Origin of the sequence: Cellulophaga omnivescoria (genome assembly GCF_001999725.1) — a bacterium.
GTDB lineage: Bacteria > Bacteroidota > Bacteroidia > Flavobacteriales > Flavobacteriaceae > Cellulophaga > Cellulophaga omnivescoria.
In genome coordinates this window covers 1-57,671 of sequence record NZ_MDDP01000013.1, presented here as the reverse complement: position 1 = coordinate 57,671, position 57,671 = coordinate 1, and the positions used below count along the sequence as shown (strand labels likewise).

The following is a 57,671-nucleotide window of genomic DNA, read 5'->3' as shown; positions in this document are numbered from 1 at the left end:
GCCAAACAATTACAATTTAGATGGTGCAAAAGTATATTTTCCTGCAAATACATTTTATAACGATTTTTATATTGACTTAAAAAAAGGAACAGATACTGTAAAAATTCATAACAATGAGGTTCCTGCTCACCGTAATTTTACCATAACTTTTGATGTTAGTAAATATACTGATGCCGAAAAAAAACAACTTTTTATTGCCAGGTTAAATAGCAAAAACTTACCTATACACGCAACTACATATAAAAGAGGAAATACCTTTACTACAAGAACAAAAAATTTAGGTACTTATACTTTAGCAAAAGATACAGTTGCACCAGTTATTACTCCTAAAAACTTTAAAGCAAAACAATGGCTAAACAATTACAAATATTTAAGCCTTAAAATTGTAGATGATTTAAGTGGTATTGACACTTACAATGCTTACATTAACGGAGAATGGATATTAATGAGTTATGAGTATAAAACCAACACCATAACCTATGATTTTGATGATAAAATACTAGATAAAAAAGAATGTAATTTAAAAGTTGTTGTTACAGATAACGTAGGCAACACTACAACATATGAAACTACTTTTTATAGAAAATAACACTGCAATAGCAAAAGGGTAAATAAAAACAGTTAATTTAATAAAATACACACCTAAAATAACAATAGTTTAAAAGATTAAAAGCTTATAAGTTTAGTAATTTCATATACTTTTGCAAAAAAATAAAGTGTATTAAACTTTAACACGGCAGTGTAATTACAGAGAATACAAAAAATGAAAAAAACATTACTTTTTATAATAGTACTATCTTTTTGTGGAGTACAAGCACAAAAAAACATATACGAAAACAAACATTTTGATGCCATAAGCAAAGACCATAAAGTACTGGCAATTATTCCGTTTTTAGCTAATTTGGAGCTAAAAGATAACATTACAAAAGAAAAGCTAAAAGAGTTAGAAGAAAAAGAGGGATACGCTGTGCAAAATGCACTAGAAACTTATTTTTTAAGAGGTAAAAAAAAGAAGAAATACGCTGTAGAATTTCAGAACATAAAAAACACTAATGCTTTATTAGCTAAAAATAATATTACATTTAAAAATATAGATATACATACCACTAAAGAACTAGCCAAGCTATTAAATGTAGATGGTATTATTAGTGGTAATATAGATTTAAATGTATTGTTATCTGATGGAGTTTCTACAGACTTTAATTTCTTTGATTATTTTGATGGAAACGCTAATTATGGGCGTATTGGAATAAAGGTTAGTGATGGTGACTCTGGCAAACTATTATGGAAATACGAAAAGGAAATTAACAAGAAGACTGGCAAAAACACCATAGATCTTATAGATGGTATGATGAAAAAAGCAACTCGTAAATTTCCTTATGATAAAGAAAGAGTAAAAAAGAATAAGAAAAATTAACTCTCTACAAACTCTTTTAATACTTGTATAGTATAATCTAACTCTTGCTTGGTATTGTACTTAGAAAAAGAAAAACGCACAGACGGCTTTTGCAAATCTTCTTTAGACAATACCTCTGTTAATACATGAGACCCTAAACTGCTTCCAGATTGGCAAGCACTACCTTTAGAACACCCAATACCTTTTAAATCTAAATGAAATAAAAGCATTAATCCTTTTTTCTCGTCTACTGGTATATTTACATTAACCAATGTGTACGTACTTTTATCCATGTTACCAGACAAACCATTAAATTTAATTTCGGGAATATCCGCTTTAATTTTATCTATAAAATATTGTTTTAACTCTATAACATAGGCTTTTTCTTGCTCTAAATTCTCGTAAGATTTTACAAATGCTTCTTCTAAACCAACAATGTTATGGTATGGCTCTGTACCTGCTCTAAAACCACGTTCTTGTGAACCTCCAAATATTAAAGGCTTAATACCTTTATCTTTCTTTATGTAAGCAAAACCTATACCTTTTGGCCCGTGAAATTTATGTGCTGCAGCAGTTAAAAAATCTACAGGTGTTTGCTGTACATCCCAAGCATAATGCCCCACAGATTGCACAGTATCTGAATGAAAAAGAGCGTTGTACTCTTTACACAATGCACAAACAGCATCAATATCTAACTTGTTGCCTATTTCATTATTAATATGCATAAGACTCACTATTTTTTTAGTGTCATCTTGTGCTAACAACTCTTTTAAATGTATTAAATCTGGATTACCATTAGCATCTAAATTAACATAATGCAAAGCAATACCGTATTCTTTTTCTAATTCCTCTACTGTATGTAAAACAGCATGGTGCTCTATTTTTGATGTAATAATAGTACGCACATCTAAATCTCTTACTGCTCCACGCAAAATCATATTATCTGCCTCTGTACCTCCAGATGTAAAAATAATTTCTGCTGGATGTGCATTTAAATACTTTGCAATTGTTTTACGTGTTTTTTCTATTGCAGTTTTAGCTGTTCTACCAAAACTGTGTGTAGAAGACGGGTTTCCGTAACATTCTCCTAAAGCATCTTGCATTTTTGCAATAACCTCTTCTCTAACCTGTGTTGTAGCTGCGCTATCTAAATAAACTTTTTGCATCAGAATTTATCAAAAATTATAATCCCCCAAAAATAGGGGATTTAAAATTAAATAATTCTAAAAAACGTTAAAATCTACATGTAATCAAAAGAAAAACTTTTACATTTGATGTATGAAGAAATATTTCCTTTTTAGCGCACTTTTTACCTTATTATCTTGTAGTGATGGTGACTTACAAATTGAAACTTTAGATTTTAGTACAGTAACAGCCCAAAACTGCGGTACACTTAGTGTTGATACTGAATTATTTTTTAAAATAAATAGTAATGAAACTTTAATATTAACCTTACAAAGTGGATTGCTTAAAAATGAAGTCTCTGAAGCTGAAATAACAAGTGCAATACCAGAAGCTAGTCAACTTACATATCGTACATTTTCTGGCACAGTATCTAGTAATTATTTTTGTGATTCTCCACCACCAGCAACACCAACAGTTTTAGAAGAAATTAATGCTGAAAAAGGGACCATTACTATAAACACAGTTGCTGGCGAAACAGAAGGTACCTTTATACACACCATTAAACTTAAAGATATTACACTAAACAATAGTGATGATACACGTATAACAGATTTAAATATTGAAGATTTTGCAGTGCTAACAACAACAGTTCCTCAATAATTTTAATTCTGAAAAATATAAACTTCAGTGGCTCCTAGTCCGTATTTTTGATAATCTGCGTCATAAAATTTTAAGTTGTCATATTTATTAAAAAGGTAATGCAACTCTTCTTTTAAAACTCCCTCTCCTACTCCGTGTATAAAAACTACTTTTTGTATTCTTTTTTGAATAGCGAAGTTTAATTGACGTTTAGCTGTTTCTAACTGTAGATTGAGCATATCAAAATTACCCATACCTTTGCTAGACTTTACAAGTTGGTTTATATGTAAATCTACCTCCATCTTAGGAATATTTCGCTCTTTAGGCTTTACAGATGGCCTATTTTTACGCTTGGGCTGTTCTTTTTCTTGTTTAATTTTAGCCACTTCATAATTAGACACTCTTATTGTATCTGCGTTTGCAATTTTAATTAGCTCTTTCTTTAAATAAGAAATCTCAAAACCCATATCTGTTTCAATAGTGACATTGTAACCATTTACAGCCACAACAACACCAGAAATTGTATCGTCTAAAACCTCTACCTTATCACCAATACTAAAATTTGCCATACCTTTAATTTACGTCTTTAAAATTTTTCTTTTAAAAAATTATAAGGCGTTTATTTTCTTTCCACAAAAATAATAGTATTTTTCCGTTTCAAAAATAGATTACAATACTAAATGCCGTTACCTATATTAGAGTTTAACATTAATGACTATATGCTTCCTTGTATGAACAAGAAGTATTTTGGTGTTGAATGCCCTGGTTGCGGTATACAAAGATCATTATCATTAATTTTACAAGGAGACTTTAGTGGTGCTTTTCAAATGTACCCGGCAATTTACACACTAATTTTGCTTTTTGGTTTTATAGCTGTTAACCATTTCTATAAAATAAAACACGCCAATAAAATTATTATCACATTACTAGTCATTAATTTTGTAATAATATTTACCAACTATATTAATAAATTTCTTTAACCAATTACATTAAAATTATGGAACAACAAAAATTACCAAACGTTACTATTGCCTTAGTATTAGGAATAATTTCTTATGTAGGATGCTGCTGCACTTCTGGATTTGGAGGTATACTTTTTTCTGGTATAGCTCTATTTTTAATAAATAAAGACACTAAAACCTACCAAGAAAACCCTCAAGAATATTCAAATTTTGGACAGTTGAAAACCGCTAAAATTGTTTCCATTATTGGGTTAGTGTTAAGTGTAATAATTGTAGGACTATACATATTCTTTAAATCTACAGGTGCTTATGATGAAATGATGGAAGAGTTTATGAAGGGATACAACCAAGGACAAGGATTATAATTATTAAATAAATTATGAAAGAAGAATTACCTGGTGCTAGTAGCGCTATGACGATGGGAATAATTGGCTTAATTGCAACTGTTGCATGTTGCGGACCTCTTGGAGCTATTTTTTGTTTTATTAGTTTATCTAATGGTAAAAAAGCAAGATTGCTTTATGAGCAAAATCCAGGTCAATATACAGGAATTGAAAATGTAAAAACCGCAAAGATTTTATCTATTATAGGATTAGTTATTGCGGCCCTATATCTTGTATTTATAATACTATACTTTGGAGTTATAATAGCTGCAATTACAGCAGGAAGTATGGATAGTATGCAATATTAAACTTCAATAGATTTATATTGATAACGAAAAAATCCCAATACATATGCATATGTATTGGGATTTTTTATTTTAAGTTTATTCGTATACTAGTTTGCTACTTCACTAATAAATTTTATTCTATATAAACGTAGTTCTTCATCTTCATAGTCACCATCAAACTCTTCTACAGCAGCATCAATATTATCAGATTCTGCTTCTAAAAAGTAATCGTGTATTTCTTCTTGTTGGTCTTCATCTAAAGTTTCATCTACCCAATAAGTAATATTTAGTTTTGTACCACTATATACTATTTGTTCCATTTCTTTTATCAACTCTGCTAGCTCTAAACCTTTAGCATCTGCAATATCTGTTAATGGCAACTTACGGTCTACGTTTTGTATTATATACAGTTTTAAAGCAGAATTAGCTCCTGTACTTTTAACTACTAAATCATCTGGCCTAACAATATCATTATCCTCTACATACTTAGCTATAAGTGCTAAAAATGGTTTCCCGTATTTTTTAGCTTTACCTTCTCCTACTCCATGTATGTTAAGCATATCTTCCATACTGGTTGGGTACTTAAGCGCCATGTCATCTATAGACGGATCTTGAAAAACCACAAAAGGAGGTACACCGTGCTTTTTAGCTTCAGACTTTCTAAGTTGCCTTAACAACTGTGCAAGCTCTTTATCTGCTACACCACCAGAACTTTTTGCTGCACTCACAATAGCATCATCATTAGCCTGACTATACACATGGTCTTTTGTCATTAAAAATGATGTTGGCTCCTTAGCATAATCAACACCCATTGGTGTAACACGCAAAATTCCGTACTGCTCTATTTCTTTTCTTAAGTAACCTGCTACTAAAGTTTGGCGAATTAATGCCATCCAATAACCAGCGTCTTTATCTTTACCTATACCAAAAAATGGTTTTTCGTTAGTTTTATGAGACGCTATAAGTGCATTTTTTTTACCAATTAAGGTATTCACTATTTCTTTTGACTTAAATTTTTCTTTAGTCCCCTGTACAACACTAATAAGTTTAACTACATTTTCTTTAGCCTCTACTTTTTCTTTTGGAGTACGGGTATTATCATCCATATCTGCTCCTTCTCCATTAACCTCGTCAAATTCCTCTCCAAAATAATGAAGAATAAATTTTCTACGAGACATAGATGTTTCTGCAAAGGCAACAACTTCTTGTAACAGTGCATTTCCTATCTCTTGTTCTGCAACGGGTTTCCCTGACATAAATTTTTCTAACTTTTCTATGTCTTTATAAGAATAAAAAGCCAAACAATGGCCCTCTCCTCCATCTCTACCAGCTCTACCGGTTTCTTGATAATAACTTTCTAAACTTTTAGGTATATCATGGTGTATTACAAAACGTACATCTGGTTTATCTATACCCATACCAAAGGCAATTGTTGCAACAACAACATCTACCTCTTCCATTAAAAACATATCCTGGTAACGAGATCTTGTTTTTGCATCAAAACCAGCGTGGTAAGGCACTGCACTTATACCATTAACCTGTAACACTTGTGCTAATTCTTCAACCTTTTTACGACTTAAACAATACACAATACCAGATTTACCAACATTTTGCTTTACAAAACGTATAATGTCTGCTTCTATATTCTGAGTTTTTGGTCGTACTTCATAAAATAAATTAGGTCTATTAAAAGATGCCTTAAATAATTTAGCATCTGCAATACCTAAATTTTTTACAATATCTTCTTGTACTTTTGGCGTAGCAGTAGCAGTTAAACCTATCATAGGAATACTATCTCCTAATTTACCAACAATAGTTTTAAGGTTTCTGTACTCTGGTCTAAAATCGTGTCCCCACTCAGAAATACAGTGTGCTTCATCTACTGCAACAAAGGAGATTTTTACAGATCTTAAGAACTCTACGTACTCCTCTTTTATTAAAGATTCTGGGGCTACATAAAGTAATTTAGTTACTCCGTTTACTATATCTTCTTTCACTTCCTTTACTTGAGTTTTTGTTAAAGAAGAGTTTAAAACGTGTGCTATTCCGTGTTCAGAAGAGATACCACGTATGGCATCTACCTGGTTTTTCATCAAAGCTATTAGAGGCGAAACAACAATAGCTGTACCTTCTTGCATTAACGCAGGTAACTGATAGCAGAGTGATTTACCTCCGCCAGTTGGCATTATAACAAACGTATTATTACCCTTAAGCAAGTTATTGATGACACTTTCTTGTAATCCTTTAAATTTTGTAAATCCAAAATGCTTTTTTAAGGAAGCGTGCAAATCAATGTTAGAGTTACTCATAGTATAGTATAGTGATTGTATTTACTGTTTATTAATATAATAAAATTCAAGATACTCAAATTTTAGTAATCCATACAAAATTTAAGCTAAAATTAATTTCCATCAAATTACTGTATCACATAAAAATAAGTTTACGTAATTTTGTATTCTTAAAGATAGTACATCTTTTTTAAAAGAACACATAATTTAAGATTACATTGAGCAACTCCAAAACAATTATAGATATTGCTAAGCGAACAATTTCTAATGAAGCTGATGCTATAAAAAATTTATCTAACCTGCTAGATTCTAACTTTACAGACGCAGTAAATGCTATTTACAACTCTAAAGGAAGATTAATAATTTCTGGAATTGGAAAAAGTGCCATAATTGCACAAAAAATTGTAGCTACTTTAAATTCTACTGGCACACCATCTATATTTATGCATGCTGCAGACGCAATACATGGCGACCTTGGCACTGTTTTAAAAGATGATGTTGTTATTTGTATCTCTAAAAGTGGTAATACACCAGAAATTAAAGTTCTAGTGCCGCTTATTAAAAGAGGAGGTAATGTTTTAATTGGTATGACCGGTAATACAGAATCTTTTTTAGCACAACAATCTAACCACGTACTAAACACTTATGTAGAAAAAGAAGCTTGCCCTAATAATTTAGCTCCTACAACAAGTACAACAGCGCAATTGGTTATTGGTGATGCAATTGCCGTTTCTTTATTAGAACTAAAAAGATTTACAAGTAAAGATTTTGCAAAATATCACCCAGGTGGTGCGTTAGGTAAAAAATTGTATTTACGCGTAAATGACATTGTAAATAACAACCAAAAACCAGAGGTTACTACCAACACTCCTGTAAAACAAGTAATAGTAGAAATTTCTGAAAAAATGTTAGGAGCTACTGCCGTTTTAGAAAATAATAAAGTAGTTGGTATTATAACAGATGGCGATATTAGAAGAATGCTTAATACATATGACAATATTGGTAGCTTAACTGCTAAAGACATTATGTCTAACAATCCTAAAACTGTAAATACAGATGTTTTAGCTGTTGATGCTTTAGAACTAATGCAACAACAAGGAATATCACAATTAGTAGCTATAGAAAACTTAAAATACGTTGGCTTATTACATTTACATAACCTAGTAAACGAAGGGATTTTATAATGGCAAAGAGTAAAAAAAATCCGGACGAAATGTCCTTTTTAGACCATTTAGAAGAACTTAGATGGCACTTAATTAGATCTACGCTAGCAGTTGTAATTATTGGTATAGTTGCATTTGCAATGAAAGAGTTTATTTTTGACACGGTATTACTGGGCCCTAAAAAAATGAATTTCCCTACCTACAAATTCTTTTGCTCTGTAGCTACCTATTTTGGTATGGACTCTAGTTTTTGTGCAGAAACTTTACCCTTTACCATACAAAGTAGAACAATGGCAGGGCAGTTTTCTGCTCATATTTGGACGTCTATATGGGCTGGTTTTATAGTTGGTTTTCCTTACATTTTATATGAAATGTGGCGTTTTATAAGTCCTGGTTTATATGAAAAAGAGCGCAAAAACTCTAAAGGTTTTATTTTTGCAGCGTCGTTTTTATTTTTCTCTGGCGTACTTTTTGGTTACTACATTGTTACTCCCTTTTCTATCAACTTTTTAGGTACATATCAAGTTAGTGAAGAGGTTTTAAATGAATTTGATTTAAGCTCCTTTATCTCTACCGTAAAAGCATCAGTAATTGCCTGCGGCATAATGTTTGAGCTACCTATAATAATATACTTTTTAACAAAAGTAGGCTTAGTTACTCCAGAAGTGCTTAAAAAGCACAGAAAAATAGCATTGGTAGTAGTATTAATAGTAGCTGCTGTTATAACTCCGCCAGATGTTGCTAGTCAAATTGTAGTAACAATACCCGTTTTAATACTATACCAAATTAGTATTTATATTTCTAAAAGAGTGCTAAAAAACGAAGCTAAAAAATTAGGTAAAAATGTCACAAAATCCAGTTAAAGAATTTAATGAGTATCGTTCTAAAATGAACGAGAAAATATTAGCAGATAAAAATAAGGTTATTAACAGAATTTTTAATCTTGATACTAATGCATATAGTAAAGGCGCATTAGATGTTAAAACTAAAGAACTACTAGGCTTGGTTGCTTCTGCTGTTTTACGTTGCGATGATTGTGTTAAATATCATTTAGAGAGTTCGCACAGAGAAGGTGCAAACAAAGAAGAAATTATGGAAACCTTAAGTATAGCTACACTTGTTGGTGGTAGTATTGTTATTCCGCATTTAAGACGTGCACACGAATATTGGGAAGCTATTGAAGCTAACCACGAAGGTTAAAAAAAAGGTAAATCTTCTCTGTTTACAAAAAGAATAACTTAGATTTGGATATTCTATGGAAAAAATGAAGCTTAGAGCAGACAATATAATGAAGTCCTATAAAGGACGACAAGTGGTAAAAGGAATATCTTTGGAAGTAAACCAAGGAGAAATTGTTGGTTTGTTGGGCCCAAATGGTGCCGGTAAAACAACTTCTTTTTATATGATTGTTGGGCTAGTAAAACCTAATGGTGGTAATATTTATTTAAATGATATGAATATTACACAATTCCCTATGTACAAAAGAGCACAAAACGGAATTGGCTATTTGGCACAAGAAGCTTCAGTTTTTAGAAAGCTTAGTATTGAAAAAAATATTTTAAGTGTACTACAACTTACAAAACTTAGTAAAAAAGAGCAGCACATGAAAATGGAGTCTCTTATTGAAGAGTTTAGTTTAGGACACATACGTAAAAACAGAGGAGATTTACTATCTGGAGGAGAGCGTAGACGTACAGAAATTGCACGTGCATTAGCTACAGATCCAAAATTTATTTTGCTAGATGAGCCCTTTGCTGGTGTAGATCCTGTTGCTGTAGAAGACATACAACGTATTGTTGCTCAGTTAAAAAACAAAAATATTGGTATTTTAATTACAGACCACAACGTACAAGAAACACTTGCCATTACAGAAAGATCTTACCTTATGTTTGAAGGTGGTATTTTAAAGTCTGGAGAGCCAGAAGAACTAGCTGCCGATGAAATGGTAAGGCAAGTATACCTTGGCCAAAACTTTGAGCTACGTAAAACTAAAATAGATTTTTAAGCCCCTTATACTTTCTGCTTAAACCTTTTTACTTCCTAAATTACTAGCTATAGATAGTAGCACATAAACCAATATTATAATTGGCACTGCTAAATATTTAATGACTACTATTAAAACAATGCATAGTATTAAAAAAATGTAGCGAATAGCATTATCTTTAAAATTCCAAGTTTTAAATTTTAATGCAAACAATGGCAAATTAGCATTTAATAAATATGCGCTTAAAGCAGTAACTGCTAGTAAAAACCATTGATTTAAAATTAAATCATTTAACAGGGTGTAGTTTTGATAAACCAATATTAACGGCAATGAAATTATTAAAAGAGCATTTGCTGGTGTTGGTAATCCGATAAAAGATTCTGTTTGGTTTTCATCAATATTAAATTTAGCAAGCCTGTAACCAGATGCTAAGGTTATTACAAAACCTATAAAAGGAATTATTGAAGATATTTGAAATTCTGAACTATAAAAATTTCCTTCTAACCCTGTAAACATAGCAGAACTCCATCCGCCTGTAGTAGACATTAATAATAATTTATACATTACTATACCTGGTACAACACCACTTGTAACCATATCGGCCAAAGAGTCTAATTGCAAACCAAGCTCACTTTGTACTTTTAGCATACGAGCAGCAAAACCATCAAAAAAGTCAAAAAATATACCTAAAAACACAAAAACAGCTACCATTTCAAAAATTCCGTGTACAGCAAAAAGCACCGCTAAACAACCACAAAATAAATTTAAAAGCGTAATTAAGTTAGGTATCTGTTTTTTCATTTTTTTAGTAAGTTTAGTGTATTGCTATATTCTTCAAAAATACAGTAATATTAGTTGCTTTGGTAAAAATAGTATTTCTTTAAAAAAAACAATTTAAAAAGCTGCTTTTTTAAAAAGCATACGGCAGTTCTTCTAATTTGTTCGATATTTGTTACTCGTAAAAAATAGTAAACTTGAAAAAACACATTAAAGCAATCGTTTTTATACTGTTATTAAGCAATACAATTATTATGTATTCTCAAAACAGTGCTATATCTAACAATGCACAAATTAGTGTACTTACCTGTGGCTCTGGAGACCAATTATACTCTACCTTTGGCCATAGCGCTATAAGAGTATGGGACCCTTTAACAAGAACAGATAAGGTATATAACTATGGTATTTTTGATTTTAATGCCCCTAACTTTTATCTAAATTTTGTAAAAGGAAAATTACTTTTTAAGGTAAATAAACAAGATTTTTCAAGGTTTTTATATGAATATCAGTATGAAAAAAGATGGGTTAAGGAGCAGGTTTTAAACCTTAACACCAAACAAAAACAGCAACTTTATAATTACTTAGAGAAAAATGTAAAACCAGAAAATAGAGATTATTTGTATGATTATTTATATAACAATTGTGCAACTAAAATTATTGAGGTTTTAAACACATCTATAGGCAAAGACATTACTTTTAAAGAAAACCACATTGAAAAAAATTTTACATTTAGAGAGTTGTTAGATCAAAAATTAAGCACCAATACGTGGGCTAGTTTTGGTATAGATTTAGCCTTAGGTTCTAAAATAGATAAAAAAGCAACCGTTTTACAACACACTTTTTTACCAGACTATGTATGGTCTCAATTAAATAACAGCACTATTAAAAATGCTCCATTAGTTTTGTCAAACAGAACTATTTTAAAAGAACATAAAAAAGTAACTAGTATTAACTTTTTAGCAACTCCTATGTTCTGGTCTTATCTATTTTTAATTTTTGTTCTTTTTATAACATACACAGATTATAAAAATCAATTATGGTCTAGGTGGATAGATATTTTTTTACTGTTTACTACTGGTATAGTTGGCTTCATATTAAGTTTATTATGGTTTGCTACAGACCATACTGCTACAGCAAATAACTTTAATTTGTTATGGGCATTACCTTTTAACTTAGTTGCCTTATTTTTATTACCAAAAAAGAAAAACAACAACACTAAATTACATAAATACAGCATAATTTTACTTGTATTTTTACTGGCTGTGCCTATTGTACAAATAATAGGAATTCAAAAATTTCATCCAGTATTTATTCCTATACTACTATCACTTGCCACTAGATATGTATTTATTTGGCAAAAAACAAAATAACTAAAACTAGCAAATGAACCTACTTACGGTTGAAAACATATCAAAATCTTACGGAGAACACGCACTATTCTCAGACATTTCGTTTGGTGTAAATAAAGATCAAAAAATTGCTTTAATAGCAAAAAACGGAAGCGGCAAAACTTCTATTTTAAACATCCTATCTGGTCAAGACTCTCCAGATAGCGGACAGGTAAATTACAGAAAAGGGATTAGAGTTTCATTTTTAGAGCAAGAGCCTAATATGAACCCAGATTTAACTATTGAAGAAACCATTTTTGCATCAGACAATGAAGTTTTAAAAGTTATAGCAAATTATGAAAAAGCACTCGCAAACCCAGAAGATGCAGAAAAATATCAGCTTGCTTTTGATGCTATGGATAGGTTTGAAGCTTGGGATTTTGAAACTCAATACAAACAAATATTATCTAAACTTAAGTTAGATGATGTTTCTTTAAAAGTTGGTTTACTATCGGGCGGACAAAAAAAGCGTTTAGCTATGGCAGATGCGCTTATAAACAGGCCAGACTTATTAATTTTAGATGAGCCAACCAACCATTTAGACCTAGAAATGATTGAATGGTTAGAAGAATATTTTGCAAAAGAAAGTATTACCCTGTTTATGGTTACACATGATAGGTACTTTTTAGAGCGTGTTTGTAATGAAATTATTGAGTTAGATAATAATACACTTTACCCTTACAAAGGTAACTACTCTTACTACCTAGAAAAAAAAGAGGCGCGTTTAACACAAGAGGCTGTAGAACACCACAAATCTAAACTTTTATATAAAAAAGAACTAGGTTGGATGCGTAAACAACCCAAAGCACGTACCACCAAATCTAAATCTAGAATAGACGATTTTAATGATATTAAAGCCAAAGCTCACCAACGCAGAAAAGAGCACACTATTGAGCTAGAGATTAATATGGAGCGTATGGGGAGTAAGGTTATGGAGCTTGTAAAAATCTCTAAAGCCTACCCAAACAAACCTATTTTAGATAAGTTTGAGTATAACTTTTTAAAAGGTGAGCGTATTGGTATTATTGGCAAAAATGGTACTGGAAAATCTACTTTTTTAAATATAATTACAGGCACAGACCAACCAGATAGCGGAAAAGTAATTGTTGGTGAAACTATTAAATTTGGTTATTACACTCAAAAGGGAATAAAAATAAAAGAAGGCCAAAAAGTTATAGATGTTATAAGAGAATTTGGAGATTATATTCCGCTTAAAAAAGGGCGTCAAATATCTGCTCAGCAATTATTAGAACGCTTTTTATTTGATAGAAAAAAACAATATGACTTTGTTGAAAAACTAAGTGGTGGCGAACGCAAAAGGTTATATTTATGTACTGTATTAATACAAAATCCTAACTTTTTAATACTAGATGAACCTACAAATGACTTAGACATAGTTACATTAAATGTTTTAGAAAGTTTTTTAATGGATTTTCCTGGATGTTTATTAGTAGTATCCCATGATAGGTATTTTATGGATAAGATTGTAGATCACCTATTTGTATTTAGAGGCAATGCCGTTATAGAAGATTTCCCAGGAAACTATTCAGATTTTAGGTCTTATGAAGACAGCGCTGTATTAGAAAGTAGAGAAAATAAAGAGAAAGAAACTAAAACAGATAAAAAATCTTGGAAAACAGAAGGCAAAACAAACAAATTATCTTTTCAAGAACAAAAAGAATATAACAACATAGAAAACAAAATTAAAAAGTTAGAAGAAAAAAAGGTAGCACTACAAAACAAATTTTCTGATGCTAGCTTAAGTGGTGATGAGATAGATAAGCTATCTAAAGAACTACAACTTGTTATTGATGAAATTGATGAAAAAACAGAACGCTGGTTTGAGCTTTCTGCAATTGTTGAAGGTTAATTTTGCTTAACTATGTTTCAAACACTTGCGCATTTAGGTTTTTTATTAAAAGCAACTAACCAACACGGTGTACACTCACCTTTTATATATAATTACGTTACTAAGTGTTTGTATAAAAAAGAGAAGCTACACCGTAATAAAAGTTTTAACGTTGTACTAAAAAGTATTTCTTATTTTAATGTAAAAACTGCTTTTGTAACGAATAAAGAATTAAAAAAACATATAAAAACCAACATAAATTATACCAATACTAATGTAGACTTTGGGTATTTAAACACTCCAGATTTAACCGTTTTTAAAAGTGTTAACTACCATAATAACACAATGGTTTTTATTAATAACATTTATAAAAATAAACAAACAGAACAAATCTGGGAGCAAATTAAAATGTTAGATTTTGTCACCGTTACTGTAGATGTTTTTTATGGTGCAGCTGTATTTTTTAGAAAAGAACAAGCAAAAGAACATTTTAAAATAAGAATATAATACTGTATTTTTAAAATTATAAAAATTAACAATGGACTATACTACATTTATTGTTTGCGGAATTGTACTAGTTATTTTTCTTGTTGTAAATTTTAGAAACAAAAAGAAAAGCAAAGAAAGAAAATCTCGTAAATTTATGAGTAATTACAAACGTAAAGAGTAAGCAATTTGGATTTTAGCAACCCATTATTTCACATTCCTCTTGGCTCCGGCAGCTTATTTATAATTGTTGGACTTTTTCAGCTTAAATTTCCTCCTAAAAAAATAAATAATCTATATGGTTACAGAACTAGCAAGGCTATGTTAAACCAAAACAGGTGGAATTTTGCGCAAAAATATTCATCAATACAATTAATAAAAATTGGTTTTTTACTTGCATTATCATCTCTATTTAGTATTCTATATCAACCTAAAAAAGAAATTGCAGTTGTTATTTGTATAGCGCTATTGCTTACAAGTATTATTACTTTAGTTTTAAAAGTAGAAAAAGCTATAGACTCAAAATTCAAAGAAGAATAACATATGAAAATATATACAAAAACAGGAGATAAAGGAACTACTGCCCTATTTGGCGGCACTAGAGTTCCCAAACATCATTTACGTATAGAATCTTACGGTACTGTAGATGAACTAAACTCTTGGATGGGACTTATAAGAGACCAAAAAATTAATAACCACTACAAAGATATTATAGCTACTATACAAGATAAATTATTTACCGTTGGTGCTGTTTTGGCTACAGATCCAGAAAAAATGGTTCTTAAAAACGGAAAAGAAAGGCTAAATATAGAAAAAATTAGCAACGCAGATATTGAACTATTAGAGCAAGAAATGGATAAAATGAATGAATCTTTACCACAGATGACACATTTTATTTTACCTGGCGGACACACAACCGTGTCATACTGTCATATTGCACGTACTGTTTGCCGTAGAGCAGAACGTTTAGCATCTCATTTAAACGAGAACGAACCTTTTGAAGCAAATGTTTTGTCATTTATCAATAGATTGTCCGACTACTTATTTGTACTCTCTAGAAAACTAAGTAAAGACCTAGATGCAAACGAAATAAAGTGGATTCCTGAGAAGAAAGACTAATATTTACATTATTTTAACGTTATCAACATATTGAATATCAACAATTTTATAAAAATAAATTAAAAAACTACAAAAAAACTTGCTTTTCTTGTTTAAAAATTTATTTTTGCAAAAAATTAAAATTAACTATTACCATGTATTGGACATTAGAACTAGCATCTTATTTAAGTGATGCGCCTTGGCCAGCGACCAAAGATGAATTAATAGATTACGCCATTAGAACTGGTGCACCATTAGAAGTTGTAGAAAATTTACAATCTATGGAAGAAGAAGGTGGAGAAATCTACGAATCTATTGAGGAGATATGGCCTGACTATCCTACAGAAGAAGATTACCTCTGGAACGAGGATGAATATTAAATAAAGAAATACATAAAAAAGTCTCCTTGGAGGCTTTTTTTTTATGTAATTTTGGCAGACGCAGGTGGCTATTTTAGCCTTTTAAAAAACTGGAATACCTTTTGCGTAACAAATTACATTCCGCATTTTATACGGAACATTAATCTAAATAGTTGAATGTGTTTACTTTGTAAACCACAGACTTTATAAATTATAATACATATGAGTTTCATTAATTCCGTGCTAAAGGCCTTTGTTGGTGATAAAGCCAAAAAAGACGTTAAGCAATTACAGCCAATAGTAGATAAAATTAAAGCCTTTGAACAAAGTTTAGAAGCTATTAGTCTAGATGAGCTAAGGGCAAAAACAGTAGAGTTTAAAGAAAAATTAAAGGCAGACACTAAAGAGTTAAATGAACAAATAGAAGCTCTTAAAATTGAGGTTGAGTCTTCTACAGATATAGATAAAAACGAAGATCTTTATACAGAAATAGATCGTTTACAAGAAGAAGTATATAAAACGTTAGAAAAATCACTTTCAGATCTTTTACCAGAAGCTTTTGCTGTTGTAAAAGAAACTGCTAAACGTTTTGCAAACAACACTACACTTACAGTTACTGCTACAGAATATGACAGGCAGTTGTCTGGTATTAAAGACTATGTTAGCTTAGAAGGTGACAAAGCCGTTTGGCAAAACTCTTGGGATGCTGCAGGTAAGCAGGTAACTTGGGATATGGTACATTATGATGTACAGCTAATTGGTGGTATTGCACTACACCAAGGTAAAATTGCAGAAATGCAAACTGGTGAAGGTAAAACTCTTGTGGCTACATTGCCAGTTTACTTAAATGCTCTTACTGGTAATGGTGTACACCTAGTAACCGTTAACGATTATCTTGCAAAAAGAGATAGCGCGTGGATGGCACCAATTTTTCAGTTTCATGGATTTACAATAGATTGTATAGATTATCATCAACCTAATTCTGATGCTCGTAGAACTGCATACAATGCAGACATAACCTACGGTACAAATAATGAATTTGGTTTTGACTATTTGCGTGATAATATGGCGCACAAACCTACAGACCTAGTACAGCGCCCGCATAACTTTGCTATTGTAGATGAAGTAGATTCTGTTTTGGTTGATGATGCACGTACACCGTTAATTATTTCTGGTCCTGTACCCGAAGGAGACAGACACGAGTTTAACGAGTTAAAACCAAAAGTTGCAGACATTGTACAACTACAAAAACAATACTTAACTGGTGTTTTAGCCGAAGCTAAAAAATTAATAAAAGCAGGTGACACAAAAGAAGGCGGTTTTTTACTACTACGTGTTTACCGTGGTTTACCTAAAAACAAAGCGCTAATTAAGTTTTTAAGTGAAGAAGGTATTAAACAGTTGTTACAAAAAACTGAGAACTTTTATATGCAAGATAACAACCGTGAAATGCCAACGGTTGATGAAGAGTTGCTGTTTGTAATTGATGAAAAAAACAATCAAATAGAGTTAACAGATAAAGGTATTAAACATATTTCTGGTGATGTAGACAGTAATTTCTTTGTAATGCCAGATATTGGTTATGAAATTGCTCAAATAGAAAACCAAAACCTAAACATAGAAAAAGAAGCTGAACTAAAAGAAGAGTTATTTAAAGATTTCTCTATTAAAAGTGAGCGAATACATACTATGAACCAATTACTAAAAGCTTACACTCTTTTTGAGAAAGATGTGGAGTACGTAGTAATGGACAATAAAGTAATGATTGTAGATGAGCAAACAGGTCGTATTATGGACGGTCGTCGTTACTCAGATGGTTTACACCAATCTATAGAAGCTAAAGAGAATGTAAAAATTGAAGCAATGACACAAACCTTTGCTACAGTTACATTACAAAACTACTTTAGAATGTACAACAAGCTTGCTGGTATGACTGGTACAGCCATTACAGAAGCTGGTGAATTTTGGGAAATTTACAAGTTAGATGTTATGGAAATACCAACTAACAGACCAATTGCTCGTGATGATAGAAACGATTTAATTTACAAAACAAAAAGAGAAAAATACAATGCCATTATAGAGGAAGTTACACAACTATCTAACTCTGGCAGACCGGTACTTATTGGTACAACTTCTGTAGAAATATCAGAATTGTTATCTAGAATGTTAACCATACGTAAAGTACCGCACAATGTACTTAACGCCAAGTTACATAAGAAAGAAGCAGATGTAGTTGCACAAGCAGGTAATGCTGGTATTGTAACTATTGCTACCAATATGGCAGGTCGTGGTACCGATATTAAATTATCTACAGACGTTAAAAATGCTGGTGGTTTGGCAATTATTGGTACAGAGCGTCACGATTCTAGACGTGTAGATAGGCAGCTACGTGGTAGAGCCGGGCGTCAAGGAGATCCAGGAAGTTCTCAATTTTATGTTTCTTTAGAAGATAACCTTATGCGTTTATTTGGTTCTGATAGAGTTGCTAAAATGATGGATAAAATGGGCTTAGAAGAAGGCGAAGTTATTCAGCACTCAATGATGACAAAATCTATAGAACGTGCACAGAAAAAAGTTGAAGAAAACAACTTTGGAGTACGTAAACGTTTGTTAGAGTATGATGATGTTATGAATGCCCAAAGAGAGGTAATTTACAAAAGAAGACGTCATGCTTTACAAGGAGAGCGTTTAAAATTAGATATTGCTAATATGATTTATGATACCTGCGAGTCTATTGCAGATGGTAATAAAGCTGCTAGTGATTATAAAAACTTTGAATTTGAATTAATTAAGTATTTTTCTGTAACAGCTCCTATTAACGAAGATGAGTTTGCTAAAATGTCTGTACAAGATATTGCAAACAAAACTTATAAGGTAGTTTATGATTATTACCAAAATAAAATGGAGCGTAATGCTGCTACTGCTTTTCCGGTAATAAAAAATGTTTATGAAGATGCTGCCAATAATTTTGAACGTATAGAAGTTCCTTTTACAGACGGAATTAAAGCTCTTAAAATAGTTACCAACCTTAAAGAAGCATACGAAAGTAACGGTAAGCAATTGGTAAACGATTTTGAAAAGAATATAACACTTGCAATTTTAGATGATGCTTGGAAAACTCATTTACGTAAAATGGATGAGTTAAAACAATCTGTACAATTAGCTGTGCATGAACAAAAAGATCCGCTATTAATTTATAAGTTTGAAGCTTTTGAGCTTTTTAAAGCTATGGTAGATACTGTTAATAAAGATGTAGTATCATTCTTGTTTAAAGCAGAATTACCAACTGGTGACACATCAGACATACAGGAAGCAAGAACTGTAAGAAGGCCACAAGCAAACTTACAAACTACAAAAGAAGAAATACCTAACAGTGATGAGTTAGCTGCACAAAACAGGGCTGCTAGCCAAACACAGGGTAATAGACCACAAGTAACAGAAACAATTACTAGAGAAAGACCAAAAATTGGTAGAAATGACAGAGTTACAATTAAAAATGTAATGAATGGCGAATCTAAAGTTGTTAAATTTAAACAAGCAGAACCTTTATTAACTAGAGGTGAATGGGTACTAGTTGAAGAATAAAACTAGTACTTAATAGTCATAAAAAAAGCAGCTCTTTTAGAGCTGCTTTTTTATTTATATGCAGTGTAAAACTGCTGTCATCGTTAGTTACTTTTTAATATGTTTATTACGAACAGGAACTTTAATTGCACGCACTTTTGGTTTATTATTAAATAACAGGCCAAATGTAATAGCTGCTATTGTAATTAAAGTTAAATATATCATAATTAAACTAATTTTGCTTTATTTGCTTTTGTCTCAAAAGAAAGCGCTTTAATAATATTTGCATTTTTAATTAAATACAAACGTGCAACGCTATTCTGTTTTGTATTATTTAAAACTGTAGACCCTTTTACAATTGAAGCTATTTTTGGCACTTCAACTTTACTAACAGGTAACTTTTTAGTTTTTTGTGCTTGTACAGATACACCAACACATAAAATTAAAGATAAGGTAACTAGAGTTTTCATAAATAGGTTTTGTTTACCATAAAATTACAACCCTTATTTTCCCGAACTTTTTCTTACTCGTTTAAAAACACTTTTTTATCGTTGACTTGCAACAACTTAGATGAACTACCTATTAAAAAATAGTAGTTTTTTTGTTAACCAACACTTAATCCTAAAAAACAAACATTTTATCGGATTTAAAAAAACTAAACAACTATTTAACAATTAGTTACAAAATGTTTAAAATTAAGCTATTTTAGACTTACTACGTTTTGTAGAAAAAGATAATGCCTTTTTAATTTTAGAATTTTTAAACTTGTACAAACGTGCTACTTCAGTTTCTTTTTCCGCAGCTTCTTCAGTTACTACTGTTGCTTTTACCTCTTTAGTTTCCATTTTTAAAACAGGAGCAACTTTAGCCTCTTGTGCCTGTGCTGTAACGCCTACTGTAATAACAAATAATAAAGTGATAATTGCTTTCATAGTAACTTTGTTTGTTAATGTAAAATTACTATCAACATAATGTTATAGAAATCAAAATCGCTTAAACACCTTTATTTTTAGGTGTTTGACAAATTATATGATAAAGTGTAAAAAATCTTCGACAACTGAAATTAGGTGAAAATCAGCTAATCGAAATTAAGTGCATTACAACTGATGTTATATGACTACAAAAAATATAAACGTAGTTTTTAAGAGTAGATAAAAGTTAACAAAACAAAAATTTAAAGAAAAAACTAAGCTATTTTAGTAATTATTTTTTTTACTGTAAAAGTTAATTCTCTTTTAATTTTAGCATTTTTAAATCTGTATAAACGCGCTACCTCAGCTTTTTCTTTAACAACTTCTACTTTTTTTTCTAAAGATATTACTTGTGTTGGTTTTAAATTTAAAACTGTAACGGTTTTGTCTACTTGTGTTGGTACTTGTGCTTTTGCTGTTAATCCTAATGTAAGAATAAATAAAAAAGTGATAATAGCTTTCATAATACTTTTGTTTTGTATTACAAAGCTACTTACCCTAAACAACAAAAATTGCTAATTGTAGATAAAGAACGCTAAACTATAGATGAAAGGAAAAAGACAATTTTAAACTACGTTTATCTCAACTTTTACTAAATATAGTGTTTGCAATTTCTAAAATTAAGGTATTTGCTATAAAAAATTAGTTAATTGAATAAAATGAGAAGATTAAGCTATTTTAGACTTGCTACGTTTTGTAGAAAAAGATAATGCCTTTTTAATTTTAGAATTTTTAAACTTGTACAAACGTGCTACTTCAGTTTCTTTTTCCGCAGCTTCTTCAGTTACTACTGTTGCTTTTACCTCTTTAGTTTCCATTTTTAAAACAGGAGTAACTTTAGCTTCTTGTGCTTGTGCTGTAACGCCTACTGTAATAACGAATAATAAAGTGATAATTGCTTTCATAGTAACTTTGTTTGTTGATGTAAAATTACTACCAACATAATGTTACAGAAATCAAAATCGCTTAAACACCCTTATTTTTCGGTATTTGACAAATTATATGATAAAGTGTAAAAAATCTTCGATGACTGATAATAAGTAAAAATCCGCTAATCGAAATTAAGTGCATTTAATCTTAGTAAAAGACAGCTATATTTTTAAAAGTAAGTTTGGATTAGGGCAATTCTGCTTGTAAAACTCTACATCTTTTTTAGCACAAACTCCTGGGTAATCTCCTTTAAAATCTTTAATATCTATTATTACCTGAAAATGTAAATGTGGCGCATAACCTACATTAACTTCTGCCGTTCCTAAAGTTGCTAAAACTGATCCTTTTGCAAACTCTTTACCTACATACACATCATTTAAAGAAGAAAGAGCTAAGTGTCCGTACAAAGTATAAAATGAATGATTATTAATAGTATGCTCTAAAATTATTGTAGGCCCATAATCTCCAAACACGTTATTATTTTTAAAACTGTGCACTACTCCACTTACAGGCACTATAACTTCTGCCCCAGCATTTGCCCAAAAATCTATACCCAAATGTATATTACGTATATTATCACTTTCTTTAGAAAAATTTTTGTTATTAGCATATAAGTTTCTTATTTCTAAATAACCACCATAAGCAACAGTGGCATTATTACTTTCTAATTGTTGTGTAATGTAGGCTTCACATTCATTTGCCCTAGTAATATCTAACTTATCTAATTCTTTATTACCTGTAGATAAGTCCACAGGAATATAACTGTCTTTTAAATTGGTTGTATTAATAATAGAAGTAAAACCTGCCGTTACAGATTGCAAAAAATTTGCTGTATTTTGCATAGATAAAATGTTAATGTATTTTTAAAATAAGTGTACCCTTGTAAGTATATTTAAAAGTAGCACACTAATTTATTAAAAAGAAAATTTATGAGAATAGTTAAAGTTGCATTATTACTAAGCACAATATTAATATCTACCAGTTGTTCATCTAAAAACAATACAAAAAAAGAAACTAGTACAGAGGTAAAGGTAGAGACAAAAACAATTATCCAGGATTTAAGCTCTTATGAAACTGCCTATTTTGCAAGTGGTTGCTTTTGGTGTGTAGAAGCTGTTTTTGAGAGTGTTAAAGGTGTTAAGGAAGTAATATCTGGTTATGCAGGAGGCACAGAAAAAAATCCTACTTACGAGCAAGTAGGTAGTGGTAATAGCACACATGCAGAAGCTGTGGTTGTATATTACAATCCCAAGGAAGTTTCTTATGCTACTTTGGTTAAAGTTTTTTTTGGATCTCAAGACCCAACAACATTAAACCGCCAAGGACCAGATAAAGGCACACAATATAGATCTATTGCTTTTTATAAGAACAAGCAAGAACAAAAAATTATAACAGACTATATAGCTAAACTTACTAAAGAAAAAGTATTTAGCTCTAAAATTGTTACCGAGGTTACCCCTTTTACAACTTTTTACAAGGCAGAAGACTACCACCAAGATTACGAAAAAAAACATCCTAATAACCCGTACATTAAAAATGTATCTGTACCAAGATTAAATAGATTCAAAAATAAGTTTCCTGAGTTATTAAAGAAAAATACTCACTAAATTTAGTACTACTTTAAAACAACATCACTGTATGATGCATCTATGTTAAGAGACCTTGTTGTGTTTTTTGAGTTGTTGTAGCCTTTGTGCACTACCATATTCTGATTTAAAGATTTTTTTATTGATAAATTAGAAGGTAAAACTGTTTTTGATGATTTGCTCTTTATATATATAGTATAAGGTGTTTTTGGTAAAATGGCCTCTAATTCACCATTTGTAATAGTAATATCTAAATCTTCAAAGTCTGATGATATTGAGTTTATTTGTACATTTCCAAAATCATTTTTCATAAAAGCAGATTTTAACAACTGATCTATGGTTATGTTAGAAGATACAGAACTTAAAGTAAGCTCTTTTACCGTTTTTAATTCTACATCTTTAGTATAGCTGGTTTTTAACTGCCCAACATTCCAATTAGTAACATATATAGGAGAATAAGACGCATTTACATACGTCTTTTCTCCTTTAATTGTAGAAGCTAGCAAACTTGCATAAGACAAGTTTGCATTTATATTTGTTGTATTATCCGCAAGTTTTACTTTACCATGACGTACATCCATTTTTATGGTTGCAGATTTAGGCATTTTAATCTTGATTGTTTTTTTAACTTTTAAGCTCTTTGTACCACCATCCTTAGAAATGTAAAATGTATTGGGACTAGTGTAAAATTCATTAGAGTTCATATAAATTACATCTCCGTTGCGCTGTGCTTTTAAGACTTTAGCTTTTACTTTTTCTGAAAGCTCCTTATGTTTCTCGGCTAAAATTTTTGACTTTTTTTGAGTAATTATAGCCTTCTTTTTAACTTCTTCTACCCATTTTTTTATTTCGGCTTCGTTTTTTGCTCCCATATCTTTTTGAAACTCTTGTTGCCACTTTTTTATATACTCTTTACCACCTTTTTGGTATTCATCATAATTAAAGTCCACAAACTTTACATCTTTCAAATCATAGCCCAACATTATAGTATCCATTCTTATTGTGTCCATATCAAAAGACACTCTTGCAGGAAAATTAGAGGTATTAAAATGAATTGGCTGCGCATTAACAAAAGCATCAGTTTTACTAAAAAATTTATTTCCTCCTGTAGATACAGTTACTTTACTAGAATTTCCTAAAATATCCATTTTGTTACGAGCAAAGTATTTTTCTGCTTCATCTATAGACATACCTTCTACTTCTATGGTTGCTTCTACTTGTATTACATTTTTGTTCCAAGTATCAAACTCTATATCTGCATTATTGGTATCTAAATCTAAAACAGCATTTTTATTTACATTAAACACCTCTTTAAATACTTTTGTTTGCCTTTGGGCGTATATACTTGTACAAGCAAGTATTGTTAATACTATTATACTTTTACACACTAATTGTTTCATTTTGATTGCTTTTTAATTCGTTTAACTTTTTTCTAAGTTTTTGTAGCAACTGCAAACGCAATTGCAAATTGTTAATTAAAGCAGAAATTAATTGATCATTAGGCCCAATGGTATTTAACTCTGTATTAAGATCTTGGTACTCTTTATGCAACTCTGCTAAGCGCTCCATATAACTATCTACCAATGTTTTATTATCATTAGACACTTGCAACTGTGCTAACTCTAAATTTATATTTACTTTGTAATAATCTTCAATCTTTTTTAAATCTGGAGAAAGAGCTCCTAATGTTATACCTTCTTTTTCCTTAGATGGCTTTTCTATGTCTACTACGGTGTTGTTAACTGTTGTATTTTTAGATTGATTGTGATAAACCAAAATAGAAATAGTAAGCAATACAATCACACTTGCGGCAATTTTGTACACATACCATTTATTTTGCTTTGGGGCAGGCATAGCAGCGTTTAACTTGTCTTCAAACCTAGTAATATGCCCATCTTTTAAGTTGTGCTTTTGCTTTGCTCTTTCTTTCTTAAATATTTCCCTAAGATCCTGTCCCATATCTTTTCTCTTTTAAAAGTTCTTTTAATAAGCCTTTGCCTCTTAGTAAACGTGTTCTACAAGCAGACTCTGTAATATCTAATATTTCAGATGTTTCTTTATGGTCATATCCTTCTATTAAATATAATTGTACTACACATTGGTATTTATCTGGTAGTTGTGCAATTGCAAATTTTATTTGCTGTAGGGTTACCGTATCTTCTACCAACCAATCATCATCTTCTACAATTGTTAAACTGGTTTCCGTTAAGGCAACATATTTATCTTTTTTAACCTTTATAAAATCTAAACATTTGTGTACTACAATTTTTTTAAGCCAAGCACCAAAAGTTACTTCACCGCTATACTGCTCTATTTTTTGAAAAGCATTAATAAATGCCTCTTGTACCACATCTTCTGCATCATTCTCATTTTTTAAAAAACGCATTGCAACACAATACATACCATTGCAGTATTGTTTGTAAAGCTGCATTTGAGCTTTACGGTTGTTTGTTTTACATTTCTTAACAATATCAGCAGTAGACATTAATTGTTTTTTTTGGTTGCGTTTGTTTAAATAAAGACGACACAAAATTATTGATGTTGCAAAAACATAATTTATTTTTAGTTTTTTATGGTAATCCCTATAAATTTAAAGCAATTTTACACTTTAAATAAAATACTGCTAAAAGTGTAATTTGGGCTGTTCTTAATTAAACAAGATTTAGTAACTTAGAAAAAACCTAAAAAAACCACACAATGAAAGTTATACAATGGATGATTATTACCGTAGTTGTATTGGGGCTACTTACTGTTTTTGTTGGTATACCAATGATGAAAGACCAAACAAAAAAATTTAGTCCAGAAGAAACTGTTACCTATAACAAAAATAATTACAACCTAAGTGTAGTTTATTGTAGTCCATCTAAAAAAGATAGAGCAATTTTTGGCTCTCTTGTCCCTTACAATAAAGTTTGGAGAACAGGTGCTAATGAGCCTACTACTTTTAAAACAACTTCTAACATTAAAATAGATGGTAAAAATTTAGCCGCTGGCACTTACTCCCTATGGTCTAAACCAAACAAAAATAGTTGGGATATCATTTTTAATAAAGAAGTTCCAGATTGGGGAGTTACAATTTTAAGCGGTGGAGCAGAAACTACCAGAAATACAAAACAAGATATTGTAACAGTAACTGTACCTGTAACAAAATTAGATTCGGTTAAAGAAAGATTTACCATTAACTTTGAACATAAAGAACAACCGTACTTAACTTTAGCTTGGGACAAAACCAAAGTTAGCGTACCTATTAGTAAATAATATTGAACACAAATAAAAATATAAGCAACCAAAGTGCTTCTAGAATTAAAAAGTTTAGAAGAGATTTACCTACCACAGACAGTTTAGCTAAAGGTATTTTAAGTGGTAACAAAACAGCTTTAAGTAGAGCTATAACACTTATAGAAAGTACTAATAGTACACATACAAAACAAGCTAATGAAATTATAGAGCAATGCCTACTGCACAAAACTAAGAGTATTAGAATTGGTATAACTGGTGTTCCTGGAGTTGGTAAAAGTACCTTTATAGAGCGTTTTGGAAAAAAACTTACAGCACAAGGTAAAAAGGTGGCTGTTTTGGCTGTAGACCCAACAAGTACTATTACCAAAGGCAGTATATTGGGAGATAAAACACGTATGGAAGAGCTGGTAAAAGATGAAAATGCTTTTATTAGACCTTCGCCCTCAGGGAGCTCTTTAGGAGGCGTTGCACGTAAAACCAGAGAAACTATTGTGCTATGTGAAGCTGCTGGTTACAACGTTATTTTAATTGAAACTGTTGGTGTTGGACAAAGTGAAACTGCTGTACATAGTATGGTAGATTTTTTTCTTCTTTTAAAATTAGCAGGTGCTGGTGATGAGCTCCAAGGCATTAAACGTGGTATTATGGAAATGGCTGATGCTATTGTGATAAATAAATCTGATGGAGATAATATACAACGTGCAAAAAAGGCCAAAGTAGAATTTACGCGGGCCTTGCATTTATTAAAAACACAAGATAATGGTTGGGTACCAAAAGTACTTGCTTGTTCTGCATTAGAAGATATTGGTATTTTAGAGGTTTGGGAAACAGTAACAAACTATGTTGCTATTAACACCAAAAACAACTTTTTTATACAAAAAAGACAAGAGCAAAATAAATATTGGCTATTACAAACCATTGAAGACCAATTAAAGCAACAGTTTTACAACAATAAAAGTGTAAAGGCAGAATTACAAGTTGCTATAGATGCTGTTATAAACAATAAAACATCACCCTTTACTGCTGCAGATAAATTACTAAAGTTACACAGTAAGTAATAGTTATATATTATGATGTATGAATTTACAATAGTTGTTCCTATCTATAATGAAGAGAACAGTATAGCCAGGTTAGGAAAAGAGTTAAACAATTACCTAAAAGTTGCACTAAAAAAAACAGTTGTTTTGTTTGTAAATGATGGTTCTACAGATAATAGTCAGGCTTTACTAGAACAAATATGCTGTAATAATCCACTTTTTTCTTTTTTACAATTTGATAAAAATTACGGTTTAACAGCTGCTATTAAAGCAGGTTTTGATGCAGCAGAAACCGAGCTTATTGGTTATATTGATGCAGACTTACAAACATCTCCGTTAGATTTTAACCTCTTATTAAAATACACAACAGAATACGACTTAGTTACTGGCATTAGAATACAAAGAAGAGATACTTTTTTTAAAAAGTTATCCTCTAACCTTGCCAACAAAATTAGGCGTGCTTTTACTAAAGATGGCGTAGAAGATACTGGTTGCCCATTAAAAGTGATTAAAGCAACTTATGCAAAAAAAATACCCCTTTTTAATGGTTTACACAGATTTTTACCCGCAATGGTGTTGCTACAAAATGGAAAAATAAAACAAGTTCCTGTGCAACATTCTTCTAGAATTGAAGGAAAATCAAAATTTGGTTTTTGGAATAGGTCTATTGGACCTTTAACAGACTGCTTTGCCTATTTATGGATGAAACATAAATACTTAAATTACAAAGTAGTTAAAAAAGGAAACTAAACATAAAAGTTAAAATCTTACCAAAGTATAACATACCTTTAAATGGCAATTATTACCTTTGATAATTAGCAAAAAAAACAAAATGAAAACATTAGATAAAGTAGTTTACGCAGCCTTATTTTTAATTTGTAGTATAGGTTTATATTATGGATTAACAGATAAAGATTTTTTTGATACTTCATATGCTCAAGAAGACGGCTTAGTAGAGTACGGAACAGCACTAATGCTGTTTATTATTAGTTTAATTTGTTTATACAGGTTAGTTACAATATCTAAAGGAAAATCTATTACCTGGAAAATTGGAACATTACTTTTTGCTATTTTGTTTTTATTTGGAGCCGGAGAAGAAGTTTCATGGGGCCAACGCATTCTTGGTGTAGAATCTAGTGAGTTTTTTATAGAGAACAATGCACAGGGAGAAACCAACTTACACAATATGGTTGTAGGAGAAACTAAGGTAAATAAACTTATTTTTAGCCAATTACTTATGGTTGTAATGGTTATGTATTTAATTGTGTCCCCTATTCTTTACAGAAAAAAAGAGTGGTTTAAAAAGCTAGTTAATATGTTTGCTGTGCCAATGGTTAAGTGGCACCATACAATTGCCTTTTTAATAGCAACAGCACTAGTAGTTAGCAACCCTGCTGGTAGAACTTGGGAGGTTTATGAACTAGTTTTTGGAGCTATTTTTATACTTATATTTTTAGCGCCACTAAACAACTCTATATTTAAAAAACTACCATAATTATAGCTTTAACTTAGCTGCCATTAGTTGCATTAATTTGCAGAAAATAAAGCCTAAAAAACTACCAATTACAATACCTGTAGCAACATCTAATGTATAATGTACACCAATGTATATTCTGCTGTAGGCAACAAATGCTGCCCAAGTAAGTAGGAGTACTTTTATGTATTTAAATTTATCTTTAAGCACATTTCCAAAAAATACTGCAACAGCAAAAGAATTTGCTGCGTGTGCAGAAAAGTAGCCATATTTACCACCACAGGAACTTTTTACCAAACGTACTAAACCATCTAAATCTGTATTATGGCAAGGCCTTAAACGTGCAATACCATATTTAAAAAAATTAGCCAATTGGTCTGTTGCACCTATTAAAATACCTACAGATACTAATATTAAAATTGTTTTTTTAAATCCAACTTGCTTGTACGTAAAAAATAACAACACAGCATACAATGGTATAGAACTTTTTTTATTGGTAACAAACATCCAAAAACCATCCCAAGTACTAGTTCCTAAATTATTTAAGTATAAAAAAAAGTTGGTATCGTATTGTATTAATTCTTCAAGCATAATAGTAAATTATTCTTCGTAACGAGAAATTTCTCTGTCGTAAAAAGCTGTAGCTTCAGCAATTAATTTTTCTGCCTCTTCTGTTAGTTCTGCTTCATCCTCTTTTGTAAAATCTTCTAGCCACTCTACCTCATCATCCTCTAAATTAATTATAAACCTAGGATAATCTGTATGTATAATAAATATAGCGGTTGGGTAATCTGTGTTGTCGCCCAATAAAAATTTTGGAAAATCCATAATTATTCTTCTGTATTAAGTATTAATTTTTTTGTTAGCATATTAAATCTAATATACAATAATAAGGCAGATGCAGTTAGGCCAGCCAATAAGCCAATCCAAATTCCTGTACTTTTTAAAGGTGTGTATAACCCTAAATAAAAACAAATAGGAAAACCAATTAGCCAATAAGCAATAAAGGTAATTATTGTTGGTATGGTAACATCTTGTAAACCACGCAATGCTCCTAACACTACAACTTGCAATCCGTCTGAAATTTGAAAAAATGCTGCAACAAGTAGTAGTTGAGCTGCTATTATAATAACCTCTGTATTATCTACAATATTTGCGGCATCATTTACATCTAAATACACTGTTGGTAACCAATGTCTAAATATTAAAAATAGAGCAGCAAAAATAACTTCTAATAAAAATGTGAGTAAAAATATAGATTGTGCCATTCTGCGCAAATCTTTAAAGTTACCCAATCCTTTTTGGTTACCTACGCGTACCATTGCAGCTACACCTAGCCCCATACCCACCATAAACGTCATACTAGATAGGTTTAATGCTATTTGGTTTGCTGCCTGTGGGTTTTTACCCAGAACACCGCTTATCCATATTGCTGCCGTAAAAATTGCTACCTCAAAAAACATTTGCAATGCAGATGGAAAACCAATACTCATAATTTTTTTCATTACATTACTTTCTATTTTTTTAAAGTTGAAACCTGTAACGTACTTATGAAATTTTTTGGTTTGTTTTAGTATTACCCAAAATAAAACCACCATAGCAACCCTAGATACCAAAGTACCAATAGCGGCACCAATTATACCAAGCTTAGGAAAACCAAAAGTTCCAAAAATTAGCAAATAGTTTAAAAGTATATTTATAGCATTACCTATTAAGGTAACATACATAGGATATTTTGTTTGCGATAAACCGTCTGAAAATTGTTTAAATGCCTGAAAAATTACCAGTGGAACCAATGAAAAAGCTACCAAATCTAAATAAGGTATAGCCAATTCTACAACCTCTGGCGGTTGTTTCATTAAATACATTAAAGGCTTACCTAACAGTATAACTCCAAACAAAAATAAACCTAAAACGGTACACAATATAAGTCCGTGCTTTAATGCACTTTTAGCATTGTTAACATTATTTGCTCCGTCTGCCTCTGCCACTAATGGTGTTATTGCAGTAGAAAAACCAATACCAAAAGACATTGCTATAAACACAAAGCTATTACCTAAAGATACAGCTGCCAATTCTGCTGTTCCCAATTGGCCAACCATTATATTATCTGCAAAACCTACAAATGTGTGCCCCAACAAGCCTAATATAACTGGGAATGCTAGCTTTAAGTTGTATTTAAATTCTTTGGTATATTGTTTCAAATTTAGAATGCTTTAAAAAATGAAAGTAAAATTATTTTAGATCTAATAACAGTATTAATTTTCTTTTTTTGCCTGGTTCCAAAAAACATCCATCTCGGCGAGTGTCATATCCTGTAAAGATGTATTCATTTCAATTGCTTTATTCTCTAAATACTGAAATCTTTTTATAAACTTTTTATTGGTACGTTCTAAAGCATCTTCGGGGTTTACCTTTAAAAAACGTGCGTAATTTATCATAGAAAATAACACATCACCAAACTCTGCCTCTATTTTGTCTTGGTTAGCATCATTTACTTCTTCTTGCAACTCTGCTAGTTCTTCCTGCACTTTTTCAAATACCTGTTGTGGTTCTTCCCAATCAAATCCTACACCGGCAACTTTGTCTTGTATTCTACTTGCTTTTACTAGGGCAGGTAAACTTTTAGGAACACCTTCCAAAACACTTTTTTTTCCTTCTTTTAGTTTCAGTTTTTCCCAGTTGCGTTTTACCTCTTCTTCATCTTCTACCTTTACATCTCCGTAAATATGTGGATGACGATGAATTAATTTATCACAAATTTCATTTGCAACATCTGCTATATCAAAATCATTTGTTTCACTACCAATTTTAGCATAAAATACTATGTGCAATAATAAGTCTCCTAATTCTTTTTTAACTTCTTCTAAATTGTTGTCTAAAATAGCATCGCCTAACTCATACGTTTCTTCTATAGTTAAATGACGCAGAGATTGTAGAGTTTGCTTTTTATCCCAAGGACATTGCTCTCGCAACTCTTCCATTATGGTTAATAACCTGTCTATAGCTTGTAATTGTTTGCTTCTAGAGTTCATCCTAAAAAAAGTTTTGGTAAAAGTACAAAGACTATATTTTTTTAGGGCACAAAAATTAAGAGTAATTTATTTAAACTAACAAAAAGTAGAATAGCATTATTGCTTTTCTTTTTCTTGCAAAAATTGTAAATACATTTGCTCTACTTTAGCACGCGCCCAAGGTGTTCTGCGTAAAAAATGAAGGCTAGATTTTACTGTTGGCCTGTGGGTAAAACAGCGTATATTAACTGTATTACCCATATATTCCCAGCCATAAAAGTCTACCAGCTCATCTATAATAGTTGCTAGTTTTACACCGTGTAAAGGGTCATTAGACTTTTGCATTGTTATTAATTGTGTTTATTGTTAGACCTACGGTCATTATTACGTTTAGGTTTACGATTATTACTAGAACTAGTTTTAGATCCTGTTTTTTTAGGTCTGTTACTAGAGTTTCTAGAACCACCACGTTGCCCTTGTTTTATTGGTTTTGTAGACGCATTAGGATCTGGCTCAAAACCTTCTACAATTTCTACAGGAATTTGCATTCCAATTAATTTTTGGATGTCTTTAAGATAAGTTGTTTCATCTGCACTTACTAAAGAAACAGCCTCCCCACTAGCTCCTGCCCTTCCTGTTCTACCAATACGGTGTACATAATCTTCAGACACGTTTGGAATTTCATAATTAATAACGTGCGGTAATAAAGGTATATCTAAACCACGTGCTGCAATATCTGTAGCTACTAAAACACGTAAGGTACCTTTTTTAAATCCATCTAAAGCTTTTGTACGTGCACCCTGACTTTTATTACCGTGTATAGCTGCTGCAGAAATTCCTTTAGCACTCATTTTTTTACACAAATTATTTGCACCGTGTTTAGTTCTTGTAAAAACTAAAACTTGTTGCCAATTACCGTCGGAAATTAACTTTATAATTAACCCCGTTTTTTTACCTTTTGCAACTCTATAAACTTTTTGCTTAATTACTTCTACAGCTGTATTTTCTGGTGTAGCTTCAACCTGTATAGGGTTATTTAAAATACCGTGAGCTAGCTTTTTAATATCTTTAGAAAAAGTTGCCGAGAACATTAAGTTTTGCCTCTTTTCTGGTATTAATTTCATTACGCGCTCTATATCTCGTAAAAAACCCATATCTAACATACGGTCTGCTTCGTCTAAAACAAAAATTTCTACTTTATTTAAAGACAAAAACTTTTGGTTATGAAGATCTAGTAAGCGCCCAGGTGTAGCCACCAAAACATCCATTCCTCTTTTTAAATTTGCTATTTGCGGTTTTTGGTTTACTCCACCAAATATTACGGCAGAGCGCAAATCTAAAAACTCGCTATACTCTTTAACATTAGCATATATTTGAGCAGCTAATTCTCTTGTTGGCGTTAATATTAAACCACGTACAGGCCTGTTTCTTAATGGTTTTTCTTGAGATAACAAATGTAATAATGGTAAAGTAAAACCAGCTGTTTTACCTGTTCCTGTTTGTGCAGATGCTAAAACATCTTTACCTTCTAAAACTGGTGGTATTGCTTTTTCTTGTATTGGAGACGGAGTAGTATACCCCTTTTTATCTATTGCTTTTAATAGATTATTAGATAAACCTAAGTTTTTAAATGTCATAAATTAGTATTACTGAACTGTAACTTTATATTAGAGTCTGTTCTTAAAATTAAATGCAAAAGTAATGCTATTTTTATGGTTAACACTTTCTTTTAGAAAATGTTAAGACCCAAACTGTAATTAACTCTAATAGAATACATTAATAAAACTCTGCACACACTACAAAAAAGTTTGTTACTTTTAAAAATTACCTTTATTAAAATATTATCTTATACCTATAAAAAATACATATATAACATATAAATGCAAGCCATATTAACATTATATTTGAAAGTATGAGAGTTTTACTATCCTTTTTTTTATTTATCACCTTTTTTGGTTTTAGCCAAAACAAACATCGTTTTTATAATGAAGTACAAAAGCTTCAAGAAAAATATAGTAGTAAACGTAATAGCACACAACCAAGCATTGTTTTTACTGGTAGTTCTAGCATTAAATATTGGAAAACAATACAAAAAGATTTTCCAAACAAGAACATTATAAACACTGGTTTTGGTGGTTCTACTGCAGAAGATTTATTGTTTTTTACTGATGATTTAATATTAGCATACAACCCTAAACAAGTTTTTATTTATGAAGGTGATAATGATATAGCAGGGAACAGAAACTGCAATCTAATACTAACACAACTAAAACAAATAATTACTAAAATAAAAAGTGCTAATACTACCACACAAATTGTTTTAATATCTGTTAAGCCCAGTATTGCAAGATGGCATTTAAAAAAGGACTATAAAAAGCTAAACAGAAAATACAAAAAAATAGCAAAAAAAGACCCAAACATTAGTTATGTAGATGTATGGAAACCAATGCTAAATGGCAATAAAGTTAAGACTGATATTTTTACAAAAGATAATCTACATATGAACGCTAAAGGTTACCAAATTTGGCAAAGCGTAATTACAAACTATATTAATTAACCACTTTAAATGAAAAACTCTATCTTGTTTAGAACCTTTTTAACCCTTATTGGTCTTTTTTTAATAATTGCCTGCCAAGAAAAAAGAGTAATTATAAAATACCCCACTACAGATTTATCTGCAGAGAATATGATTCCCTTACCATTAAAAATAACACCAACTAATAGTGCTTTTGGGTTGGATAAAAATACTGCTATTTTTACATCTAGCGACTCTGGTTTTAAACAAGTAGGCTCCTTTTTATCTAACAAAATAAGTGCTAAAATTAAATTAGATGTTCCTGTAAACACTACAAATACAAATACATCTAAAATTATATACATTAACAAAACTGATAGCTTGGAGCTAAAAAGTAAAGAAGCTTACCAAATGTATATTACACAGGACTCTATTATTATAAATGCTAAAACAGCTGCTGGAGCCTTTAGAGGGATACAAACACTAAGACAAATTATACCTCTAAAAAGCAATGATACGCTTACTACCCATAAAATGTGGCTTGTACCTAGTGGAAAAATAATAGACCAACCTAATTATGAGTATAGAGGCACAATGTTAGATGTTGCGAGACATTTTTTTAGTGTAGAAGATGTTAAAAAATACCTAGATATTTTAGCTTACTATAAATTTAATGCATTGCACTTACATTTAACAGATGACCAAGGTTGGAGAATAGAAATTAAATCTTGGCCAAAATTAACAGAAATTGGCGCTAGCACAGAAGTTGGCGGTGGCCCTGGAGGGTTTTATACCCAAGAAGATTTTAAAGAAATTGTACGTTATGCAACCAAAAGGCATATTACAATTGTACCAGAAATAGATATGCCCGGACATACAAACGCAGCCGCTGTAGCTTACCCACAACTAAATGGCAACGGAAAAACACCAAAAGTTTATACTGGTATGCGCGTTGGCTTTAGTACTTTAGACACAAATAAAGATCTTGTATACGCTTTTATAGATGATGTGGTAAGAGAAATTTCTGCAATTTCTCCAGGACCATATTTTCATTTAGGCGGTGATGAAAGCCACGTTACTAAAAAGAAAGATTTTAAAAAGTTTATTTTAAAAGTATCAAAAATTGTAGAAAGTCACGGAAAAACACCAATAGGTTGGGATGAAATTGCTACAACTGATATTAAAAACAATGCCATAACACAATATTGGAGAAGTGAAAAAAACGCAAAATTGGCTTTAAATAAGGGTATGAAAATTATTTTATCACCAGCTAAAAAAACTTATTTAGATATGAAATACGATTCCCTGTCTAAACACGGTTTAACTTGGGCAGCTTATATACCTGTAGACACGGCTTATTTATGGACACCAGAAAACTTTATAAAAAATTTACCTAAAGAACAAGTATTAGGAATTGAAGCTCCTTTATGGTCTGAAACTATTAGTAATATTGAGGAATTAGAATATTTAGCCTTTCCAAGAATTATTGGTTACTCTGAGCTAAATTGGACCATAAAAGAAAATAGGAATTGGGAAAACTACAAAAATAGATTAGCTAACCAAACCCCTTATTTAAACAGTATGAGAGTGAACTATTACCCTAGTGAACTTATAGATTGGAAAAAAAATTAAAATAATTTAAAAAATAGACAAATTGTTTTAAGGTGCTAAATGTTATTAAATATTTATGTTATTATTTTAACGCAATAACACAAGCTCCAAAGAGTTATATAACCTATAAACAACTAAAACTTAGATTTATTTTATGCAAAACATTCAATTTCCTGTAAAGTTTCAATTTAAAATTTCTTCATTTTCTAACGATTTTACTGCTACAGATGCTAGTGGTAAAACAATAGCATATGTTAAACAAAAGATGTTTAAGTTTAAAGAAGAAATTAAAATTTATAGTGACGAATCTAAAGCAAAGGTTAATTATAGCATTAAGGCAGATAAATGGTTAGATTTTTCTGCTGCCTATGCCTTTAAAGATGAAAATGGTAAAGAATTTGGCAAAGTTGCTCGTAAAGGATGGAGATCTTTATGGAAAGCACATTACGATATTATAGATGAAAACCAAAAGCAACAATACAATATATCTGAAGAAAATCCTTGGGTTAAAGTTTTTGACTCTATGTTAGGAGAAATTCCCGTGTTAAGTATGTTTACTGGTTATTTATTTAATCCTTCTTATATCGTAAAAGATAACCAAGGCAAGTCTATTATTAAACTAAAAAAATCTGCTTCATTTTTTGGCAGAAATTTTGAACTAACCAAACTAGGCGAACTAGATAATGACGATGACGACCGTATTATGCTAGGCTTAATGATGATGATTTTACTAGAAAGAAGAAGAGGATAACATAAATTAAATGCCTTGTAAAAACAAGGCATTTATTATTTTAAACATTCTCTTAAAGACATTAATATTTTTTGAAGTTTATCATAATTTAATGGTTTTTCTAAATAACTAATTACATCTAAAAATGTTTTAGCTTTTTCTTTATCTGAAGGTCTGCCAGAAGAAGTTACAATTACAATAGGCACACCCATACAAATACAGTTTTGCTCTTTACTCTCCATAAACTCAAAACCATCCATAATAGGCATATTAATATCTAATACAATTAAGTCTGGCTTATTGTGTTTTAAATATTCTATAGCTTCTTTACCATTTTCTACAGCAGTTATGTTATTATATCCTAAATTGTTTAATTTACTAGTTGTTATAAAGTTAGTTACTACATCATCTTCAATTAGTAAAATTTTACATAAGTTGGTTGTATTTTTATCCATTAAAAATATATTTTAAATTGTGTTCCTTTGTTTTCTTCACTTTCTACTAATATTTGTCCACCGTTACCTACAACAATAGAATGTATAATATAAAGTCCAACGCCCAAGCCTTCTACGTGTGTGTGCATTCTTTTAAATAAACCAAATACTTTACTTTTTCCGTTACTAGTATCAAAGCCCAAACCGTTATCTTTAATTAGTAAAACTGGTTTATTGTTTTCTAAATGAGTAGATATACTTATTATTGGTTTTCTGCGAGGGTGTTTGTATTTAATAGCGTTAGATATTAAGTTATGCAAAATACTATCAAACTGTATAGGATTGTAATTTATACTTTGCACAGCAGTAAAGTCTTCTTTAATTATTGCCCTGCTGGTAATTATTTTTTCTGAGTGTATTGCTTTTATTTTCTCTACAACATCTTTAAATATTACTTTTTCTTTTTTTTCTTCTAAATTAGATTTTAAGGCAATTACATTGTTTAAAGCCTTTAACTTATCGCACATAAGTTTACCAACATATTTTAGCTTATCAAATATTGGTTTTACTTCATCTGTTATTGCATTGCTAGACTCTAACATACCAAATAGGCTTTGCATATTTGTTAAAGGAGCTCTAAGATCATGTGCTGCAACATACGAGAATTCTTCTAATTCTTTATTTTTTAATTTCAAATTTTCATTTACAATCTGCAAATTATTTTGGGTAGCTTTTAGCTTATCTATTGTAGTAATTAAATTTGTAATATCTAAAGTTGTTACACCTAAACCTTCTCCTACCTTAAAAGCCCTAACTATAAAAACAAAAGTTTTATCATCTGTATAAAAAGAAATTTCATCTAAACTGATAGGTTCTCCTGTTTTAATTACATTTTTATATGCTTCTAATCTTTCTGTACCCTCCAAATAAGGAAATGCCTCTAAAATAGACTTCCCTATAAAATCACATTTTTTAATATTTAGTGTAGATATTGCAGCTTCATTCATATCTAAAAACACCATATTTTTATCAAATATTACGCTTGGTGTATGTGCCATATCAAAAAAAGCTCCTTTTACCTCATTGTCTACATTCATAACTTTTGCACTCATACTACTTGTTTTTTATTTGGGGTTAAAACTGTAATCTGATACAAATTTGGGTCTATTTTTATACAATTTAGGATCATTTGCTGTAGAAAAGCAGTAAGTGTAGACGAACGGTAAAATACATCTGTTAAATAAAAAAAGGCAACATACTTTTACATATGTTGCCTTTTACATCGTTTAATATTCTGTTTTTATTCTGCTGCAGACTCTTCTGTTTCTTTACTTTCTTTAGGTTCAGAAAAATCTGTAATACCATGGTCATGTAATAAATTATACCATTGTATTACTTTTTTAATATCACTTGCATAAACACGGTCTTCATCATAATTAGGCAATACTTCAAAAAAATACTCCTCTAATTTTAACTTGTCATCCTTGTGTTTAACTGAAGTTTTTTCTCCATTTTCTTTAGTTTGTATTTTACTAAATACTTCTCTTAATGGAACTTCTTCTTCTAACGTATATATTGCAATTTCTGATAAAACACTAACATTTGTGCGCATGTTTACCGTACTTCTTTTTCCGTCTAATAAAGATTCTGCTACAAAACCGGTACGTGTTTGTGTTACTAACTTATGTAATCCTGGCTTACCAGAAATTGATAAAATTTTATCTAAACTCATATTTTATTTTATATATCTATTACAAATATTATATTTTTTATAGGGATAAAAAAGAAATCTATCTTCCTTTTTTCATTTCAGGAAAACGCATTCTGTATTCCACTCTAATTTTTCCTTTAGAAATATTTCCTAATTTACTCTTAAGCAATCTTTTCTTTAATGAAGATAATTTATCTGTGAACAAAATACCTTCTATATGGTCATATTCGTGCTGAATAACCCTTGCCAACAAACCACTATATTCCTCTGTATGTTCATTAAAGTTTTCATCTAAATACGTAATTTTTATATTTTCTTTTCTAGATACATCTTCTCTAATATCTGGTATACTTAAACAACCTTCATTAAAAGCCCATTCTTCACCAGATTCTTCAGTAATTTTAGCATTAATAAATACTTTTTTAAATCCATTTAAAGCTTTTTGTTCTTCTTCAGACAAATCTTCATCATCAGAAAAAGGTGTTGTGTCTACTAAAAATATACGCAATGGCAAACCAATTTGTGGTGCTGCTAAACCTACTCCACTTGCGTTATACATAGTTTCCCACATATTCTCTAAAAGCTCTTTTAGCTTAGGATGATCTTGGTTTATATCTTTCGCTTTTTTTCTTAGCACAGGATCTCCATATGCTGTAATTGGTAAAATCATATTACTACTTAATTTTTGTGAGTTGTTATTTACTTAACAACTAATATTTTAATTTCTATTTAAATAAGATTGTAAAATAATTGTAGCACTAATTTCGTCTACAAGTGCTTTATTTTTACGTTGTTTTTTATTCAATCCACTATCTATCATTGCATTAAATGCCATTTTAGATGTAAAACGTTCATCTTCTCTTTCTATAATCATATTAGGAAAAACAGCTGTAAGATTTTCTAAAAAAGGAATTATTAACACTTCTGACTCAGACGCTGTATTATTCATCTGTTTAGGTTCCCCTACTATAATTTTATCTACTTTTTCTTTAGCTATGTAATTTTTTAAAAATGTTATTAACTCTTTAGTTGCTACGGTTGTTAAACCAGATGCTATAATCTGCAACTCATCTGTTACAGCTATGCCTGTACGCACTTTTCCATAATCTATAGCTAATAATCTACCCAAACTGTTTTTTTTGGCAAAAATAATATATAAATTGTTATATGTTTACATTTGGTTAAATTATTAAGTCTCACCTATTATCTTTGCTAAAATTGATTTTACAAAAAAATGACAGAATTACAGAAAACTATAGAAGCTGCTTGGGATAACCGAGATTTATTAAAAGAAACAGCTACACAAGACGCTATTAGAGAAGTTATAGATTTAATTGATAATGGTGAATTAAGATGTGCCGAACCTGCAGGTGACGATTGGCAAATAAATGAATGGGTAAAAAAAGCTGTTGTTCTTTATTTCCCTATTCAGAAAATGGAAACATTAGAAGCAGGTATTTTTGAATACCATGACAAAATGCCTTTAAAAAGAGGTTATAAAGAAAAAGGAATACGTGTAGTACCAAATGCGGTTGCAAGACACGGTGCTTACATATCTCCTGGTACTATTTTAATGCCTAGTTATGTAAACATTGGTGCTTATGTAGATGAAGGTACAATGGTAGATACTTGGGCTACTGTTGGTAGTTGTGCTCAAATTGGTAAAAATGTACACTTAAGTGGTGGTGTTGGTATTGGTGGTGTTTTAGAACCATTACAAGCATCTCCGGTAATTATAGAAGATGGTGCTTTTATAGGTTCTAGATGTATAGTTGTAGAAGGTGTAAGAGTAGAAAAAGAAGCTGTTTTAGGTGCTAATGTTGTTTTAACAATGAGTACTAAAATTATAGATGTTACTGGTGATACTCCAGTAGAAATGAAAGGTAGAGTACCTGCACGTTCTGTAGTTATACCAGGTAGCTACACTAAAAAATTTGCTGCGGGTGAATACAACGTTCCTTGCGCATTAATAATAGGTAAACGTAAAGAAAGTACCAACAAAAAAACATCTTTAAATGATGCTTTAAGAGAGTATGATGTTGCTGTATAGTAGATGTATACTAGAGAAACAAAAAGCCCACAATTAGAATTGTGGGCTTTTTGTTTTAAGTAAATTAATCTTTATTAATTCCAAACTTAGTTGTTTTATGCTTTAAATTACGTGTATCTTTTCTAATATCATTATTTATTTTCCAGCTTTCTTTATTTGCATAACCTCTAGGATGATCCAAGTGTATAACAATAGCACTGTACCTTATTTGCTTCGTTTTTATTCCTAAATTAACTAAGCGCTCACCTAATTCTCTATCTTGACCGCCATACTGCATACGTTCATCAAAACCATTAACTGCTAAAATATCCTTTTTCCAACCAGAAGAATTGTGTCCGTTCCATGTAGCTTTGGTAGTAGTAACTGTATTTAAAAATTTAGCTCCAAAACCAGTAAACCTTAATTTATTATTTTTAAAAGACGCATTTAATCCACGTTTTTTTAACCATGAAATTGAAAAACATATATTTGTTTCAATATCTTCTTTAGAAATTAATTTTGATATATTCATAGGAAGCTTAAAATAACCCCCAGATAAAAAATATCCTTCTTCTTTATAATTATTGTGAATTTCTACAAAGTCTTTTCTTGGTATACAATCTCCATCAGACATTATAATATAAGGAGCTCTAGTTTCTACAATTGCTTTATTTAATATTTGAGATTTTTGGAAGCCATTATCTTTATGCCAAACGTGACTTATACTATAATTTACAACTTTCTTTAACTCTTCTATAGCTTTTTTAGTTTCTTCTCTAGATCCGTCATCCGCAATAACAACTTCAAAATTATTTATTGTTTGTGTGTCATAACCCCAAAGTACTTTTTTTAGCCACTCTACTGAATTGTATGTACTTATTATAATGGAAATGTCTGGTGCTTTCATATAAAATTAAAAATGATAACAAAAGTACTAAGGATTATTTTAATAATCTTTACTTTTGAAAAACAATACTAAATAGAAAAATGATATTAAGAAAATTTTGGGTAAAACTCATTAAAACATTTAAATTTTTGCCTCAAAAATTTTATGTTAAGCATTACTATGAGTATTATACGGGCAAAAAATTAGATTATAACAATCCAATAGAATTTAATCAAAAATTATCATGGTATAAAGTATTTTACAGAAATCCTCTATTACCAAAGTTAGTAGACAAATACGCTGTAAGAGAATTTGTAGAAGAAAAGATAGGCAAACAATACTTAAATGATTGTATAGGAGTTTATAATTCTCCAAAAGAAATTGACTGGCAGAAATTACCAGAAAAATTTGTTATTAAAGGTGTTCACGGATGTAATTTTAATTTGGTGGTAACAGACAAATCTAAAGTCAATAAAACCAAAGCTAACTTAAAAATGTATAAATGGTTAAACAAAAACCAATACTATAGAGGAGGATTAGAATGGGCCTATAAAAATGTAAAACCAAGGCTAATTATTGAACAGTTTATGCAAGATAAAATAACTAATGATTTAATAGATTATAAGTTTTATTGTTTTGACGGTGAACCAAAATTTTTAATTGCTCAGTCTGATACTTTAGGAAAATATTTTTATAGTTTAAATTGGGAGAAAATGCCATTTGGTTGGAAGAAAAAAGACCCAAATAAAATTAATAAGCCCACTAATTTTAATGAACTTATTGCTTTGTCAAAAAAATTATCTAAAGGATTTCCTTTTGTTAGAGTTGATTTTTACTCTGTAAATGGTTCATCTGTTTTTGGAGAAATGACCTTTTACCCTACAGATGCTCGAAAAGAATTTTATCCTGATGGATACAATAAAATTGTAGGTGATTACTTTAAACTACCATCAGTTTAATATAAATTATTCTAATAATCTTACTTAACAAAAATATAAATGAAAGTATTTAAAGAGTTACCCCATTCTATATACCATACTTGCAAGTATAGATTAAAATCACAAAAAAAATTAATACAACATAAAGATAGCATCCCTGTAATAGTCTCTTTAACTTCTATACCAACTAGGTTAAATAATTTAGATTTGGTTATAAAAAGTATTTTAAATCAGACGGTGTTACCAGAAAAAATAATTTTATGGTTAAATGATTCATTAAAAAATAATTTACCAAAAAAACTTGTTAAATTAGAGTCTAAAATATTTCAAATTAAATTCTCTAATTTAACCTGCTCTCACAGAAAACTTATACATACTTTAGAGGAAAATTTATCTTCGATAATTGTAACCTGTGATGATGATCAAATGTACCAAAAAAATTGGTTAGAATTGTTGTACCAAGAGCACTTAAAACATAAAAATTGTATTATCGCTCATAGAGCAACACAAATAAAAATGAATAAAAATGGCAGCTACTTGCCATTTATTAAATGGAGGACTCGAGAAGAAACTAATTTACATAACCCTTACTTACCTATAGGATCTTGGGGAGTATTATACCCTCCTAACTCTATGCCCAATACAATATTTAATAAAAACTTATTTTTAAAATTAACACCTAAGGCAGATGACTTATGGTTTAAAGGAATGTCTTTATTAAATAATACATTAACTAAAGAATCTAGTGTTAAGCCTAAACTACCTGTACCTATTATGGGAAGTCAAAAAGTATCTCTTAAAGAAGAAAATGTTAAAAAGAAGAAAAATGAGACGCAGTGGCAAGCACTGTCTGACCATTTTGACTTAGATTCAATTTTAAAAAAACAAAAAAGGTAAGTTATTTCTGAAAAAAAGCAAAAAAAATTTATCAATCTAAATAAAATATTTTATGTTGCTAACTTATTTAAGTTTTAAGCATCTATAACTTAAACAAATCATTGATACCCTAAATTATTAAAGAACTTAAAATGAAAATAGTAATACTTGCTGCTGGTATAGGATCTAGATTGGGAAACCCTTTTCCTAAGCCACTTACTAAACTAAAAAATGGTAAAAGCATCATGCAAATGCAGATTGAAAATCTGTCTAAAATATTCAATCCGAATGATATAAGTGTGGTTGTTGGTTTTAAAAAAGATTTAATTATGGAACGCTTCCCAGAATTAAACTACATATACAATCCTTTTTTTGACTGTACTAACACATCTAAAAGCTTATTAAGAGCATTAGTAAAAAATGTAAATCAATCTGTGCTATGGTTAAATGGTGATGTTGTTTTTGATGAAACTCTTTTAAATACTTTATTACCTATAATAAAAACCGACAATTCTTTTGTTGCTGTTAATACTAATAGCGTTGCAGACGAAGAAATAAAATATACATTAAAAGATAATTTTATCTTTAAGCTTTCTAAGTCTGTAAAAAATGGTCTTGGTGAAGCCGTAGGCATAAATTACATAGCAAAAAAAGATATCCAATCATTTATTAAGAGATTGGAAGAATGTGATGATAATGATTACTTTGAAAAAGGCCTTGAATTAGCCATAGAAAAAGACAAGGTAGCATTATCTGCTGTTGATATCTCTAAGCATAACTGTATGGAGGTAGATTTTAAAGAAGATTTAGTGAATGCCAACAATTTATTTTATAAATGAAAGTAATTTTATTTTGTCAAAATGCATATGCCTTTGGAATCCTAAATCCAATTAAAAATTTATTGATTGAAAAAGGAGATGATTTTTTATGGTACATTGACTCTAAACTTACCCAAAAATTCCCTTACAAAACAGATAATTACACTACCAGAATAGTAGACCTACAACTTTACCAAAGCGATATTATATTTTCTCCAGGAAATGAAGTCCCTTATTACATACAAGGAGTTAAAGTGCAAATATTTCATGGCTTAGCAGGAGAAAAAAAAGGTCATTTCAAAATAAGACATTATTTTGATTTGTACTTAACTCAAGGACCCTATTTCACAAAAAAATTTCTAGAATTTCAGCGTAAATATAAAAATTTTGACGTTGTAGAAACTGGGTGGCCTAAATTAGATATCTACTATTCTGAAAAAAATAAATATGATACGGAAAAAAGCAAATTACTAAAAAGCTACAATGCTAAAAAAATAATTCTTTATGCACCTACTTTTTCACCTAGTCTTACTTCTGCCCCATTTTTGGTAAATGAAATTAAATCGATAGCTAAAAATACTAATTATTTAATACTTATTAAATTTCATGATTTAATGAGTAAAGACTTAATAAACATATACAAGATTATTTCAAAAGAAAATACAAACGTTATTTTTATAGAAGACAATAATATTATAAAATATTTACTGTTATCTGACTTAATGGTCAGCGATACTTCTTCTGTAATTTACGAATTTTTATTACTAAATAAACCAGTTATAACCTATAAAAACATTAACAAAACAATATTTTGGGATAATTCTACAAGTTATAATAACCTAAAAGAAAAAATAATCTCTAATCTTGAAAACGACCCATTTTCTAATCAAAGAAAATATATTCAAGATGAATACCACCCATACTCAGATGGCAAATCTGCAGAGCGTATGTTAAATGCTGCTAAAAAATTTGTTCATAACAACGGTGTGCCTGCCAAGCGTAAGCTTCCTATAGATAGAGCTCTCAAAATTAATTCTATTTTTGGAAAACCACTAAAAAATACCTTTAATGATCTCAAGTCCGAAAAATTAAGTGCGTTATTAATTACATACAACGAAATTAGAAATATAGACGCTGTTATTGAGAATTTAAAATTTGCTGATGAAATTATAATTGTAGACTCGTATAGTACAGACGGAACAGTTGAAGCTATAAAAAAACATCCAAAAGTTTCTTTAATTCAAAGAGCATTCAAAAACTATTCTGACCAAAAAGCCTATGCTCTTAGTCTAGCTCAAAATAAATGGGTTTTATTTATTGATGCTGATGAAAGGATCCCTGATGATTTACAACACGAAATTTTAAAAACTATAAATAATAAAAACATAAATACTTCTGCTTTTTTTGTTTACAGAACATTTATGTTTCATAATAAAATATTACGCTTTTGTGGTTGGCAAAATGATAAAAATTACCGCCTTTTTAATAAAGAAAAAGTAAAATTTTCTACTAAAAGAATTGTGCATGAAACGTTAGAAGTTGAAGGAAAATCTTCCGTACTTAAAAATAAATTAATTCATTATGCTTATTATGATTATAACGTATACAAACAGAAAAGAATTAAGTATGAAGAGTTAAAAGCTCAAGAAGATTTTGCTAAAAACAAAAAAGCAACTGTTTTTCATCTTTACATAAAACCAATAGGTAAATTTTTAGAACATTACATAGTTAAATTTGGTATTTTAGACGGTAAAAAAGGAGTTATAATAAGTTATCTTTATGCTTATGCTACTAAAAAAAGATATATAAAACTACGAGAATTACACAATGGCACACAAGAATAAACCCGATCAAAGTTTAATTGAGGAAGTAAACAATTGCATAACTGTTTTACAAAACGGTGGCGTTATTTTATATCCTACAGACACTGTTTGGGGTATTGGCTGCGATGCCACTAATGAAGATGCAGTAAATAAAATTTACAAGCTAAAAAAAAGAGTCAATACAAAAACTATGATTTGTTTGGTAGCTAATGATTTTATGCTAGAAAAACACGTAGAGAAAGTTCCCGAAGTTGCCTTTGACATTATAGATATTGCAGACAAACCAACAACAATTGTATATGATAATCCAAAAAATATAGCTCAAAATCTTATCGCTAAAGACAATAGCTTAGCAATTAGAGTAGCAACAGACCAATTTTGTCAATATTTAATAAGTAAGTTTAAAAAACCTATTGTTTCTACTTCTGCTAACCTTTCTGGTGAACCAACAGCTAAAAGTTTTAAAGAAATAAGTTCTGATATTTTAAAAGGTGTAGACTATGCCGTAAATTTGCAGCGTAACATACAAAAAGTCACCCCTTCATCAATAATTAAATTAAGTAATGATGGTACGGTAAAGGTGATTCGGAAATAGGAATGACGCAAGAAAACTACAAAGACGCAATAAAAGACCCAATTTTTTTAGTAATAGCAGAAGCGGCTGCAGAACTTAATGTAGCATCCTACGTTATTGGTGGCTTTGTACGTGATTTTCTTTTAAAAAGAGGAACCCCTAAAGATATAGACGTTGTTGCTGTTGGTAGTGGTATAGATTTAGCCCAAAAGGTTGCATCTAAACTACCTAATAATCCAAAAGTATCTGTGTTTAAAAACTTTGGTACTGCTATGCTAAAGTATAAAGACTTAGAATTAGAATTTGTAGGTGCGCGTAAAGAAAGTTACCATGAAGATAGTAGAAAACCTATAGTTGAAAATGGCACCCTTGAGGACGACCAAAATAGAAGAGATTTTACCATTAACGCAATGGCAATTTCTTTAAATAAAGATACATATGGTAATTTGCTAGATCCTTTTAATGGAATAAACGATTTAACCAATAAAACAATTAAAACTCCCTTAGAGCCTGGTATAACCTATTCTGATGATCCATTACGTATGATGAGAGCAATACGTTTTGCAACTCAACTACAGTTTAACATTGAAGAAAAATCATTTGCATCTATAGCAGAAAATAAAGACAGAATTAAAATTATATCTAAAGAACGTATTGTTGATGAGTTAAATAAAATTATGTCTAGCCCAAAACCATCTATAGGCTTTGCGCTGCTTCATAAATCACAATTATTACCATTTATTTTACCAGAGTTGAGTGCTCTGCAAGGTATAGAGGAAATTGAAGGTCATAAACATAAAGACAATTTTTGGCACACTTTAGAGGTAGTAGATAATATCTCTAAAAATACAGATAATTTATGGTTACGTTGGGCTGCGTTACTACATGATATTGGTAAAGCACCAACAAAAAAGTTTCATAAAAAAAAGGGGTGGACATTTAGAGGTCATGAATTTGTTGGTTCTAAAATGGTTTACAAATTGTTTAAGCGATTACGTATGCCATTAAATGATAAAATGAAGTTTGTACAAAAAATGGTGTTAATGAGCTCTAGACCAATAGTGCTTTCTGAAGATTTTGTAACTGATTCCGCAGTTAGACGTTTAATTTTTGATGCTGGTGAAAATATAGAAGACCTTATGACTTTATGTGAGGCAGATATTACCACAAAAAACACTAAAAAGCAACGTAAATACCGTAACAACTTTAAATTAGTAAGACAAAAAATTGTAGAGGTAGAAGAAAGAGATCAAATTCGTAATTTTCAGCCACCAGTTACAGGTGAAGAAATTATGAAAACTTTCAATTTACAGCCCTCTAAAGAGATTGGTATACTTAAAGAAGCTATTAAAGAAGCCATATTAGACGGCACTATTCCTAACGAGTATGATGCTGCTTATAATTTTATGCTAAAAAAAGGAAAAGAACTAGGATTATAGCGCCTCACAATTACCTATTTACCAGCAAATACAACACTTTACATTGTTCATAAAAACATAAACAATATGTTTTTAATTTTCATTGGTATACACTTTTCTGCCATTCACCTACACTTTCTTCTTATTAGACAACATATTATTATTTAACCATTTTTTCATAGGTATATTTGATTAGAACAAGTATTTTTCTCGTATTTTTCTTACAAAATACAATTAATCTACATAAACACTAAACCATTTTCTTTCGTAGTTAAAGAAAAAATCTAATCATTATTTTATGAAAAAAGTATTCAAAAACTTTTTACTGTTCATTGTTTTGTTAACAATTAATATTTTTGCTTTAAACGCACAAATAGACGATAACAGATATAAAGTTAGCTTATCCCCAGAAGACTTAGCCACTTGTGGTGGCGTAAACAATTCTTTTGAACGTGTTTACATACAGGGCAAAAATGCTTCATGTAATAATTTTAGCATTACGTTTAATCTTCCAGATGGCGTTATGTATGAAGCAGGTACAGCGGTCATTACCTCTCAATTAGACACTAATGGTCTCCCAATTACTATTAACCCTTACGTTATTGATGTTGCAGGAACCCCTAACAATCCAATTTTTACATTGTACAGAAACGGAGATCCTAACATTAATTGGAATGTAGGAGATGAAGTTTTTTTTGAGTTTAAACGTAGTGCAGACTGTGACGCCGTTGCTTTATTAAATTCTGGCGGATTATTTAAAGATGCACATACAATTAATTTTAATGATAACGGTGGCCCAAATTCTGCTACAGATAACGATAACAATATATCTTCTTATGCGTTATTAGCCGCCTCATTAAATATTTCTTCAATTAACACCGTAAATGCAAATGTTGGAGAAACTTACACTCGTAATATAACCATTGCTCAAGGTGGCTTAGGATGTACAGAGACTTTTACATATTATGTAGATTTAGGAGAAGATGTAGATGATATTTATTCTTTATCATACCAAGGCACTCCTTTAACACCAACATCTACAGTTGGACAAGTACTAACTTATGAGATTGACCTAAACAGTTCTCCATTTTTTCAGAATGTTGGTAATAATGATAATTGTTTTGATAACGGAGAATCTATAATTTTAGAAGAAAGGTTTAGAGTAGACGATTGTATTGATACTGCAATTGTACATAATGCCTATTGGGGTTGTAGTGCTGGTGAAACTTGCCAATCTGCTGCACCACAAACTGGTTCTTTAAATTTTGGTGCAAACGTACCAGATATAACACTAACAAAAATAGGAAGTACAACACCAGATTTTTGTGAAGCTGTAACTTATACAGTAAGGCTAGAAAATACAAAACTCACAGCTGGTTCTATGGCGATAGATGTAGGTATAAACTTAGGAATGGGCGCAAACGCTACCCCTATATCTACTGCAAATAATAATACACTATGGGATTTTGATTATTTTGATACAAGAAATGTATCAAATTTTAGGTTTGGCACTAACCCAAGCTTTATGCCAAATAGTAGACCAAGTAATAGTTACCCGGGCAGAGGCTCTGGAAATACAGTTTCTATACCACCAAACTTCTTTACATCAGATCCTGATGGACCTGGAGGTCTAGAAGATCTAGATAATGATGGATATTTTGATGATTTAGCTCCAGGAGCTTCAACAGATTTATCTTTTGATTTTGCAATTACTCCTAAAGATAATTGTGGAACAGGACGTTTTGATTATATGGGATGGGAACATACGTATTTTGATGTTTATTTTAAAGATCAATGTAAAGGAGAAAGATTACCAGAACGTATAGATTTAAATTATTTTAATATTATTAGAGATTACAGAAGCGTTACAGAAGTAGAAGCTCCTACTGATTTAGTAAATAATCAGGATTTTGATATTCGTATAGCTCCATCTATACAAGCTAATGGTGTAGGTACTCCTTTAGTAAACGGCCAACCTATGTTGTCTAATAATGCTAATTCGGTTTGGAGTATTACTATTACAGCTCCAGCAGGTATGTCATTACGCCCTGGTGCCTCCTCAGAGTTTACACAATCTGGAAATGAAATAACATATAGCACTACTAATATTAGTGGAGTAGAGTTTAAAGAATGGGTAGAGTTTCCTTTAACATTTACTTGTGGTCCTAACGGAGTACAATCTATTCCATATAAAACCAATTATACTGCAACTGGTTCTAGTGGTGTTTGCTGGAGTCAAGACATACATTGTGGTACAATAGACATTTATACTCACTGTCCTGGAGGATGTGTTGGACCAGCAATTGAAGGTTTTAATGCTAACAGAATTACAGCTGGTTGGACTGATGAAACTATGACAACTAAAGTTACGTTAGATGATAATACAGACGGTATAAATAAATATTTAGCTGGAGATAGAATGAAAATTTCTACTTCTGCTTCTATCAATAATATTTCTTTAGATAATTTATATTTCGATTTAACATACAACACTGCTAGCTTAGCTGCAGGTGGACCAGATATAATTTCTTTTATAGAGGGAGAAATCACAATTAACGACTCCCCTACTACATCTCAAACTGGTACTATTACTGTTACTCCTGTTTTAACTACAAATGGTACTACAGAACATAGATTAACTTTTGATCTTAGCTCTTATAGAAGTTTAATTAGTGCTGCATATAATTATGAAGGTGATGCTATTGAACAAGACAGAGTAGAAATTGAACTAACGTTTGAATTTAGTAAAGATTTTAAGGATATAGACTATTTTGAACTTGGCGGTTTAAGAGGTGAGTTCTTTGCTTTTACAGACTATCCAAATAATACTCAACCAAATAAAGTTGGATGTGATACTTGGGGAGACAGAGCATACTATTCTAGACCTCGTATTTACGGTAGTAACCAAACAAGGTCTACTAATGGCTGTACTCCTTCAAATGGTGTGTTATTTTATACTCATAATATGGCCCCTAGTGATATGCACGGAGATGAGTATAGACCTTTATCAATTTGGAGATCTACAGTAGTAGATATTCCAGAAGGAGCAAGGTTTACAGGCAATGTATCCTCTACTCAATTTAATGGAGCTTACTCTAATGCAACAGGAGAATTCATTGTATCAGAAAGTAATGGTCAAATAACAATTACTCCAGGACCTGGATATGTAGATCGTGACCAAAGTGCCTTAATACAACCAAGATTTTATGTGGAATTTATGGGTACTTGTAACTCTCCTGCATCTGCCAGTTATAATTATACAGTTAATTATGATGATTTTGCATATGCAACTCCACAAGCAACAAGCTTTACAAATACAAACAGGTTTCAGTACACGCAACCAACATTTCTAATTCAATCCCCTTCTCCTACTGTTAATGGAGATGCTTACACAGTAGATTTTGATGTTAATATAAGTAACACAAGTCCGCAGGACGTAAATTTCAATTGGCTACAAGTTACCGTACCAGCAGGTATTAATATTACTAGTGCCTTTAGTGTTTCTGGTGGAGTAGAAACACCTGTAACATTTCATCAATCTGGAAATAAAACCTGGATAGAAGCTGGTTCTATAGCATCTAGCACTACAAAGTCTATCCGTTTTAAAGGTGATTTTGAAGACTGTTCAGACCTTACAGTTTTAGTAGAACATGGATGGGACTGCTTGGGTTATCCTGGTTACCCAGATACTAATGTAGATGTTTCAGATTTTCAGGCAGTTGGAGCTTCTTGTTATCAAAATTCTACATCAATAACTTTAGAACCTAAAAGTGCACAGGTACAAATTGCAATTACAAATCAGCCTAATACGCCACAAAATGTTTGTACACCATTTAATATAGAATTAGATATAACCAGTGCTCAGCTTGCAGATCTTATAAACCCTTTCTTGGAGTTTGATATTCCGGGTGGATCTGGTGGTATGACTATAGTTAGTACTAACGTAGAATTTCCAAAAAACTCTGGAGACATACAGCCTGTTACGGTTACAATAAACAATGGAAAAGCTACAGTAAACATTATAGAACATACAGCAGTTGCTGCTATAAAAGGTATAACCGGCGATCCTGCAAATAATAACGTAGACCAAAGAACTGCTCACATTAACCTTGAACTACAATTAGAATGTGATTTTATTTCCAATTCGGAATTAATATTTAAAGTTTTTGGAGAAAGTCCTTGTGGAGATTTAGCTATTGGTAACGGATCACGTATTGTTTCAAATAGTATACAAGCAAACGGGGCAGTTGCTCCTTATAGCGCACTTAGTACAATAAATTTACCTGGTTTTGGATCTCCAATACAAGGATGTGGTATTACAGAAACAATTAACGTTGAAACAACTATTTCTGGTGGAACTACTGGTACAGCAGATTTTGGAAAAATAACTCTTAGACCTGGAATAGAATATGTTCCTGACTCATTTATAGGTTCTGGTACACATATTGCTACTTTTAATAATGTAGTAACGGTTGGTGATCATCAAGAAATTACATTAAACTATCCGGCTGGTGTAACCCCTGGAGAAAAAATTATTTTTGATTTTGATTTTATAACTACTGATGAGGGTATTTGTGATGACACTGAAGAAGTACAAATAGTAAACTTTGTTACTGTAAATGGTATTACTTGTGGTGCTACTGCTTGTCCAGATTTTCAGGTTGCAACCGGTTTTTCTTATGAAATAATGCCTCTAGAAAAACCTACTTTTATTGGTAGTGCTAATGATAGTTTTTTTACTGTAGATACTAGCAATAACTATGAGTACAACTTATCTATAGATATAGAAAACAATAGCTCTTTAGATGCAGATGCTGGTTATGCATATTCTATTTACTGTGCAGATACTAATGGTGAAATTACAGGTGCTGCAATTGTAACAGGTACAGTAAACACTATTATACCTAACTCATCTACTATTACAGAAAATATAATGTTTACCACAAGTGGTGCGGCTTGTTCTGGAACTAGTTTTATAATAGAATTTTTACCATCTAGTACAAACTGCCAATGTGAAGCATTCACAATTGAAGTTCCTGTAACTTCCGGTGCTCCTTTAAATTTAGATAATGATAATGATGGTATTCCAGATGTAATAGAAATTTATAATGGTGATGCAGATGGTGATGGAATATTAGATTATGAAGACCCAGATTATTGTACTTCTAATTTTAACGGTATAAATGGTTGGGATTGCTCTACTATGGGACTACCAGATCCTGATGCAGATTTAGATGGTGATGGTACTCCTAATTACTATGATACTGATTTTCCAACCTGTGGCGGATTAAATGCTAATGGTATTTGTATCAATTTTGATAGTGACGGTGATGGAATCCCTAACCACTTAGACTTAGATTCTGATAACGATGGCATAACAGACATTACAGAACTAGGAGCAGCAAATAATGATGCCAATGGAGACGGTATCTTAGACAATTTAACAGATATTGATAATGACGGTCTTGCTGATGTAGTGGATAATGATACTACTGACGGACCGGAAGGTAGCGCACCTTGTACTCCTCAAACAGGATGTGTTCAAACAAACTCTACATCTAATATTTTTGATACGGATGGTGATGGTGCTACTGATGATAACGGTGATTTTGATGGCGACGGAATACTAAATGCTTACGATTTAGATAGTGACAATGATGGTATTTTAGATACGGTTGAAGCACAAACTACAACGGGATTCAATGCTCCAGGTGCAATAGACCCTGCAACGGGTATTCCTGCTGTTGGTACAGATACTGATGGTATTACTCCTATTGATACAGATGGTGACGGTAATCCAGATTATTTGGATTTAGATGCTGATAATGATGGTATTACAGATACTTTAGAAGCTGGAGGCGAAGACGCTGATGGTGATGGTGCCGTAGATGGTTTTGTAGATGCTGATGGTAACGGTGTTGCCGATAGTGTTGACACAACTCCTTTGCCAGATGAAGATTCTGATAACGACGGAATTTTAGACAGATTGGATTTAGATTCTGATAATGACGGAATTACGGATACTACCGAAGCTGGTGGTATAGATGGTGACGGTGATGGTATCATTGATACGTTTATGACCGATACCGATAATGATGGACTTGCGGATAGTGTTGACCCAGTTGGTCCTGCTACACCAGGTACACCAATTCCAAATCCAGATACGGACAATGACGGATTAGATGATAGGTTAGATTTAGATTCTGAAAACGATGGTATACCAGATGTAATTGAAGCTGGCGGTTCTGACCCGGATAATGATGGTAGAATCGGTACAGGTCCAATTACGGATACAGACGGAGACGGACTTTCGGATATAGTAGACCCAGATGATAATACAGACCCTGCCTTGACAGATGGTCCTGGTACCCCATTACCTATTGGTAATTTAGATGGTGATGGTGTTGCTAATCACTTAGATATAGATTCTGATAACGATGGTATTACAGATACTACAGAAGCAGGTGGTACAGATGCTAACGGAGACGGTATTGTAGATGGTTGGGATGATACCGTAACAACAGATGGTTGGGATGACGCTACGGCTGCATCTCCACTTCCAATACCTAATACGGATGGTACTGGTGGTCCAAATTATTTAGATATTGATGCCGATGATGATGGTATTCCAGATAATGTTGAAGCACAAACTACGGCTAGTTACATTGCTCCTGCAGATGCTGAAGCTACTAACGGATTAGATACAAATTATCCTGTAGGCTTAACTCCTATAGATACTGATAATGATTTAATACCAGATTATTTAGATAGTGATTCTGATAATGATTTTTCTTCAGATGCTGTAGAAGCTGGTCAAGGTACAATTACAGATCCTAATGCAGATGCAGATGGTGATGGACTTAATGATGCCTATGATGATACACCTGGTAACGATGTAAACAATGACTTAAACTCAGGAGCTATTGCAACAGACAACGAAGATGATTTAGATACTACTGAAGTAGACTTTAGATCCATATTAGATTCTGACGGAGATGGTATAATGGATGCTGTGGATATAGATGATGACAATGACGGTATATTGGATACTGACGAATATAATGATTGTAGTGGTATTTCTAACAACATACACTTTACAGATGCTAGTTATAATCTTATAGCACCTAATAGTAATGATGGTGATACTGTTACTTATATAAAAGATTTTGATAATGATGTGACTGCTGTAGTAACTACAACAATTGGTACTGGAACATTTGGTGCTAACAGCCCTAACTATACAGATGGTTCTATACAGGTAGATATGCAAACTCGTAATTCAAACTCTAATGTAACAGGTACTTCTACAGAAATTGTTTTTTCGGAAGCTATTGTAATGTCAGAATTTAACTTAAGAAGTTTGGCAAGAAATGCATCTGGCACTTATAATGAGAGCCAAAACATTAAGTTTTATAATAATGGTGGGCAAATTCAGTTCCCAGCTGTTATTTATTCTACAACAGGCACTGTTGGTGCTGGTGCATCTTATGATCCTGCAACTGGTGATGCCATTGCAGCAATCATAGGTGGTGGTGCTCAAGAGGCAAACTACAGGTTTATAATAGATCAGCCTATAGACAAAATTGTAATAACCCAATTAGATGCTGCCAATGCAGATAATATTGGTTGGAGAATTGCTTCGTCATGCCCAATTTATTTAGACACAGATAATGATGGTGTTTTTGATCATTTAGACCTAGATTCAGATAACGATGGTATTCCTGATATTACTGAAGCCGGAGGTATAGATACTGATGGAGACGGACATATAGACTACCCAACCCCTGGTGATCCAACGTCTATGATAGATACTAATAATGATGGTTTTGCTGATGAAATTGCAACTACACCACTACCAGATGAAGATTCTGATAATGATGGTATTTTAGATCGCTTAGATTTAGATTCTGATAATGATGGTATAACTGATGTTACTGAAGCTGGAGGCCCTGACACAAATGGTGATGGTATCATAGACACATACGCTACTGATACCGACAATGATGGTTTAGCAGACAGTGTGGACCCTGTAGATGCTACTATTCCTGGTACGCCTTTAGAAAATCCAGACACAGATGGGGACGGATTTGATGATAGAATAGATACCGATTCGGATAATGATGGTATTCCAGATGTTACTGAAGCTGGTGGTTCAGATCCAGATAATGATGGTGTTATTGGATCTGGAGTAATTACTGATACGGATGGTGATGGTTTATCTGATATTGTAGATACAGATGACAACACTACAACAACCACAGATGATGGCACAGGATCACAATTACCTATAAATGATTTTGATGGTGACAACTACCCTAATCACTTAGACCTTGATGCAGATAATGATGGTATTTTTGATGTATACGAAGCGGGTAATGATGCTTTAGATACCAACAATGATGGTGTTATAGATAACAATGATACTGGTTTTGCTGATGCTGACAATAATGGTCAAGCTGATAGTTCTCAAGGTACAACGCCGCTAAACACAGATGCAAACGGTAATCCAGATTTCTTAGATATTGATGCTGATGATGACGGTATTCCTGATAATGTAGAAGCACAACCTACTACTGGGTACATTGCTCCTGCTGATGCTTTTGATGCTAATGGTGTAGATACAAACTACCCTAACGGATTAAGACCTGAGGATACAGACACAGATTTAACTCCAGATTATTTAGATACTGATTCTGATAATGATGGTATTAATGATATTTTAGAAGCGGGACAAGGTACTATTCTAGATCCTTTAGCTGATGCTGATGCAGACGGTTTAAACGACGCTTTTGATGATACACCTGGTAACGATGTTAACAATGACTTAGATACTGGTGCTATTGCTACTGATAATGTAGATGATGCAGATACTACAGAGGTAGATTTTAGATCTGTATTAGATTTTGATGGCGATGGTATTCCAGACACAGCTGATCTTGGATGATGACAACGATGGCATCTCAGATGTAGAGGAGGCTAACGGAATAGACCCAAGTGCAGATGATGATAACGATGGTGTTCCTAACTATTCTGATGACGATCCTAATGATCCATTAGTTGGTGATACTAACGGAACTACTGAACCTGCTTTTGATTTTGATGGTGATGGTATTCCTAACCACTTTGATATTGATGCAGATAATGATGGTATTTTTGATGTATACGAAGCGGGTAATGATGCTCTAGATACCAACAATGATGGTGTTATAGATAACAATGATACTGGTTTTGCTGATGCTGACAATAATGGTCAAGCTGATAGTTCTCAAGGTACAACGCCGCTAAACACAGATGCAAACGGTAATCCA

At 31.4% G+C, this 57,671-nt stretch carries 58 protein-coding genes and 1 pseudogene (1 of these 59 running past the window's edge); 35 read left to right on the top strand and 24 right to left on the bottom strand.

The genetic code is table 11. The features are described 5' to 3' along the window. Both BFJ87_RS08170 and BFJ87_RS08165 read left to right on the top strand, forming a co-directional pair. A protein-coding gene (locus BFJ87_RS08170; RefSeq protein WP_077402612.1) for a M23 family metallopeptidase crosses the window boundary here: on the top strand, positions 1 to 589 show its final stretch. The gene continues 1,103 nt to the left of window position 1, outside the view; 589 of the gene's 1,692 nt are visible here — the last part of the coding sequence; its start codon lies beyond the left edge, outside the window; it ends in the stop codon at positions 587 to 589. Between the two features lie 174 nt (positions 590 to 763). Further along, on the top strand, positions 764 to 1,417 hold the full coding sequence (locus BFJ87_RS08165; RefSeq protein WP_077402609.1) for a hypothetical protein: 654 nt from the start codon (positions 764 to 766) through the stop codon (positions 1,415 to 1,417). Here the strand turns inward: BFJ87_RS08165 and BFJ87_RS08160 are convergent. Next, on the bottom strand, positions 1,414 to 2,562 hold the full coding sequence (locus BFJ87_RS08160; protein ID WP_077402606.1) for a cysteine desulfurase family protein: 1,149 nt from the start codon (positions 2,560 to 2,562) through the stop codon (positions 1,414 to 1,416). The two genes, BFJ87_RS08165 and BFJ87_RS08160, sit on opposite strands and share 4 nt — an antisense overlap. 112 nt (positions 2,563 to 2,674) lie before the next feature. Here BFJ87_RS08160 and BFJ87_RS08155 point away from each other — a divergent pair, with 112 nt between their 5' ends. Then, positions 2,675 to 3,181, top strand: a complete 507-nt coding sequence (locus BFJ87_RS08155) for a hypothetical protein (RefSeq protein ID WP_077402603.1) — start codon at positions 2,675 to 2,677, stop codon at positions 3,179 to 3,181. A gap of 2 nt (positions 3,182 to 3,183) precedes the next feature. On the opposite strand, the gene BFJ87_RS08150 is transcribed toward BFJ87_RS08155, so the two are convergent. Beyond that, positions 3,184 to 3,729: a Smr/MutS family protein gene (locus tag BFJ87_RS08150; protein ID WP_077402601.1), complete on the bottom strand. Its 546-nt coding sequence runs from the start codon at positions 3,727 to 3,729 to the stop codon at positions 3,184 to 3,186. Positions 3,730 to 3,840: 111 nt separating this feature from the next. On the opposite strand from BFJ87_RS08150, the gene BFJ87_RS08145 reads away from it, so the two are divergent. The 3 genes from BFJ87_RS08145 to BFJ87_RS08135 are packed head-to-tail and all read left to right on the top strand — an operon-like array spanning position 3,841 to position 4,813. Continuing rightward, positions 3,841 to 4,140 carry a DUF2752 domain-containing protein gene (locus BFJ87_RS08145; protein ID WP_077402598.1) on the top strand — a complete coding sequence of 100 codons (300 nt, stop codon included), beginning with the start codon at positions 3,841 to 3,843 and terminating at the stop codon, positions 4,138 to 4,140. 17 nt (positions 4,141 to 4,157) lie between these two features. Further along, positions 4,158 to 4,487 (top strand): CCC motif membrane protein, encoded by a 330-nt coding sequence (locus tag BFJ87_RS08140; RefSeq protein ID WP_077402595.1) that lies wholly within the window; start codon positions 4,158 to 4,160, stop codon positions 4,485 to 4,487. Positions 4,488 to 4,501: 14 nt separating this feature from the next. Then, positions 4,502 to 4,813 (top strand): CCC motif membrane protein, encoded by a 312-nt coding sequence (locus BFJ87_RS08135; RefSeq protein WP_077402592.1) that lies wholly within the window; start codon positions 4,502 to 4,504, stop codon positions 4,811 to 4,813. 86 nt (positions 4,814 to 4,899) lie between these two features. Here BFJ87_RS08135 and recQ read toward each other — a convergent pair whose 3' ends face one another. After that, on the bottom strand, positions 4,900 to 7,101 hold the full coding sequence (recQ, locus tag BFJ87_RS08130; protein ID WP_077402589.1) for a DNA helicase RecQ: 2,202 nt from the start codon (positions 7,099 to 7,101) through the stop codon (positions 4,900 to 4,902). A 197-nt stretch (positions 7,102 to 7,298) separates the two neighbouring features. Here recQ and BFJ87_RS08125 point away from each other — a divergent pair, with 197 nt between their 5' ends. The 4 genes from BFJ87_RS08125 to lptB all read left to right on the top strand — a co-directional run bounded on the left by BFJ87_RS08125 (position 7,299) and on the right by lptB (position 10,248). After that, positions 7,299 to 8,264 (top strand): KpsF/GutQ family sugar-phosphate isomerase, encoded by a 966-nt coding sequence (locus BFJ87_RS08125; RefSeq protein ID WP_077402586.1) that lies wholly within the window; start codon positions 7,299 to 7,301, stop codon positions 8,262 to 8,264. Continuing rightward, complete coding sequence (gene tatC / locus BFJ87_RS08120) at positions 8,264 to 9,106, top strand: twin-arginine translocase subunit TatC (RefSeq protein ID WP_077402583.1); 843 nt, start codon at positions 8,264 to 8,266, stop codon at positions 9,104 to 9,106. The genes BFJ87_RS08125 and tatC overlap by 1 nt, the downstream gene beginning before the upstream one ends. Next, complete coding sequence (locus BFJ87_RS08115; protein ID WP_077402580.1) at positions 9,087 to 9,443, top strand: carboxymuconolactone decarboxylase family protein; 357 nt, start codon at positions 9,087 to 9,089, stop codon at positions 9,441 to 9,443. The genes tatC and BFJ87_RS08115 overlap by 20 nt, the downstream gene beginning before the upstream one ends. Before the next feature lie 64 nt (positions 9,444 to 9,507). Continuing rightward, positions 9,508 to 10,248, top strand: coding sequence for an LPS export ABC transporter ATP-binding protein (gene lptB, locus BFJ87_RS08110; protein ID WP_034645320.1), 741 nt, complete (start codon positions 9,508 to 9,510; stop codon positions 10,246 to 10,248). Positions 10,249 to 10,266: 18 nt separating this feature from the next. Here the strand turns inward: lptB and BFJ87_RS08105 are convergent, their stop codons facing one another. Continuing rightward, positions 10,267 to 11,028, bottom strand: a complete 762-nt coding sequence (locus BFJ87_RS08105) for a CDP-alcohol phosphatidyltransferase family protein (RefSeq protein WP_077402577.1) — start codon at positions 11,026 to 11,028, stop codon at positions 10,267 to 10,269. Between the two features lie 230 nt (positions 11,029 to 11,258). Here BFJ87_RS08105 and BFJ87_RS08100 point away from each other — a divergent pair, with 230 nt between their 5' ends. From BFJ87_RS08100 to secA, 8 genes are all read left to right on the top strand, one after another. After that, a complete protein-coding gene (locus BFJ87_RS08100; protein WP_077402575.1) occupies positions 11,259 to 12,374 on the top strand; it encodes an Lnb N-terminal periplasmic domain-containing protein in 1,116 nt (371 codons plus the stop codon). Between the two features lie 13 nt (positions 12,375 to 12,387). Further along, the gene (locus BFJ87_RS08095; protein WP_077402571.1) at positions 12,388 to 14,262 is read left to right on the top strand and encodes an ABC-F family ATP-binding cassette domain-containing protein; all 1,875 of its coding nucleotides are present in this window, start codon (positions 12,388 to 12,390) and stop codon (positions 14,260 to 14,262) included. A gap of 12 nt (positions 14,263 to 14,274) precedes the next feature. Continuing rightward, a complete protein-coding gene (locus tag BFJ87_RS08090) occupies positions 14,275 to 14,748 on the top strand; it encodes a hypothetical protein (protein ID WP_077402568.1) in 474 nt (157 codons plus the stop codon). Between the two features lie 31 nt (positions 14,749 to 14,779). Then, complete coding sequence (locus BFJ87_RS17085) at positions 14,780 to 14,911, top strand: hypothetical protein (protein WP_262487733.1); 132 nt, start codon at positions 14,780 to 14,782, stop codon at positions 14,909 to 14,911. Between the two features lie 5 nt (positions 14,912 to 14,916). Continuing rightward, positions 14,917 to 15,267, top strand: a complete 351-nt coding sequence (locus BFJ87_RS08085) for an SdpI family protein (RefSeq protein WP_077402566.1) — start codon at positions 14,917 to 14,919, stop codon at positions 15,265 to 15,267. Positions 15,268 to 15,270: 3 nt separating this feature from the next. Next, a complete protein-coding gene (locus tag BFJ87_RS08080; RefSeq protein ID WP_034645205.1) occupies positions 15,271 to 15,846 on the top strand; it encodes a cob(I)yrinic acid a,c-diamide adenosyltransferase in 576 nt (191 codons plus the stop codon). A 134-nt stretch (positions 15,847 to 15,980) separates the two neighbouring features. Beyond that, complete coding sequence (locus BFJ87_RS08075) at positions 15,981 to 16,205, top strand: DUF2795 domain-containing protein (RefSeq protein WP_013551418.1); 225 nt, start codon at positions 15,981 to 15,983, stop codon at positions 16,203 to 16,205. Positions 16,206 to 16,406: 201 nt separating this feature from the next. Continuing rightward, a complete protein-coding gene (gene secA / locus BFJ87_RS08070) occupies positions 16,407 to 19,769 on the top strand; it encodes a preprotein translocase subunit SecA (protein WP_077402563.1) in 3,363 nt (1,120 codons plus the stop codon). Positions 19,770 to 19,975: 206 nt separating this feature from the next. On the opposite strand, the gene BFJ87_RS08065 is transcribed toward secA, so the two are convergent. The 5 genes from BFJ87_RS08065 to BFJ87_RS08045 form a co-directional block, all read right to left on the bottom strand. Beyond that, on the bottom strand, positions 19,976 to 20,218 hold the full coding sequence (locus BFJ87_RS08065) for a hypothetical protein (RefSeq protein ID WP_077402560.1): 243 nt from the start codon (positions 20,216 to 20,218) through the stop codon (positions 19,976 to 19,978). Between the two features lie 225 nt (positions 20,219 to 20,443). Beyond that, positions 20,444 to 20,680 carry a hypothetical protein gene (locus BFJ87_RS08060; RefSeq protein ID WP_077402557.1) on the bottom strand — a complete coding sequence of 79 codons (237 nt, stop codon included), beginning with the start codon at positions 20,678 to 20,680 and terminating at the stop codon, positions 20,444 to 20,446. Between the two features lie 254 nt (positions 20,681 to 20,934). After that, a complete protein-coding gene (locus BFJ87_RS08055) occupies positions 20,935 to 21,183 on the bottom strand; it encodes a hypothetical protein (protein WP_077402554.1) in 249 nt (82 codons plus the stop codon). 204 nt (positions 21,184 to 21,387) lie between these two features. Continuing rightward, a complete protein-coding gene (locus BFJ87_RS08050; protein WP_077402551.1) occupies positions 21,388 to 21,624 on the bottom strand; it encodes a hypothetical protein in 237 nt (78 codons plus the stop codon). 186 nt (positions 21,625 to 21,810) lie between these two features. Beyond that, positions 21,811 to 22,491, bottom strand: coding sequence for a peptidoglycan DD-metalloendopeptidase family protein (locus BFJ87_RS08045; protein WP_077402548.1), 681 nt, complete (start codon positions 22,489 to 22,491; stop codon positions 21,811 to 21,813). 87 nt (positions 22,492 to 22,578) lie between these two features. Between BFJ87_RS08045 and msrA the strand changes: the two genes are divergently transcribed. After that, entirely contained in the window at positions 22,579 to 23,256 is a 678-nt protein-coding gene (msrA, locus tag BFJ87_RS08040) for a peptide-methionine (S)-S-oxide reductase MsrA (RefSeq protein ID WP_077402545.1), read from the top strand. A gap of 8 nt (positions 23,257 to 23,264) precedes the next feature. Here the strand turns inward: msrA and BFJ87_RS08035 are convergent, their stop codons facing one another. The 3 genes from BFJ87_RS08035 to BFJ87_RS08025 are packed head-to-tail and all read right to left on the bottom strand — an operon-like array spanning position 23,265 to position 25,720. Further along, positions 23,265 to 24,635: a hypothetical protein gene (locus tag BFJ87_RS08035; protein WP_077402542.1), complete on the bottom strand. Its 1,371-nt coding sequence runs from the start codon at positions 24,633 to 24,635 to the stop codon at positions 23,265 to 23,267. Next, positions 24,616 to 25,194 carry a hypothetical protein gene (locus BFJ87_RS08030; protein WP_077402539.1) on the bottom strand — a complete coding sequence of 193 codons (579 nt, stop codon included), beginning with the start codon at positions 25,192 to 25,194 and terminating at the stop codon, positions 24,616 to 24,618. Before BFJ87_RS08030 ends, BFJ87_RS08035 begins: the two co-directional genes overlap by 20 nt. Continuing rightward, positions 25,178 to 25,720 carry an RNA polymerase sigma factor gene (locus BFJ87_RS08025; RefSeq protein WP_077402536.1) on the bottom strand — a complete coding sequence of 181 codons (543 nt, stop codon included), beginning with the start codon at positions 25,718 to 25,720 and terminating at the stop codon, positions 25,178 to 25,180. The genes BFJ87_RS08030 and BFJ87_RS08025 overlap by 17 nt, the downstream gene beginning before the upstream one ends. 212 nt (positions 25,721 to 25,932) lie before the next feature. On the opposite strand from BFJ87_RS08025, the gene BFJ87_RS08020 reads away from it, so the two are divergent. From BFJ87_RS08020 to BFJ87_RS08005, 4 genes are all read left to right on the top strand, one after another. Next, a complete protein-coding gene (locus tag BFJ87_RS08020) occupies positions 25,933 to 26,493 on the top strand; it encodes a DUF2911 domain-containing protein (RefSeq protein ID WP_077402533.1) in 561 nt (186 codons plus the stop codon). Positions 26,494 to 26,495: 2 nt separating this feature from the next. Beyond that, a complete protein-coding gene (gene meaB, locus BFJ87_RS08015; RefSeq protein ID WP_077402530.1) occupies positions 26,496 to 27,533 on the top strand; it encodes a methylmalonyl Co-A mutase-associated GTPase MeaB in 1,038 nt (345 codons plus the stop codon). A gap of 12 nt (positions 27,534 to 27,545) precedes the next feature. Then, the gene (locus tag BFJ87_RS08010) at positions 27,546 to 28,262 is read left to right on the top strand and encodes a glycosyltransferase family 2 protein (RefSeq protein ID WP_077402528.1); all 717 of its coding nucleotides are present in this window, start codon (positions 27,546 to 27,548) and stop codon (positions 28,260 to 28,262) included. Between the two features lie 82 nt (positions 28,263 to 28,344). Further along, positions 28,345 to 29,007 (top strand): hypothetical protein, encoded by a 663-nt coding sequence (locus BFJ87_RS08005; RefSeq protein ID WP_077402525.1) that lies wholly within the window; start codon positions 28,345 to 28,347, stop codon positions 29,005 to 29,007. On the opposite strand, the gene BFJ87_RS08000 is transcribed toward BFJ87_RS08005, so the two are convergent. The 6 genes from BFJ87_RS08000 to BFJ87_RS07975 all read right to left on the bottom strand — a co-directional run bounded on the left by BFJ87_RS08000 (position 29,008) and on the right by BFJ87_RS07975 (position 33,637). Next, complete coding sequence (locus tag BFJ87_RS08000; protein ID WP_077402522.1) at positions 29,008 to 29,577, bottom strand: phosphatase PAP2 family protein; 570 nt, start codon at positions 29,575 to 29,577, stop codon at positions 29,008 to 29,010. Positions 29,578 to 29,586: 9 nt separating this feature from the next. After that, positions 29,587 to 29,814 carry a hypothetical protein gene (locus BFJ87_RS07995; RefSeq protein WP_013619642.1) on the bottom strand — a complete coding sequence of 76 codons (228 nt, stop codon included), beginning with the start codon at positions 29,812 to 29,814 and terminating at the stop codon, positions 29,587 to 29,589. A gap of 2 nt (positions 29,815 to 29,816) precedes the next feature. Beyond that, positions 29,817 to 31,190 carry an MATE family efflux transporter gene (locus tag BFJ87_RS07990; RefSeq protein ID WP_077402519.1) on the bottom strand — a complete coding sequence of 458 codons (1,374 nt, stop codon included), beginning with the start codon at positions 31,188 to 31,190 and terminating at the stop codon, positions 29,817 to 29,819. A 54-nt stretch (positions 31,191 to 31,244) separates the two neighbouring features. Next, the gene (mazG, locus tag BFJ87_RS07985) at positions 31,245 to 32,021 is read right to left on the bottom strand and encodes a nucleoside triphosphate pyrophosphohydrolase (protein WP_077402516.1); all 777 of its coding nucleotides are present in this window, start codon (positions 32,019 to 32,021) and stop codon (positions 31,245 to 31,247) included. A gap of 96 nt (positions 32,022 to 32,117) precedes the next feature. Then, on the bottom strand, positions 32,118 to 32,345 hold the full coding sequence (locus tag BFJ87_RS07980; RefSeq protein ID WP_077402513.1) for a VF530 family protein: 228 nt from the start codon (positions 32,343 to 32,345) through the stop codon (positions 32,118 to 32,120). 5 nt (positions 32,346 to 32,350) lie between these two features. Then, the gene (locus BFJ87_RS07975; protein WP_077402510.1) at positions 32,351 to 33,637 is read right to left on the bottom strand and encodes a DEAD/DEAH box helicase; all 1,287 of its coding nucleotides are present in this window, start codon (positions 33,635 to 33,637) and stop codon (positions 32,351 to 32,353) included. Positions 33,638 to 33,912: 275 nt separating this feature from the next. On the opposite strand from BFJ87_RS07975, the gene BFJ87_RS07970 reads away from it, so the two are divergent. The 3 genes from BFJ87_RS07970 (at position 33,913) to BFJ87_RS07960 (ending at position 36,877) form a co-directional block, all read left to right on the top strand. Next, positions 33,913 to 34,557: a GDSL-type esterase/lipase family protein gene (locus tag BFJ87_RS07970; RefSeq protein WP_077402507.1), complete on the top strand. Its 645-nt coding sequence runs from the start codon at positions 33,913 to 33,915 to the stop codon at positions 34,555 to 34,557. Positions 34,558 to 34,566: 9 nt separating this feature from the next. Then, a complete protein-coding gene (locus tag BFJ87_RS07965; RefSeq protein WP_077402504.1) occupies positions 34,567 to 36,147 on the top strand; it encodes a family 20 glycosylhydrolase in 1,581 nt (526 codons plus the stop codon). Between the two features lie 133 nt (positions 36,148 to 36,280). Then, positions 36,281 to 36,877 (top strand): LURP-one-related family protein, encoded by a 597-nt coding sequence (locus tag BFJ87_RS07960; RefSeq protein WP_077402501.1) that lies wholly within the window; start codon positions 36,281 to 36,283, stop codon positions 36,875 to 36,877. A 35-nt stretch (positions 36,878 to 36,912) separates the two neighbouring features. On the opposite strand, the gene BFJ87_RS07955 is transcribed toward BFJ87_RS07960, so the two are convergent. From BFJ87_RS07955 to ruvX, 5 genes are all read right to left on the bottom strand, one after another. Then, entirely contained in the window at positions 36,913 to 37,311 is a 399-nt protein-coding gene (locus BFJ87_RS07955; protein WP_077402498.1) for a response regulator, read from the bottom strand. Next, positions 37,311 to 38,402: a PAS domain-containing sensor histidine kinase gene (locus BFJ87_RS07950; protein ID WP_077402495.1), complete on the bottom strand. Its 1,092-nt coding sequence runs from the start codon at positions 38,400 to 38,402 to the stop codon at positions 37,311 to 37,313. Before BFJ87_RS07950 ends, BFJ87_RS07955 begins: the two co-directional genes overlap by 1 nt. 188 nt (positions 38,403 to 38,590) lie before the next feature. After that, positions 38,591 to 39,022, bottom strand: coding sequence for a DUF5606 family protein (locus BFJ87_RS07945; RefSeq protein WP_077402492.1), 432 nt, complete (start codon positions 39,020 to 39,022; stop codon positions 38,591 to 38,593). A gap of 58 nt (positions 39,023 to 39,080) precedes the next feature. Then, positions 39,081 to 39,671 (bottom strand): peptide deformylase, encoded by a 591-nt coding sequence (gene def, locus BFJ87_RS07940; protein ID WP_077402489.1) that lies wholly within the window; start codon positions 39,669 to 39,671, stop codon positions 39,081 to 39,083. Between the two features lie 48 nt (positions 39,672 to 39,719). After that, positions 39,720 to 40,130, bottom strand: coding sequence for a Holliday junction resolvase RuvX (ruvX, locus tag BFJ87_RS07935; RefSeq protein WP_077402486.1), 411 nt, complete (start codon positions 40,128 to 40,130; stop codon positions 39,720 to 39,722). 105 nt (positions 40,131 to 40,235) lie between these two features. Here ruvX and BFJ87_RS07930 point away from each other — a divergent pair, with 105 nt between their 5' ends. After that, a complete protein-coding gene (locus tag BFJ87_RS07930) occupies positions 40,236 to 41,051 on the top strand; it encodes a 2,3,4,5-tetrahydropyridine-2,6-dicarboxylate N-succinyltransferase (RefSeq protein ID WP_077402483.1) in 816 nt (271 codons plus the stop codon). A gap of 64 nt (positions 41,052 to 41,115) precedes the next feature. Here the strand turns inward: BFJ87_RS07930 and BFJ87_RS07925 are convergent, their stop codons facing one another. Next, on the bottom strand, positions 41,116 to 41,937 hold the full coding sequence (locus BFJ87_RS07925) for a glycosyltransferase family 2 protein (protein ID WP_077402480.1): 822 nt from the start codon (positions 41,935 to 41,937) through the stop codon (positions 41,116 to 41,118). An 80-nt stretch (positions 41,938 to 42,017) separates the two neighbouring features. Between BFJ87_RS07925 and BFJ87_RS07920 the strand changes: the two genes are divergently transcribed. From BFJ87_RS07920 to BFJ87_RS07885, 8 genes and pseudogenes are all read left to right on the top strand, one after another. Further along, positions 42,018 to 42,875 (top strand): ATP-grasp fold amidoligase family protein, encoded by an 858-nt coding sequence (locus tag BFJ87_RS07920; RefSeq protein WP_077402477.1) that lies wholly within the window; start codon positions 42,018 to 42,020, stop codon positions 42,873 to 42,875. Between the two features lie 39 nt (positions 42,876 to 42,914). After that, on the top strand, positions 42,915 to 43,751 hold the full coding sequence (locus tag BFJ87_RS07915) for a glycosyltransferase family A protein (protein WP_077402474.1): 837 nt from the start codon (positions 42,915 to 42,917) through the stop codon (positions 43,749 to 43,751). 131 nt (positions 43,752 to 43,882) lie between these two features. Beyond that, entirely contained in the window at positions 43,883 to 44,569 is a 687-nt protein-coding gene (locus BFJ87_RS07910; RefSeq protein WP_077402471.1) for a phosphocholine cytidylyltransferase family protein, read from the top strand. Beyond that, the gene (locus tag BFJ87_RS07905; protein WP_077402468.1) at positions 44,566 to 46,392 is read left to right on the top strand and encodes a CDP-glycerol glycerophosphotransferase family protein; all 1,827 of its coding nucleotides are present in this window, start codon (positions 44,566 to 44,568) and stop codon (positions 46,390 to 46,392) included. The genes BFJ87_RS07910 and BFJ87_RS07905 overlap by 4 nt, the downstream gene beginning before the upstream one ends. Continuing rightward, positions 46,376 to 46,966: an L-threonylcarbamoyladenylate synthase gene (locus BFJ87_RS07900; RefSeq protein WP_077402465.1), complete on the top strand. Its 591-nt coding sequence runs from the start codon at positions 46,376 to 46,378 to the stop codon at positions 46,964 to 46,966. Before BFJ87_RS07905 ends, BFJ87_RS07900 begins: the two co-directional genes overlap by 17 nt. 2 nt (positions 46,967 to 46,968) lie before the next feature. Then, entirely contained in the window at positions 46,969 to 48,384 is a 1,416-nt protein-coding gene (locus BFJ87_RS07895) for a CCA tRNA nucleotidyltransferase (protein ID WP_077402462.1), read from the top strand. A gap of 277 nt (positions 48,385 to 48,661) precedes the next feature. Then, positions 48,662 to 57,307 carry a hypothetical protein gene (locus tag BFJ87_RS07890; RefSeq protein ID WP_077402459.1) on the top strand — a complete coding sequence of 2,882 codons (8,646 nt, stop codon included), beginning with the start codon at positions 48,662 to 48,664 and terminating at the stop codon, positions 57,305 to 57,307. Continuing rightward, a pseudogene (locus BFJ87_RS07885) lies at positions 57,300 to 57,671 on the top strand (gliding motility-associated C-terminal domain-containing protein); the annotation flags it as partial. The gene BFJ87_RS07890 and the pseudogene BFJ87_RS07885, both read left to right, overlap by 8 nt.

What these genes read in the sequence shown, in the direction of transcription:
- BFJ87_RS08165 (WP_077402609.1), top strand. Translation starts at nt 764, where the DNA reads ATGAAAAAAACATTACTTTTTATAATAGTACTATCTTTTTGTGGAGTA.
- BFJ87_RS08160 (WP_077402606.1), bottom strand. Translation starts at nt 2,562, where the DNA reads ATGCAAAAAGTTTATTTAGATAGCGCAGCTACAACACAGGTTAGAGAA.
- BFJ87_RS08155 (WP_077402603.1), top strand. Translation starts at nt 2,675, where the DNA reads ATGAAGAAATATTTCCTTTTTAGCGCACTTTTTACCTTATTATCTTGT.
- BFJ87_RS08150 (WP_077402601.1), bottom strand. Translation starts at nt 3,729, where the DNA reads ATGGCAAATTTTAGTATTGGTGATAAGGTAGAGGTTTTAGACGATACA.
- BFJ87_RS08145 (WP_077402598.1), top strand. Translation starts at nt 3,841, where the DNA reads ATGCCGTTACCTATATTAGAGTTTAACATTAATGACTATATGCTTCCT.
- BFJ87_RS08140 (WP_077402595.1), top strand. Translation starts at nt 4,158, where the DNA reads ATGGAACAACAAAAATTACCAAACGTTACTATTGCCTTAGTATTAGGA.
- BFJ87_RS08135 (WP_077402592.1), top strand. Translation starts at nt 4,502, where the DNA reads ATGAAAGAAGAATTACCTGGTGCTAGTAGCGCTATGACGATGGGAATA.
- recQ (WP_077402589.1), bottom strand. Translation starts at nt 7,101, where the DNA reads ATGAGTAACTCTAACATTGATTTGCACGCTTCCTTAAAAAAGCATTTT.
- tatC (WP_077402583.1), top strand. Translation starts at nt 8,264, where the DNA reads ATGGCAAAGAGTAAAAAAAATCCGGACGAAATGTCCTTTTTAGACCAT.
- BFJ87_RS08115 (WP_077402580.1), top strand. Translation starts at nt 9,087, where the DNA reads ATGTCACAAAATCCAGTTAAAGAATTTAATGAGTATCGTTCTAAAATG.
- lptB (WP_034645320.1), top strand. Translation starts at nt 9,508, where the DNA reads ATGAAGCTTAGAGCAGACAATATAATGAAGTCCTATAAAGGACGACAA.
- BFJ87_RS08105 (WP_077402577.1), bottom strand. Translation starts at nt 11,028, where the DNA reads ATGAAAAAACAGATACCTAACTTAATTACGCTTTTAAATTTATTTTGT.
- BFJ87_RS08100 (WP_077402575.1), top strand. Translation starts at nt 11,259, where the DNA reads ATGTATTCTCAAAACAGTGCTATATCTAACAATGCACAAATTAGTGTA.
- BFJ87_RS08095 (WP_077402571.1), top strand. Translation starts at nt 12,388, where the DNA reads ATGAACCTACTTACGGTTGAAAACATATCAAAATCTTACGGAGAACAC.
- BFJ87_RS08090 (WP_077402568.1), top strand. Translation starts at nt 14,275, where the DNA reads ATGTTTCAAACACTTGCGCATTTAGGTTTTTTATTAAAAGCAACTAAC.
- BFJ87_RS17085 (WP_262487733.1), top strand. Translation starts at nt 14,780, where the DNA reads ATGGACTATACTACATTTATTGTTTGCGGAATTGTACTAGTTATTTTT.
- BFJ87_RS08080 (WP_034645205.1), top strand. Translation starts at nt 15,271, where the DNA reads ATGAAAATATATACAAAAACAGGAGATAAAGGAACTACTGCCCTATTT.
- BFJ87_RS08075 (WP_013551418.1), top strand. Translation starts at nt 15,981, where the DNA reads ATGTATTGGACATTAGAACTAGCATCTTATTTAAGTGATGCGCCTTGG.
- secA (WP_077402563.1), top strand. Translation starts at nt 16,407, where the DNA reads ATGAGTTTCATTAATTCCGTGCTAAAGGCCTTTGTTGGTGATAAAGCC.
- BFJ87_RS08065 (WP_077402560.1), bottom strand. Translation starts at nt 20,218, where the DNA reads ATGAAAACTCTAGTTACCTTATCTTTAATTTTATGTGTTGGTGTATCT.
- BFJ87_RS08060 (WP_077402557.1), bottom strand. Translation starts at nt 20,680, where the DNA reads ATGAAAGCAATTATCACTTTATTATTTGTTATTACAGTAGGCGTTACA.
- BFJ87_RS08055 (WP_077402554.1), bottom strand. Translation starts at nt 21,183, where the DNA reads ATGAAAGCTATTATCACTTTTTTATTTATTCTTACATTAGGATTAACA.
- BFJ87_RS08050 (WP_077402551.1), bottom strand. Translation starts at nt 21,624, where the DNA reads ATGAAAGCAATTATCACTTTATTATTCGTTATTACAGTAGGCGTTACA.
- BFJ87_RS08045 (WP_077402548.1), bottom strand. Translation starts at nt 22,491, where the DNA reads ATGCAAAATACAGCAAATTTTTTGCAATCTGTAACGGCAGGTTTTACT.
- msrA (WP_077402545.1), top strand. Translation starts at nt 22,579, where the DNA reads ATGAGAATAGTTAAAGTTGCATTATTACTAAGCACAATATTAATATCT.
- BFJ87_RS08035 (WP_077402542.1), bottom strand. Translation starts at nt 24,635, where the DNA reads ATGAAACAATTAGTGTGTAAAAGTATAATAGTATTAACAATACTTGCT.
- BFJ87_RS08030 (WP_077402539.1), bottom strand. Translation starts at nt 25,194, where the DNA reads ATGGGACAGGATCTTAGGGAAATATTTAAGAAAGAAAGAGCAAAGCAA.
- BFJ87_RS08025 (WP_077402536.1), bottom strand. Translation starts at nt 25,720, where the DNA reads ATGTCTACTGCTGATATTGTTAAGAAATGTAAAACAAACAACCGTAAA.
- BFJ87_RS08020 (WP_077402533.1), top strand. Translation starts at nt 25,933, where the DNA reads ATGAAAGTTATACAATGGATGATTATTACCGTAGTTGTATTGGGGCTA.
- BFJ87_RS08010 (WP_077402528.1), top strand. Translation starts at nt 27,546, where the DNA reads ATGATGTATGAATTTACAATAGTTGTTCCTATCTATAATGAAGAGAAC.
- BFJ87_RS08005 (WP_077402525.1), top strand. Translation starts at nt 28,345, where the DNA reads ATGAAAACATTAGATAAAGTAGTTTACGCAGCCTTATTTTTAATTTGT.
- BFJ87_RS08000 (WP_077402522.1), bottom strand. Translation starts at nt 29,577, where the DNA reads ATGCTTGAAGAATTAATACAATACGATACCAACTTTTTTTTATACTTA.
- BFJ87_RS07995 (WP_013619642.1), bottom strand. Translation starts at nt 29,814, where the DNA reads ATGGATTTTCCAAAATTTTTATTGGGCGACAACACAGATTACCCAACC.
- mazG (WP_077402516.1), bottom strand. Translation starts at nt 32,021, where the DNA reads ATGAACTCTAGAAGCAAACAATTACAAGCTATAGACAGGTTATTAACC.
- BFJ87_RS07980 (WP_077402513.1), bottom strand. Translation starts at nt 32,345, where the DNA reads ATGCAAAAGTCTAATGACCCTTTACACGGTGTAAAACTAGCAACTATT.
- BFJ87_RS07975 (WP_077402510.1), bottom strand. Translation starts at nt 33,637, where the DNA reads ATGACATTTAAAAACTTAGGTTTATCTAATAATCTATTAAAAGCAATA.
- BFJ87_RS07970 (WP_077402507.1), top strand. Translation starts at nt 33,913, where the DNA reads ATGAGAGTTTTACTATCCTTTTTTTTATTTATCACCTTTTTTGGTTTT.
- BFJ87_RS07965 (WP_077402504.1), top strand. Translation starts at nt 34,567, where the DNA reads ATGAAAAACTCTATCTTGTTTAGAACCTTTTTAACCCTTATTGGTCTT.
- BFJ87_RS07960 (WP_077402501.1), top strand. Translation starts at nt 36,281, where the DNA reads ATGCAAAACATTCAATTTCCTGTAAAGTTTCAATTTAAAATTTCTTCA.
- BFJ87_RS07955 (WP_077402498.1), bottom strand. Translation starts at nt 37,311, where the DNA reads ATGGATAAAAATACAACCAACTTATGTAAAATTTTACTAATTGAAGAT.
- BFJ87_RS07950 (WP_077402495.1), bottom strand. Translation starts at nt 38,402, where the DNA reads ATGAGTGCAAAAGTTATGAATGTAGACAATGAGGTAAAAGGAGCTTTT.
- BFJ87_RS07945 (WP_077402492.1), bottom strand. Translation starts at nt 39,022, where the DNA reads ATGAGTTTAGATAAAATTTTATCAATTTCTGGTAAGCCAGGATTACAT.
- def (WP_077402489.1), bottom strand. Translation starts at nt 39,671, where the DNA reads ATGATTTTACCAATTACAGCATATGGAGATCCTGTGCTAAGAAAAAAA.
- BFJ87_RS07930 (WP_077402483.1), top strand. Translation starts at nt 40,236, where the DNA reads ATGACAGAATTACAGAAAACTATAGAAGCTGCTTGGGATAACCGAGAT.
- BFJ87_RS07925 (WP_077402480.1), bottom strand. Translation starts at nt 41,937, where the DNA reads ATGAAAGCACCAGACATTTCCATTATAATAAGTACATACAATTCAGTA.
- BFJ87_RS07920 (WP_077402477.1), top strand. Translation starts at nt 42,018, where the DNA reads ATGATATTAAGAAAATTTTGGGTAAAACTCATTAAAACATTTAAATTT.
- BFJ87_RS07915 (WP_077402474.1), top strand. Translation starts at nt 42,915, where the DNA reads ATGAAAGTATTTAAAGAGTTACCCCATTCTATATACCATACTTGCAAG.
- BFJ87_RS07910 (WP_077402471.1), top strand. Translation starts at nt 43,883, where the DNA reads ATGAAAATAGTAATACTTGCTGCTGGTATAGGATCTAGATTGGGAAAC.
- BFJ87_RS07905 (WP_077402468.1), top strand. Translation starts at nt 44,566, where the DNA reads ATGAAAGTAATTTTATTTTGTCAAAATGCATATGCCTTTGGAATCCTA.
- BFJ87_RS07900 (WP_077402465.1), top strand. Translation starts at nt 46,376, where the DNA reads ATGGCACACAAGAATAAACCCGATCAAAGTTTAATTGAGGAAGTAAAC.
- BFJ87_RS07895 (WP_077402462.1), top strand. Translation starts at nt 46,969, where the DNA reads ATGACGCAAGAAAACTACAAAGACGCAATAAAAGACCCAATTTTTTTA.
- BFJ87_RS07890 (WP_077402459.1), top strand. Translation starts at nt 48,662, where the DNA reads ATGAAAAAAGTATTCAAAAACTTTTTACTGTTCATTGTTTTGTTAACA.